Here is a 57671-nt window from a genome sequence, read left to right as displayed (position 1 = left end):
GTAATCTCAGCTGGAATCCCTTTTTGAAGCTGTATATGAGCTGGATGGTAGCCTTTGTCTGCCGTGATACGGATTTTTTGAACACCATTTTCAAGACTTGCTTTTACAATTTCAGTCATATCATTCTCCTATTCTACAATCATCTTGCCGTGCATCATATTCATGCCACAAGCAAAGCCAAATTCTCCAGCCTGCTCAGGTGTGATTTCCACTACATACTCTTCACCCATAGGCAAGTCTGCATGTACACCAAAATCTGGAAAAACAATCTGATCCAAACAAGGTGAAGGATCCTTGCGATCAAAGACAATGCGGGCTGGCACTGATTTCTTGAGGATAATCAACTCAGGCGTATAGCCCCCCATGACCTCCACTCGAATCTCTTGGTAGCCGTTTTTTTGCTGGGCCTTTTGTCCAGATTTTTCAGGCTTTTTGAAAAACCAAAACAAGATAAACGCGATAAGGGCAATACAAACAATGGTTACAATACTATTTAACATGACGTCTCCTTTACATACAATTACATTTTACTTCTGTCACAGCGCTTGATTTCTTCTCAGAAATCACAGCTTCCAAGTCTTCCAAGTCAGCCTGAGTAAAATCACATTCAGCAATCAAATCAGCTAACAAGTTCTTAATCCTACGAGAACAAACCTTGTCCTTGATATCTTGGACAAGTAAATCCCGACTTTGGTCCAAAGTTAAAAGGGCTGAATAGACAAAGAACTTGCCTTCTTTTTTCCTTGTCAGACACTCTTTCTCACCCAAACGAGCCAAAAGAGTCTGAATGGTTGACTTGGACCAGTCGAATCGCTCAGCCAGAACCCTGATCAAATCCGTACTGGTCTGTTCACCTTGCATCCAAATAATCTTCATGACCTGCCATTCTGCATCTGAAATCTGCATAATCACACCTCCAAAATCTACATTTGTCAATTACAATTGTTAGTATACTCCAAAAATCTACATTTGTCAATTATAAAATCAATCTTTTCTTTGAAAAATTGAATTTTAATCATTTGATAAAGGATTTGCAGTCAATTTTTACTATATAAACTATAAAAATATGCTATACTAAAGAAAAAAGAAAACAACCACTAGGGGTGCGTAAAGCTGAGATTAACAACTGTTAGACCCTTTGACTCAATCTAGGTAATGCTAGCTGATGGAAGTGGAAATGATAATGTGGACTAGCAGTCTTCTATTACCTTTCTAAAACAGACCAGCTTGTTCTTAAGAATACAAACTTCAGTTGGTTGGGAGGTTTTAGATGACTTATTTACCCGTTGCTTTGACCATTGCAGGGACTGACCCTAGCGGTGGTGCTGGCATTATGGCTGACTTGAAGTCATTCCAAGCTAGAGATGTCTATGGAATGGCTGTTGTGACAAGTCTTGTCGCTCAAAATACCCGAGGCGTTCAATTGATCGAGCACGTTTCTCCTCAAATGTTGAAAGCCCAATTGGAGAGCGTCTTTTCGGATATCAAGCCTCAGGCTGTAAAAACTGGGATGTTGGCAACTACCGAAATTATGGAAATCATCCAGCCCTATCTTAAAAAGCTGGATTGTCCCTACGTTCTTGACCCTGTTATGGTCGCTACGAGCGGAGACACCCTGATTGATACCAGTGCCAGAACCTACCTAAAAACAAATCTGCTTCCACTTGCAACCATTATCACACCCAATCTTCCTGAGGCAGAAGAGATTGTTAGTTTTTCAATCCATGATTCCGAAGACATGCAACGTGCCGGTCGCCTGATTTTAAAAGAATTTGGTCCTCAGTCTGTTGTCATCAAAGGTGGTCATCTCGAAGGCGGTGCCAAAGATTTCCTCTTTACCAAGGATGACCAATTTGTCTGGGAAAGTCCACGAATTCAAACCTGTCATACACATGGTACTGGATGTACCTTTGCTGCAGTGATTACTGCTGAACTAGCCAAGGGGAAAACCCTCTATCAAGCAGTCGATAAAGCCAAGGCCTTTATCACGAAAGCCATCCAAGACGCCCCTCAACTCGGTCATGGTTCTGGCCCAGTCAACCATACAAGCTTTAAAGATTAAAAAAACTCTCTAGTTCCCACTTTAAGGGAATTAGAGAGTTTTTATAGTCTTCGAAAATCTCTTCAATCTATGTCAGCTTTATCTGCAACCTCAAAGCTGTGCTTTGAGCAACCTGCAACTAGCTTCCTAGTTTGCTCTTTGATTTTCATTGAGTATTAATTAGAAAATAATGTCATCCAACTTTGTTAAAAAAGCTTGTGTTTTTGCCTCAATATCTTCTGCCTGCATCAAATCACGCACTACAGCTACTCCAGCTATGCCAGTTGCGGCAAGTTGGTCAATATTCTCTGATGTCAAGCCGCCAATAGCAACTACTGGAATGGCAACCCTTTGGCAAATTGTCTTCAAGGTTGAAATCAGAGTGATGGGTGCATTTTCCTTGGTCGTAGTCGGGAAAATGGCTCCTGTCCCCAAGTAATTCGCCCCTCCTTCTTCTGCCTCGAGGGCTCTTTTTACAGTTTTAGCTGTGACACCAAGTATTTTGTCAGGGCCCAAGACTTGTCTGGCAACCGAAACTGGTAGTTCATCGTCTCCAATATGCAGACCAGCAGCATCAACTGCAAGACAAACATCCAAACGATCATCGATTATCAAGGGTACCTGATAGGCATCTGTTATTTCCTTGACTTTTTTTGCCAGTTGATAATATTGATTGGTTGTGAGATTTTTTTCTCGTAATTGGACTATGGTAACCCCTGAACGGCAAGCCGTCTCAATCTTTTCAAGAAAGCTTTCCAAGGAATCTTGGTAGCGGTTGGTTACCAGATACAGTCTAAGCGCCTCTCTATTCATAAATATCTCCTTTGATAGCGGCTAGCCAGTTTTCATCTCTTTTGAGGAGCGAAAGCTGATTGAGAACTTGGTATCGAAAATCTTCCAATCCCATTCCTTGAACAACTATTCTCTCCGCAGAGATATTGAGATAAGAGACCGCTAGACACGAAGCTACAAAGCCAGTCTTTCCTTGGCTGAGAAAAACAGCTGTTAAAGCTCCAACCAAATCTCCTGTTCCTGTTATCCAGTCTAATTCTGCACAGCCATTTCCCAATACAGCGACCTGATTCTTCGAAACGATGAGGTCCTTGGGGCCTGTGACTAAGAATGACATACCTGGATAGGTCTGACACCAGTCTTTCAAGACTTGAAGTAAATCCTCAGTTTCTTGATCTTTAGCACTCGCATCGACCCCAACTCCGTGGTGTTTTAAGCCAACAAGACTTCGAATTTCTGACATATTTCCTTTAAGGACCGTAGGTCTATAGTCTAAAAGGTCTTCAACTAAGCTCTTACGAATGGATGAAGCCGTTACGCCAACCGCATCTACTACCATTGGGAGACAAACTTTGTCTGCATAAGAAGCTGCTATACGGATTGCTTTTTCCTTCTCAGCTGACAAATGCCCCAAATTGATGAAGAGTGCCTGGCTTTGCTTAGTAAAATCAAGAACCTCACGGGGATCATCTGCCATAACTGGTTTACATCCCAGAGCCAAAATCCCATTTGCTAGCATCTCACAAGAAATCTCATTGGTAATGCAGTGAATGAGGGAAGTCGTTTCCAGAGGAAAGGGATTTGTAAATGCCTGCATCAGTCTATCCTTTCATCAAAGAAATATCCCTGCACTTTTTTAAAGAATTCCTGCTTGATTAAAAATCGAAAGGCAATAAAGGAAATCGCTGTACCAATCAAGGTTGCTCCGAAAAATCGAGGAGTATAGATAAACCAGCTAAGCTTTGCAACCGATCCTGTAAAGAGTACCATAACAGGATAGGAAACAATAGAACCAATAATACCTGTTCCCAAAATTTCTCCCAAGGCAGAAAAGTAAAATTTTCGACCATACTTATAAAAGAGACCTGCTAGAAGGGCTCCAAAAGTCGCTCCTGTGAGAGCTAAAGGTGGAATCCCTTGAGTCGTCATACGGATAAAGGCTGTCACTGTAGCCATAGCCAAGGCATAAACAGGTCCCATCATGATTCCTGCTAGAATATTGACTACACTGGACATCGGTGCCATTCCCTCAATCCGAAAGATAGGCGTAAGAACTACATCAAGGGCAATCATCATGGATAAAATGGTTAATTTGTGAACTTGTAATTGGTGCTTTCTCATGTTTCTATTCTTCTCCTGTTTCTAAAGACTGTAAATCGCTCTTCCATGTCTGGTGTTGATAGGCCATTTCCCAAAACTTAGCTTCCATATGAACACTGATGTGGAAGGCATCTAGCATTTTTTTCCTGTCTGTCTCGTCACTTTCTCGATAGAGTTGATTGACCAGCGCTCCCTCCTCTCTGATCTGCTGCTCCAACTCATCCGTAATATAAGTTTCAATCCATTGTTGGTAGAGAGGATTTGGTGATGGTTTAAGATTAAGTGATTTACCTATATCATGGTATAACCAAGGACAAGGCAGCAAGCTTGCAAAAGCAATGGCTAGATTTGCTTCTTCAAATTGACGATAAATGTGAGAGATATAATGATAGCAAGTTGGCGCGATTGGATACTCATCCATTTCCTGATCGCTGATTTCCAACTCCTTGAAAAATTGTTGGCGGATAAACAACTCACCTTCCACTAGACTCTGAGCATGTTGTTTCAAGAGTCTTCTCATTTCCTCATTCAAAGTCTTATCAGCCAAGAGGTGATAGGCTTCTGAGAAGGCCTTCAGATAGTAGGCATCCTGAATCAAGTAATAGCGGAAAATTGCAGGGTCTAAATTTCCCTCTTGCAACTGTAAAATAAAGGGATGATGAAAGGAAGCCTGCCAAGCTTCCTTGGATAATTCCATCGCAATATCTGTAAATTCCATAATAACTCCTTTATAAAAATAGACTGGTTTGAAGCAATAAAAAGAAAAGCAGGTAGATGAATAGTGTCCTTTGAGGAATATAAAAAGTCCGATAGCGATTCTCCACCTGTGCATGTTCGTCATATCCATGCGCCGATAGAGCTCTCAGGTAAAGATGGCGCCATCTAAAGACTGTCATCAGAACCTTGCTGTAAATCAAGGGAGACCAAAAATGCAGTTCTTGACCGCGTAATAGGCAAGCTTCCTTGAGAGACTTGATTTCTTGCTGAATGAGGGGGAAGGAATTGAATACCACAATCAAGGCATAGGACCAAGAGCGTGATAACCCCTTTTGAGCCAAGTACAAGAGAAGCTCTTTTAGGGAAATAGAGGAAACAAAAACAAGACCAATACAAACGGTCACAAAGGCCCTCGTTCCAAGCATGACTGCCTGCGAAGCATCACCATGTAACTGAACTGCCCAGTAGTTGGCAAAGGATGGCAAAATGGCGAGCAGAATCATCCAAGCCAATACTTTAAATCGACGGTAATAGAGCATAAAGAGGATACAAAATGCGACTACCGAAAGATTCAGAGCAATCGAAGGAATGAAAGATGTTTCCAAGGATAAAATCAGCAAGAAGAGACTGATAATCGGTGTCTGGGTTGCTACTTTGACCATACTATCTCACCTCCCCTTGAGTATCATTGTTCAGAGATGGGAGAGGTTTGGTAATGGTTACTTCTTTCACATGACTGAGACCCTGACTAGTCATCTCAATCCAATAATCAACCACAGAGATCAAGGGATCCAAACGATGGCTAATGATCAGAAAATTTCTTCCTTGATTTCTCTCCTCCACAATCCACTGACAAAAATAATGGCAAGCTCTATCATCCAAACCAGCAAAAGGTTCATCTAGCAAGATCACAGAAGCCTTACTAGTCAAGGTGGTCAAGAGCTGAAGAATCTTTTGCTGGCCACCACTTAATTGATAAGGACTCTTATCAAGTGCCTGCTCCAGATCAAAATATTGTAAAGCTTGAAGTATCCGCTGATTTCTTTCAGAATCAGGTCCATCTAATTGCAGCTCTTCTCGCAGACTGGCTCTGATAAACTGCTTCTCAGCTTCCTGAACAACACCCGTCAGGTCACGGTACAAACTCTTTTTCTTTTTTAGAACCGAACCCTTCCAAGTAATGCGCCCCTTATACTTTTGAAATTGAAGAATGGAGTGAAAGAGGGTTGATTTCCCGACACCATTGTCACCCAAGATACAGGAAATTCCTTGATAGAATGTAAAATCCGCAATTGAAAAGAGGGGACGCTTATCCAGCTCACAAGTTGCTCTATCCATGTGGAATAGTTCTGGGCTAGAAGCAACTTCCTTTGAAGTAACCTGGGTCATATCAGAGGTAGGGATTTGAAACACTTCCCTTAGTTGCCCATCTCTTAGCTCCACCATATGGTCGATATAGGCTTCATAGTCCGTTAAATCATGGTCGCACAAAATAACTGTCTTCCCATTAGAAGCTAACTCTTTTAGAATCTCCAATATCTCTATCCTACTCTTGCGGTCAATGGAAGCAAAGGGCTCATCCAAGAGATAGACCCTAGGATTCATAGCAAAGAGAACTGCCAGTGCAGCCTTTTGCTTTTCCCCACCTGATAAGTGATGAATGGGACGGTGCAAGATTGCCTTGCAGCGACATTGCTGGACCACCTCTGCTATTTTAGAATCAATTTCCTGAACGGGATGCCCAATATTTTCCAAGGTAAAAACCAGCTCCTCAAACAAGTTCTCCATGGTAAATTGATGATTGGGATTTTGAAAGAGGATACCAACCGTCTGGACACGTTCGATGATAGAAAGCTGACTGACCTCGCTCCCATTTATCAGGACTTGACCGCTATAGGGAAGAAAACTGACTTGGGCAATCATTTGAAAGAGACTCGATTTTCCTGAACCACTGCTCCCAACTAACAAGGTAAAGGCTTGCGCATGAAAAGTAAAATCAATCGGTTCCGAAAAAATTGGGGACTGAATCTCCCTTAATTCCAGCCCCATCTATGCCTTGCCCCCAGCTGCAAACTGATGATAAAGTTTGACAATGGCACGAACCAAGATGGTACAGAAGAAAAAGACAGAAATAAAGCGCACCACAAACAAGGAAAGTACAAATGGAAGTGAAAAGGCGTAATATCCTAACTTAATGTATTCATAGACAAAGCTAACAAGCGTAATCCCAATACTATTGGCAGTTAGAGAGAGCCAACTTTCATAGCGATTCTTGGTTACGATAAAACCAAGTTCACTTCCCAAACCTTGAACCAAGCCAGACAAAAGGGCACCTAGACCGAATTGGCTACCATAAAGGACTTCAGCAAGCGCAGCTAGCACTTCACCAATCGTTGCGCTTCCCACTCTTGGAACAAAGATGGCCGCAATGGGCGCAGCCATACACCAGAGACCAAAGAGGATTTCATTGGCAAAGGCCTGCAAGCCAAGAGGGGCTAAAATCAGAGTGAGGATATCAAACAGATAGCCAGATCCTACAAAAACGCCACCAAAAAAGATAGACAAGAAAGCAAGTAAGATAACATCTTTTAACTGCCATTTTTTCAACATAAAAAACTCCTTTTTCAAAGACAAGTGGGGCATACAAGGTGAGCTACCGAAAGGCTTAACGTCCAGCCTATCCTCTTTTAATAAACAAAAAAACTCCAATTACAATCAAGAATTAGAGTTTAGCTTACAAGATTAGACAGTTCTTTTCGACATACGAAAAAAACTTTTCACATTTCCCTTCGCCAGTATTAACTGTATCAGGTTCAATGGGTATCATCTCAGCCTAAAGCACCCCAAATGTCTTTATTATTTAATTATATAATTATTTTAACAAACGATTTATTCTAGTTCAAGAAATTGAACTGGAAATACAGCCTTGTACTCAAAAAGACAGTAGATCTTTCTTTTGCAAAAAACAAATGTCTTGTTTGATAGATTAGCCATTTGAGCTAAATCTGAACATAGCTTTTTAGAAAAAAGAAAATCCTACTCCCTCAGAATCCAAGGAAAATTGATAGCTATTGTTCACTCATTTCTCGAACAGTTTTTTCTATATTTTTTGCATACGATATTGCTGAAATGATTGAAACGCCGTCAACATTGGTCTTCATAATGTCTTTAATATGTTGCGTCTGTATCCCACCAATTGCAACTAAGGGCATTTGTGGTAATAGTTTTCTCATCAATTTAAGACCTTCATAACCTATAGCACCACCAGCATCATCTTTTGACTGGGTATCAAATACAGGACCAACACCAACATAATCTACATATTCAACTTTTGATTGTTGAAATTCTTTCTCGTTTTTTATAGAAAGACCAATTATTTTATCTGGCATCAATTTTCTAATTTCATCAACTCCAAGGTCATCTTGTCCTACATGTACGCCATCAGCGTCAATTTCCATCGCCAAATCAATATCATCATTAACAACAAACGGAACATTGTATTTTTTACAAAGAGCCTGTAGTTTTATTGCTAGTTCGACTTTTTCTATACCTTTCAGGGCTCCCTCACCTTTTTCACGGAATTGAAATAAGGTTATACCACCTTTTAAGGCTTCCTCAACGACCGTATATAGATCTTTTCCTTGGCAAGTAGTCGTTCCACAAATAAAATATAGTTTTAGTAATTCTTTATGAAACATTTTACTTCACTCTTTTGAATTCCTTTACATCTTCATCTGTAATCTCGTATAAGGCATTTATAAATTCAACTTTAAATGTTCCAGGAAGATGCCCATTGGGGCGTTTTTCTGCCATTTCTCCAGCGATATTGTAAACCAACATTGCTGTTTCTAATGATTTTAATTCTTGACCTTTTTCAAGTCCGATAAAGCTTGCTACTACAGCACCTAATAAGCATCCTGTCCCAATAACTTTTGGCATCATGGCACTACCATTATGAATCGTTACCACTTCTCCATTAACCGCAATAGCATCCACTTCACCTGTTACTACTATTGGAATATGAAACTTAGCGTTTGCTGCTAGAGCGATTTCGTCAATATTATCTACGCCCGCACTATCTACTCCTTTAGATGCCACATTTATCCCTACTAAAGAGGCAATCTCGCCAGCATTTCCCCTAATCGCTGCTAGTTTATAATTGTTGATTAGATCATCTGCTACTTTTTTTCTATATTCTCCTGCTCCACAGGCTACAGGATCTAAAACTGCTGGGACATTATATTTCTCTGCAATTTTCAGAGCAGCTTGGTATAATTTCCAATTTTCATCTGTCAATGTTCCTATGTTTATTAATAAACCACCAGCATACTTTAACAAATCCTCTAAATCTGCTGGAAATTCACTCATGGCTGGTGATGCACCCAGTGCTACTAATCCATTTGCTGTGAAATTTTTTACAACATCATTGGTAATACAGATTACCAATGGTGCTTTTTCTTTTAATAATTTTAAACTTGTCATATTGAAATCCTTCCTTTTCACTTTATACGATCTACTGATTTCGATTTATCTCTATCTTTCGTTAAGAAATTTTTTTCATTTACATTGAATGATTTACCTCATCAAATTTGTCAACATCCTAAACTTTCTCTAGGCGTCATAACCAATATCAAAAAAGGCTAATTCTAAAGCGACCGCTTGATTCCAGCGTTCCTGAAGTTCTGTCAAATCTTCTCGACCTTTTCCGATACGATTGAGTTCGTCAACCAGAAATTGAACCCACTCTGCAAAGAAAGGACCTCTGTGTAGATTAATCCATTCCGAATGAATATAGGATTCAGGTAGAGGCAGATCTTTAGAACCCCAGTCTAAATAGAGACCTTCTGCAATGACCAGCATGACCAAAAGATGGGCATAGTCTGATGAAGACACAGCAGAATACATAAGCTGCTGAAAGGCTTTTGTTACAGGATGCAAGGTCACTTCCAGATAATCATTCTCAGATACTTTTAACTCTTTGAAAGCCTTTTGAAAATAACCGTCTTCATCTGCTTCAAGAAAGCCTAGTTGCTTGGCAAAACGAAGCTTAGATTCAAGCTGGTCTGCGTGGGCTACGCAAGCACCCAGCATGGATAAGAAGGCATCAAAGAAGTGATAATCTTGAATCAGGTATTCTTTTAAGACCTTATTCTCAATTGTCCCCGCAAAAAGTTCCTTAACAAAACGATGATTGATTGCAGCATGCCAATCCTTCTGACTGCTTTTTAATAATTCTCCAACAGTCAAACCTAGCTGAAATGCATAGTCTTGTGTTTCCATATTTACTTTTCCTCTCTTTACTCGTTCGTAATCAACAAAACATCAAGAAAATCCTAGTTTTACTTGACCTTTTTAAAGAAAATCGAGGGCATTTGCAGAGGGCTACCTAAACAAGCCTATCCTCTTTTAATAAACAAAAAAACTCCAATTACAATCAAGAATTAGAGTTTAGCTTACAAGATTAGATTGTTCATTTCGCCATACGAAAAAAACTGTTCACATTTCCCTTCGCCAGTCTTAACTGTATCAGGTTCAATGGGTATCATCTCAGCCTAAAGCACCCCAAATGTCTTTATTATTTAATTACTGCACCAGTATAGCAAAAAATGAAAGCCCTAGCAAGATATTTGATTAGAAAATATATGTATATTGTTTTTAATGGTGATTTATTCTTCCTATAGACGAAGAAAAACCTCCACATTCAGTGGAGGCAAGCTGTTTTATCAATACAATTTTAAGTCGCGTGGGTCAACTGGGAAGGTTGGGTTGTATGGGTTATGACGAAGTTTAAAGTGTTTAACATCTTCAATAGTCTGAGTTCCAGACAATTGCATAACTGTCTTCAATTCCGCATTCAAATGCTCAAAGACTTGACGCACACCAACACTACCGCCGAGAGCCAAGCCATAGATAACCGGGCGACCAATAGCTACCAAGTCTGCTCCTGAAGCCAAGGCTTTAAAGACGTGTTGACCACGACGAATACCTGAATCAAAGACAATTGGCACGCGTTTATCAACTGCTTCAGCTACTTCTTGAAGTGAGTCAAAGGCAGCTGGTCCACCGTCGATTTGACGGCCACCATGGTTGGTTACCCAGATACCAGATGCTCCCGCAGCAAGCGAACGTTCAACGTCCTCACGGCATTGTGGTCCCTTGACATAAACAGGAAGTCCTGAGTATTCAGCGATGAATTCTACATCACGTGGAGACAAGCGTTGTTTAGCTGATTTGTAAACAAAGTCCATTGATTTACCAGCACCTTCTGGCAGATATTCTTCAACAATCGGCATGCCAACTGGGAAGACAAAACCATTGCGCTTGTCCACCTCACGATTGCCCCCTACAGTCGCATCTGCCGTCAAGACAATCGCTTTATAACCTTCAGCCTTCACACGGTCCATGATGTGGCGGTTAATCCCGTCATCTTTACTAAAGTAAAATTGGAACCAGTGAGGTGTCCCTTGAAGGGCTTCTGTAATTTCTGGGAGATCGACAGTAGAGTAGGAACTGGTTGTATAGAGGGAACCAAACTCATGCACACCACGCGCAGTCGCCACTTCACCCTGTTCATTTGCCAATTTATGAGCCGCAACAGGCGCCATGATGATTGGTGAAGACAATTTTTCACCTGCAAATTCAATCTCTGTACTTGGATTTTCTACATTGCAGAGTGTATGAGGAACGATGAGTTTGTGGTTAAAGGCACGAATATTCTCACGCAAAGTGAAAGTATCTTCCGCCCCGCTAGCGATATAGCCAAAGGCTGCTTTAGGAATAACTTGTTGCGCCATTGGCTCCAAATCATAGGTATTGATGAAATCTACATGACCTTCTGCATTGCTTGTTTTGTATGACATAAAATGCCCTCCTTAATAAGTAAGCGTTTACTTTGTATATTACAAAAATATCTTAACTCTTTTTTCAAAATTTTTCAAATATTTTGTTTGGAAATTTCAGAAATTTTATGTCTATGATAAAAAATCCTTATAAGGGCAATAAAAAATAGATATTATCCAAAGGAGATTTTAAGTGCTACAATAACTGTATTATTTCTAGATGGGAGGTTCTATTTTTGGATTGGTCCATTGTTGAACAATATCTACCACTATATCAAAAGGCATTCTTTCTAACCTTGCATATTGCAGTTTGGGGAATTTTGGGATCCTTTCTGCTTGGTTTACTCGTTAGTATCATCCGACATTATCGAATCCCTGTTTTGGCGCAAGTAGCGACAGCCTACATTGAATTGTCACGTAATACGCCACTTTTGATTCAACTCTTCTTTCTCTACTTCGGACTTCCTAGAGTAGGGATTGTCCTATCTTCAGAAGTCTGTGCCACTTTAGGACTGGTCTTTTTAGGAGGCTCCTATATGGCAGAATCTTTCCGAAGTGGCCTGGAAGCCGTCAGTCAAACCCAGCACGAGATTGGATTAGCCATCGGTCTGACACCTGTACAGGTATTTCGCTATGTGGTTCTTCCGCAAGCAACAGCGGTGGCCCTACCGTCTTTTAGTGCCAATGTCATTTTCCTCATCAAGGAAACCTCTGTTTTCTCAGCAGTGGCTTTGGCAGACCTCATGTACGTCGCCAAGGACTTGATTGGGCTCTACTATGAGACAGACATTGCGCTAGCTATGTTGGTAATTGCTTACCTGATTATGCTGCTGCCCATCTCACTGGTCTTTAGCTGGATAGAAAGGAGGCTCCGCCATGCAGGATTCGGGAATCCAAGTACTCTTTCAGGGAAATAATCTCCTGCGTATCTTACAGGGTTTGGGCGTTACGATTGGGATTTCTATCCTGTCTGTCCTCTTATCCATGATGTTCGGAACAGTCATGGGAATCATCATGACCTCCCATTCTAGAATCGTGCGATTTTTGACACGATTGTATCTAGAATTTATCCGTATCATGCCCCAGCTGGTGTTGCTCTTCATCGTTTATTTCGGCTTGGCTCGAAACTTTAATATCAATATCTCAGGTGAGACTTCTGCTATTATCGTTTTTACCCTCTGGGGAACAGCTGAAATGGGGGACTTGGTCCGTGGAGCCATCACTTCTCTCCCTAAACATCAGTTTGAAAGTGGACAGGCGCTCGGCTTGACCAATGTTCAACTTTACTACCACATCATCATCCCACAGGTCTTGAGAAGACTGCTACCACAAGCCATCAATCTTGTCACTCGGATGATTAAAACCACTTCCTTGGTTGTTTTGATTGGGGTTGTGGAAGTGACCAAGGTTGGACAGCAAATCATCGATAGCAATCGCTTGACTATCCCAACTGCTTCCTTTTGGATTTATGGAACCATTCTGGTCTTGTATTTTGCAGTCTGCTTTCCTATTTCCAAACTATCCACACACTTAGAAAAACATTGGAGGAACTAAATGTCTGAAACAATTTTAGAAATCAAGGAACTAAAAAAATCCTTCGGAGACAATCCTATCCTCCAAGGTCTTTCTCTAGATATCAAAAAAGGGGAAGTTGTGGTCATCCTAGGGCCATCTGGTTGTGGAAAAAGTACCCTCCTTCGTTGCCTCAATGGCTTAGAAAGCATTCAAGGTGGAGATATTCTTCTAGATGGCCAGTCCATTATTGGCAATCAAAAAGACTTTCACCTAGTTCGCCAAAAGATTGGCATGGTCTTTCAAAGCTATGAACTCTTTCCACATCTAGATGTCCTACAAAACCTCATCCTAGGTCCTATCAAGGCTCAGGGAAGGGATAAGAAAGAAGTAACAGAGGAAGCTTTGCAATTACTAGAGCGTGTCGGATTGCTTGATAAACAACATAGCTTTGCCCGTCAATTGTCTGGTGGACAGAAGCAACGGGTTGCGATTGTCCGTGCCCTGCTCATGCATCCAGAAATTATCCTCTTTGACGAAGTGACGGCTTCGCTGGATCCAGAAATGGTGCGTGAGGTTCTGGAACTCATCAATGACTTGGCTCAAGAAGGTCGCACTATGATTTTAGTAACTCACGAAATGCAGTTTGCCCAAGCTATTGCAGATCGAATTATCTTCCTCGACCAAGGGAAAATCGCTGAAGAAGGAACGGCTCAAGCCTTCTTTACAAATCCACAGACCAAACGAGCTCAGGAATTTTTAAACGTCTTTGACTTTAGCCAATTTGGCTCATATCTATAAAGGAGATTTTTATGAAACTACTCAAACCACTCTTAACTGTTTTGGCACTTGCCTTTGCCCTTATCTTTGTCACAGCTTGTAGCTCTGGTGGAAATGCTGGCTCATCGTCTGGTAAAATCACTGCCAAGGCTCGCACAATTGATGAAATTAAAAAAAGCGGTGAGCTACGAATCGCCGTATTTGGAGACAAGAAACCGTTTGGTTACGTTGACAATAATGGTTCTTACCAAGGCTACGATATCGAACTTGGTAATCAACTAGCACAAGACCTTGGTGTGAAGGTTAAATACGTTTCCGTCGACGCTGCCAATCGTGCTGAATACTTGATTTCAAACAAGGTAGATATTACTCTTGCCAACTTTACAGTGACAGATGAACGTAAGAAACAAGTTGATTTTGCCCTTCCTTACATGAAAGTTTCTCTCGGTGTCGTATCACCTAAGACTGGTCTCATTACAGATGTCAAACAACTTGAAGGCAAAACCTTGATTGTTACAAAAGGAACGACTGCTGAGACTTATTTTGAAAAAAATCATCCAGAAATCAAACTCCAAAAATATGACCAATACAGTGACTCTTACCAAGCCCTTCTTGACGGACGTGGAGATGCCTTCTCTACTGACAATACGGAAGTCCTAGCTTGGGCGCTTGAAAATAAAGGATTTGAAGTCGGTATTACTTCCCTCGGTGATCCAGATACCATCGCAGCAGCAGTTCAAAAAGGCAACCAAGAATTGCTAGACTTCATCAATAAAGATATTGAAAAATTAGGTAAGGAAAACTTCTTCCACAAGGCCTATGAAAAAACACTTCACCCAACCTACGGTGACGCTGCTAAGGCAGATGACCTTGTTGTTGAAGGTGGAAAAGTTGATTAACACTCAATGAAATCACAAAAAGAAATCAGGTAATCCTAGTGACTACCTGATTTTCTATGTTTTAGGCATTTTGCCAATTCTCTTGGTCTTCTTTAAAGCGTTTTAGGAGATCCAATCCTTCTGGTGTGATATAACCTTCTTCTTGGGCTAGGTGGATGAGCTCACTATAGTTTGAAAGTGTCACCAATTTCACGCCAGCATCCGCAAAGTTCTTATCTGCTTTTGGCAATTGGTAACTGAAAATTGCTACAACTCCAAGCACATCTGCTCCTTCTCGCTTAGCTGCTGCTACGGCTTCAAGAACAGAACCACCAGTTGAAATAAGGTCTTCAACCACTACCATTTTTTGCCCTTGAGCCACGCGGCCTTCGATTTGGTTACCAGCTCCGTGGTCTTTTGGTTTACTACGGATGTAGGCAAATGGCAAGTCCATCTTATCAGCAATAATAGCTCCGTGTGGAATCCCAGCTGTCGCAGTTCCTGCAATCACTTCTACTTCTGGAAATTCTGTTTTAATAGCATCCACAAAACCATTTTCAATGAGAGTACGAGTTTCTGGATAGGCAAGCGTCACACGGTTGTCAGTATAAATCGGCGATTTAATACCAGATGCCCAAGTGAAAGGCTCCTCTGGTTTGAGGTAAACGGCTTGAATTTTCAAGAGGTGGCTAGCGATATCTTTAGCAAGTGTCATGGTCTTCTCCTTTTATTTTTATAATCTATTTCTTTAATTCTAGTCTTGGTTCCATTCATCCTTGATGGCATGATAAGCTGCAACAGGATCTTCAGCTTGGGTAATGGGACGTCCCACTACGATATAGTCACTACCGATTTGATAGGCATCTGCTGGCGTCATCACACGTTTTTGGTCTCCAACAGCAACTCCCTGAGGACGAATTCCTGGTGTTAGACAGATAAAATCTGGATTGGTGGCCTGCTTGATAAGTTGAACTTCCTGAGCCGAGCAAACGACACCATCTAATCCCGCTTCAGCTGTCTTCTTAGCATAATGAATCACAGACTCTTGCAGGCTGGTTTGGATATTTTGAAAATCCTGCATCTGGGATTCCGACGTTGATGTCAGCTGAGTGACTGCGATCAATTTGGCTTGGCTTCCAAGACCTTCACGCGCAGCCTTCATCATCTCTACACCACCAGCCGCATGAACATTGGTCATATCGACACCAAGCTGAGACAAGACCTTCATGGCTGACTTGACTGTATTGGGAATGTCATGAAGCTTGAGATCCAAAAAGACACTATGGCCCAAGCCTTTCAAGTAAGACACAATATCAGGCCCCGTTGCGTAATAAAGCTCCATCCCTACCTTAAGATAAAGGCTTTCTTCTGCTGGAAAAAGGGCTAAGAATTCCTTGACCGCCTCAAAACTAGGAAAATCAAGAGCAATGACTGGACGATGTTCTCGCATAGGTTTCTCCTTTTACCTTTGCTAGTGAGAGAGTCTGGGCAACAGAAACCACGAAAAAAGGAACCTGCCAACAGCAAGGTTCCACGAAAAATGGGTAGTCTCCACCCTTTCACCGTCTAACCTTAGCTGCCTCTCTGGACTGCTTTAAAGGTTTTTTACTATTCTATTATTTCTACTAGCACTTGTCAAGTAAAAACATGCTAACTAAAGAGCTATAGAAGAAAAGTTAAACCTAGCGACGCGATGAACGTTGATTTGTTTGGTTTCGATTGCTCTCTTCCTCTTGTTTTTTCTGTTCTTCTTCTAAACGTTTACGTTCTTCTTCCTGCTTTTTCTCAGCTTCTTCGGCCTCTTTTTTGGCTTTTTCCTCAGCTTCCATAATTAATTTATCCGCTACAGTGTAGCTGTAGATTCCAGCTTCCATATCGACCACACTTGGTTCTGACAATTGTGGCTTAATCTTACTGTAGTATGGAAGTTTCTTGCTCATTTCAGATAGAGGAACCAAGACTTCGTCCGAATCATTCATAGTCAATCGAATTAAATCTGATGTCACCTTGCTTGGGGCTAGTTCCACCTTTTGGATAGCCGCCTTGAGTTCTGGGCTAATTTGAGAAAGTTCTGACGTAAAGGTCTTGATTTGTTCGCTGTCATTAAAGAGAACTGATAAATAAGTTTCTGGTAGACTGACCAAACTCACAGAACTAGTCTCAAGCTGACCGCTGGAAAGAATAGGATAATGATTTTCACCAGAAACATAGTAGGCAACAATATCGTATTCCTTGACCTTGATAGTGAACTTGGTTGGAAATTGATAAACAAGCTGAGCTGATTCAACCCAATAGTTAGACTTGATCCGCTCTTCATATTTTGCCTTGTCTAGCAGAAGGTTAATCGTATAATCCGTATCCTGAATGCCTGAAGCCTGTCGGATATCATCAGCCGTAGTTTGTACCGTTCCCTCAATACTTATATCCTTCATGGTCGCATAAGGACTGAGTAAGTAAGCAGAGATAATCAATAAAAGCAGACTTGGAAATAAAATCGTTAGAGCTCGCAAGATATGGATGCCAGGAATCTTTGCTTTGGCTGTTTTTTCTTTTGTAGCCTTTTTATCCTGATACTCGTCCTCTTTAGACCCCGATTCTTCTATCGCTTCTTCCCCTTTGTCACCCTCTGGGGCTTCTACTTTTTCCTCAGACTCTTCCTTAGCTGATTCTTCATCTTCTGGGTCTGTTTCACTCTCCTGATCCTGCTTGTCCTCTAATTTCTCAGATTCTTCTCCCATTCGAGCTTGTCTTTCCTTTTCCTTCTCCTCAGCTAGGGCCGCCTCTTCTTCAGCCTTCTTTTTTAGATATTCTTGGTTTCGTTTCTGCCATTCTGATAACTCTTTCAATTCTTCGAGGATTTCTTTGCCCTCATTTTTCTTATCTTTTGACATTTACTTTCCTTATGATAAATCTTTTTTCAACAATTGATAAAAATCTGCTAGAGATTTCAATTCCTTAGAAGCCTTCATCTTGGTTTGATAGTCTTCCTTGTGACTTAGTAAGTGAGAAAGCTTCTCTTCCAAACTGTCCAAGGTCAAATCGCTTTCTTGAAGCTCTTCTGCATAGCCTTTTTTTACAAAGTAGGCTGCATTTTCAATCTGGTCACCACGACTAGCTTCACGACCAAGTGGCACAATGACATGTAATTTTGCCATGGCCAAGAGCTCAAAAATCGTATTGGCACCACCACGCGTCACAACAATGTCAGCCAATTCCATCAAAGGTTGATAGAGATTGGTCACATAGTCAACACGAAAAAGATTTTGGCTCAACTCGTTCAGGCTAGAATCTCCAGTTAGATTGATAATATTATAGCGCTCTGTCAACTCTTTCTTATGGTCTGTCACCAATTGGTTAAAGACACGAGCGCCTGCAGAACCACCGACAAACAATACAGTTGGCAATTTAGGATTAAAGTGGGTTTGAATATCCACCAATTCATCTGGTTCTGGATTTTTTTGGTCTGAAACCTTTGTCACTGCTCCCACATGCTCGATCTTAGACAAACTCGAAGCTTGTTCAAAGGTTGAATACATCTTCGTCGCAAATTTATAGGCGATTTTATTGGCCAAGCCCATAGACAGGTCAGATTCGTGAATAAAGACAGGCACTCCTGACACACGTGCTGCGATAACAGGCGGCACTGAGACAAAGCCTCCCTTTGAAAAAAGGGCCTGTGGACGCAGTCGCAACATGATAAAGAGCGATTGGACGATTCCCCAGCCAACTTTGAAGACATCCAGCATATTTTGCCAAGAGAAATAACGACGCAATTTCCCAGTCGCAATGGAGTGGAAAGTGACATCCAAGCCTGACTTGAGGATTTCTTGGTGTTCAATACCACGCTTGTCCCCGATATAGTGGACTTCCCAACCATCTTCGATGAACTTGGGCATTAACAAAAGATTGAGGGTAACGTGTCCAACCGTCCCCCCACCTGTAAAGACAATTTTTTTCATATTATTCCTTTAACTCCGCTACTGTGTCGATAAAGAGGTCGCCACGTACTTCAAAGTTAGCATACATATCCCAGCTGGCATTGGCAGGACTGAGAAGGACTACATCTCCTTGAGTCGCAAGTTCATAGGCCTTGCGGGTCGCATCAGCAATATCAGTCGCATCCACATAAGACACACCAGCCTTATCTGCTGCCCGTTTGACACGCTCAGCAGATTGACCAAGGATGATCATCTTCTTAAGTCCAGTGATGTCTGGCACCAATTCGTCAAACTCATTCCCACGGTCCAAACCACCTGCAATCAAGATGACCTTGCTGTTGTCAAATCCTGACAAGGCTTTTTGAGTCGCCAAGATATTGGTTGACTTGCTATCATTATAGAACTTGACACCCTTGATTTCATCCACAAATTGGAGACGGTGTTTGACACCACCAAAGGCTGAAAGAGTTTCCTTGATGGTTTGGTTGTCCACACCACGAAGCTTGGCTACTGCAATAGTCGCAAGAGCATTTTCTACATTGTGGCTACCTGGAACTCCGATTTCACTAGCTGCCATGACCACTTCCCCACGGAAGTAGAGTTGACCATCTTCCAGATAAGCTCCATCAACCTTTTCCAATGTTGAAAATGGAACAACAGTGGCTTGTGTTTTGCTAGCCAATTTTTTTGCCAATTCTTGGTTAAAGTTCAAGACAAGGAAATCAGCTGCTGTCATCTTGTTCTGGATATTCCACTTGGCTGCCACATATTCCTCAAATGATCCATGGTAGTCGATATGAGTTGGCATGAGGTTAGTAATAACCGCAATCTCAGGATGGAATTCTTGAACGCCCATGAGTTGGAAAGAAGAAAGCTCCATGACAAGCGTGTCCTTATCTGTCGCAGTTTGGGCCACTTGACTAGCAGGATAGCCGATATTTCCTGATAAGAGACCATGTTGACCAGCAGCAGTCAAAACTTCCCCAATCATGGTCGTTGTGGTTGTTTTACCATTTGAACCTGTGATACCAACAATCGGTGCTTCTGAAATCAAGTAAGCCAATTCTACCTCAGTCAAGACTGGGATACCTTTAGCCAAAGCCTTTTCAATCATGGGATTGCTGTAGGGGATACCTGGATTTTTCACCATCAGGGCAAACTCTTCATCCAAGAGTTCCAAAGGATGACCACCTGTGATGACCTTGATCCCTTCTTCCAGCAAACTTTGCGCAGCTGGATTGTCCTCAAAAGGTTTGCCGTCATTTACCGTCACAATGGCACCTAGCTTGTCCAACAAACGAGCTGCAGATTCACCAGACTTGGCCAAACCTAAAACAAGGACTTTCTTATTTTTAAATTGATCTATTACTTTCATGTCTCAAACTCCATTTCTACTCCTACTATTTTACCATTTTTATGGAAATAAAAAAGCCACAAAGTGTGTTTGTGACTCTTTCTTCTAACTGATACTCTTCGAAAATCAAATTCAAACCACGTCAGCTTCGCCTTGCCGTACTCAAGTACAGCCTGCGGCTAGCTTCCTAGTTTGCTTTTTGATTTTCATTGAGTATGAATCTTACCATAGCATCTATGTGATAAATCGGTAACTCGAATGACTTGGTCCACTTGCTCCCAAATCAGAGGATTGTGGGTCGCAATAATGATGGTCCGATTCGGATTTTTTAAAGATTCTAGGATAGAAAGTAATTCCTCAGAGTTTTTGGGGTCTAGTGAAGCGGTTGGTTCATCTGCGAGAATCAAAGGTGGATCCTTTAAAATTATCTTCGCTAATGCAACACGTTGTGCTTCTCCTCCTGATAACTCAAATATAGGTTGCTTTAAATCTAAATAAGAGAGGTTAACACGGTTTAGAGCTTGTTTCATCAAAGAGATTTTCTCTTTTTCTTTCAACTTTTTACCAACTAAACCCAGATTGAGGTTCTCTTTGACGGTTTGGCTTTCGATTAAGCCAAAATCTTGAAATAGGTATCCTAAGTAATCTCTAAAGAAAACAGAAGGCTTGATGTCCTTAAGAGAAGTACCATCATAGATGATTTGTCCTTTGTCAGATGGCTCTAATCGTCCAATCATATTCAAGAGTGTTGTCTTACCACAGCCACTTGTACCGATTAAGGCATAAATTTTCCCACCTTCAAAATGAAGATTCGTATCTGAAAATAGCTGACGGCTTCCAAATTTTTTAGATATATTCTTTAGTTCAATCATCCTATTTTCCTTTCATAATTGTCATAGAAACACGAGATTCTTTATGAGCTTGACGGTAAAGCGTCAAAACTGCACTAGCTAGAAAGACGAATAAAGTGAGCAAGCCAATTACCCAGTCTCGACTGCGTAAAATAAAGAGACTAGCACCAAATACAAAACTGGCAAATTGGCTAACCATATACTGAGCATGTGTTTCAAAAAATCGTAAGCCTGAAATTCGTTTAATCAAGATATCTCGGCGGAATTGCTCGAAATAGAGAAGATTGACAGAATAAAAGAGTAACAAGGAACTAGCTATTCCAACAATAGCTCCTAGGATTAAAGTTGCCGTTTCAGTTTGAACTTCATTATAACGAGTTAGATAAACACTTCTTCCTTCTTTAAGATAAGATACTTGCTCATAAATTCCAGCTTTCTTTAAGAGTTCTAGCCCACTCTCATATCCTTTGATAAAGAGTTGTTTTCCAGCATTGATAGACCAAATAGATTTGGAAATGATACTATCACCTGTAGATGTTGGAGTGAACACAACTAAAATCGGATCGGTTAAGTACTGGATGGATACTGGACTTTCACCATTATTATAAATAAATCTCTTTTCGCCTGTTGGAAGATAGCTAACAATCGCTCTCGTTTCATACTCTAAAGGAGCGTTTTTATCCTCACTTGATTGTCCGTAATAGTTCAAACTCTCTTCAAAAGCTTTCTTAAGTTCTGCTTCCTGTGAACGAAGAGATTCTGGTAATAAGAGTCCAAATTCTCCTTTTTGAAGATGAGCTAGTTTCTGTCTAGTCTCATCATTTACAGTAACATTTTCCTTGTCCAAATAACTTGGGCTTATATAGAGAACATTAGCATCTGGACTATAGGTATCCAGTGTTTCCTCTTTTTCATTTTTTCCTTGAGGATTTGCAAAATGAATGAGATTATCTTTTACAAATAGAGCCTGTTCTTTTTCAACTGCTTCTTTGGAAAATTCATACCACTTATTCAGATTTTCTGTATCTTTTCCTCTATCACCTAAGCCAAAAGAAATTTGATAATAGTCTGCTCTATCCTGCCATGCTTGTTTTGAAATTTCAAGTTCTTTCAATCGTTGGTAAGACGTCAAGCCTGTCTTAACAGCGTAGCCCACTGTAAAAACAGCTACTAACTGACACAATAAGGTTAAAATCATCAAGCGTTTAAGGGGTAATCTCCCCTTAATAACAGGAACTAATGCTTTGTAACTCAAACTCATTAGATAAAGGAGCATTAGTAAAATTGAAATCGCCAATAAAAACAACAGATAGAGACTAATCCCAAAACCATAGGTAGCTAACAAGATAGGATAAAACAAACCTTGGCTAAAAAGAACGACTCCCCCACCTAGGAAGGAAAGGAGGGCTGATAAAAGTAGCCACTTGATATCAGTAGATAAAGAATGCCCCATGATGGATAAGAGAGTCTGACCAGAAAAGAGTTTTATACCTGCTGCTCTCATTTCCTTAATCCGAGTGATAATCACTAAAGCAAAGAAAGATAAGCCAAATATTGCTAAACTAATTAGAATAAGTGGATTTAGTAAAATTCGAAAAGCAAGAGAATAGGGCGGTGTCTTTCGGTCAGCAATTGCTTTATAACCCAAATCTCCTAATTTATCGGCTAGCTTTTCTTTCGTCAAGGAGCCTGATAAAAGGAGATAACTATTTAGCGGATCACTACGTTCACGACTTTCTTGACTAGCTTCTTGGAATTCTTTTGGTAAAGTTCCCTGACCATAAGTTGCATAAGCAAAGTGAGTCGTCCCATCCTTACTCGGCTCTACGATTCTTCTAGCTATTAAACTCTGTTCTGAGTTTGCAAAATTCTCCAATTCCTGTTCAAATACCTCACGTGTCGGTTCCTGAGTATCTTTTTTGACACGAAGTAAAGAGACGGAATCATAGCTTGCATATAAATATTGTGGAGCACGTAAGACAATAATCCAAGCAAGGAAGATGCTGAGAAAAAAAGTTGATAATAATATGAATAGTTTCTTCATAGTAGACTCCTTGTATAAGAGAATAACCCTATAGAAAGAAATTTTACAGTTTATAAATTCTTAGAATTATTTTCCTAGTTTAATCAATCACACCCTGAGCACCAAGACAACAATACTCTTCAAAAATCTCTTCAAACTGCGTCAACGTCGCCTTGCCGTAGATATATGTAACTGACTTCGTCAGTCTTATCTACAACCTCAAAGCAGTGCTTTGAGCAACCTGCGGCTAGTTTCCTAGTTTGCTCTTTGATTTTCATTGAGTATAAATTTAATCCTTTCTTATTTTGAAAGCGATTTCTTATAACTTAAGTATATCACTTTCTATATAATCTATCAACATATTTTACAAAAATATTATTAGTAATATAATTTGACAGTTCCCTTAAAAATAGATGACATTAGCGGATTTTATTCCAGTTTCCGCCTTTATACTTTACAAGCAAAAGAGATGATGTTATAGTAAAAGGCAATTCAAACTATTGTAAAATTTCTACAAAAAAAGAGAGCCAAAACTCTCTTTTTATCTTCTTTTGTTTTTACTGACCGACATGAGGGTAATATCTCGCAAGCTAAAGTATGCTAGGAGGAGCATAGCGACTGCGATGAAGAATTCTGTCGGTAGCTGAAAAATTTGCAGGACAGACAACATGAGCAAAATCAAAAGTGCTACAAAAGCAAAGACGACAAGGACGATATTGACTGTCCCTTTAATGCTTTCTGGTGTCGCAAATACATAGAGTAGTAATAAGAGGAGTCCTATGATTAAATAAACCATCTTTATCTCTTTCTAGCTCTTATTCAGCTGATTTTTTCTTCTTGTTAGCTTTCTCACGCTCTGCCTTGTTAAGGATTTGTTTACGCAAACGGATAGACTCAGGAGTTACTTCCATATACTCATCGTCGTTCAAGAACTCAAGAGACTCTTCAAGTGTCAAGATACGAGGTGTCTTGATAACAGCTGTTTGGTCCTTAGTAGCTGAACGAACGTTGGTCATTTGTTTAGCCTTAGTGATGTTAACTGTCAAGTCGTTTTCACGAGAGTTTTCACCGATGATCATTCCTTCATAAACCTCAGTACCTGGGTTGACAAAGATCGTACCACGCTCTTCGATAGACATGATTGAGTAAGTTGTAGCCTTACCAGCATCGATAGAAACAAGGGCACCACGGTGACGACCACCAATTTCGCCTGGAATCAATGGCAAGTATTGGTCGAAGGTATGGTTCATGATACCGTAACCACGAGTCATTGACAAGAACTCAGTTGAGTAACCGATCAACCCACGCGCTGGAACAAGGAAGACCAAACGAGTTTGACCATTACCAGTTGAAATCATATCCAACATTTCACCCTTACGTTCAGAAAGGCTTTGGATAACAGATCCTTGGTATTCTTCTGGAGTGTCGATTTGAACACGTTCAAATGGCTCACATTTAACACCGTCGATTTCTTTTACGATAACCTCTGGACGAGATACTTGAAGTTCATATCCCTCACGACGCATTGTTTCGATAAGGATTGACAAGTGCAATTCTCCACGTCCTGAAACAGTCCATTTATCTGGTGAATCAGTTGGGTCAACACGAAGGGAAACGTCTGTTTGCAATTCAGCCTGCAAGCGTTCTTCCACCTTACGAGAAGTTACCCATTTACCTTCTTTACCAGCAAATGGTGAGTTGTTGACCAAGAATGTCATTTGAAGAGTTGGCTCATCGATGTGTAGGATTGGAAGAGCTTCAACTGCATCTGTCGGAGTAATGGTTTCACCGACAAAGATATCTTCCATACCTGAAACGGCAATCAAGTCACCTGCTTTGGCTTCTTGGATTTCACGACGTTCCAAGCCAAAGAAACCAAAGAGTTTTGTAACACGGAAGTTTTTAGTTGTGCCGTCAAGTTTAGAAAGGGTAACTTGGTCCCCAACCTTAACTGTACCACGGAAGACACGACCGATACCGATACGTCCAACGAAGTCATTGTAGTCCAAAAGTGACACTTGGAACTGCAAAGGCTCATCTGAGTTATCTACTGGAGCAGGGATATGGTCGATAATCGTGTCAAAGATTGGTGCCATAGTAGCTTCTTGGTCAGCTGGATCATCTGACAATGAAGAAGTTCCGTTGATCGCTGAAGCATACACCACTGGGAAGTCAAGCTGGTCGTCATCTGCACCAAGCTCGATGAAAAGTTCCAAGACTTCGTCCACTACTTCTGCTGGACGAGCTGATGGTTTATCGATTTTGTTAACAACAACGATTGGGACAAGGTCTTGTTCCAAGGCTTTTTTCAATACGAAACGAGTTTGTGGCATGGTTCCTTCGTAGGCATCTACGACCAAGACAACACCGTCAACCATTTTCATGATACGCTCAACTTCTCCACCGAAGTCCGCGTGTCCTGGTGTGTCCATGATGTTGATACGAGTTCCGTTGTAGGCAACGGCTGTATTTTTAGCAAGAATGGTAATTCCACGCTCTTTTTCGATATCGTTTGAGTCCATAGCACGCTCAGCCAATTCAGTACGTGCATCAAGCGTTTCTGATTGTTTCAATAATTCGTCAACGAGGGTTGTCTTCCCGTGGTCAACGTGGGCGATAATCGCAATGTTACGGATATCTTCTCTTAATTTTGTCATGATTTCCTCTATAATATTCAAAATTTATTTTCTAACTGAACGATTATACCATAATTTCAAGTAAATAACATAATTCAAGCAAGTGTAAATGTTTTCACTCTGCTTTTCTTTTCATGTCAAGCCTTTTCAAAGCAAGCGACTTATGATAAGATAGGCACAGTATGCGTTTAGATAATTTATTAGCCCAAGAAAAAGTCAGCCGAAAGGCCATGAAACAAGCCTTACTCAAAGGGGACATTCTCGTCGATGGTTGCCCAGCCCGCTCCCTAGCCCAAAATATCGATACAGGACTACAGGAACTCCTTTTTCAGGAACAAATCATTCAAGGCTATGAGCACACCTATCTTATGCTTCATAAGCCTGCTGGTGTCGTTACAGCCAACAAAGACAAGGAACTTCCAACCGTCATGGACTTGCTTCCGCCTGACATCCAGTCTGACAAGCTCTATGCTGTCGGCCGACTGGACCGAGATACGACGGGTCTCCTCCTCTTGACCGACAACGGTCCCTTGGGCTTTCAGCTCCTCCATCCCCAATATCATGTCGATAAAACTTATCGAGTTGAGGTCAATGGACTTCTAACACCTGACCATATCCAAGCCTTTCAAAAAGGAATTGTCTTTTTAGATGGCACTATCTGTAAACCTGCAAGACTAGAGATTCTATCTGCAAGTCCTTCCCTCAGTCAAGCCTCCATCACCATTTCAGAAGGAAAATTTCATCAGGTCAAGAAAATGTTCCTATCAGTTGGTGTCAAGGTGACATCCCTCAAACGCACCCATTTTGGACCTTGGAGCTTGGATGAGAATCTTCAAGCAGGAGACTATCGTCCCCTAAACTCAGAAGAATTGGCAAGCATTCGTGACTTTCTCAGAAAAAGTGGTTAAAAAATGAGCTCGGAAACATCCAAGCTCGTTTTCTTATTTCTCAACTTTGACTTTCCCTTTCCAAGAATCCAATCCATAAGAAAGGATATAAATCTCAGAAAAACCTTGTTTTTTCAAGTAAAGGGCTGCATTTGTGACACGTTGCGCACGTTGGTTTTCGTAAAGAAGGACAGGTTTATCTTTACGAAAGGCTGCAAGACTAGTTTTCAACTGACTTGAAGGAATATTGCGGGCCCCAAGGATATGTTTTCTGTGGAATTCTGCTGGGTCGCGCAAATCAATCAATTGACCCGTACGAATCAAGGCTTCAAACTCCTCATTGTCTACAATTTTAGCCGCACGGCGAATACGAAGATAGTTAAAACCCATCCACGCCAACATTGCTAGTATAAGTGCCCACAAAATCCAAGTAACCATTAGTTCTTTTCTCCATTTTTCTCAATATAATCCAATTCTACCTTGTGCTCTCTGCGAAGAACCGCTTCTGCTTCTAGATAGTCTAATTTGTCCATCAACCCTGCATCGTAAATCCGTGAGAGTTCCAACTTCATCAGTTCAATATCATATAAGCGTTTTCCCATGTAAACAATAATACCAAATCGTTTGAGGAATTGCTGCACATCATAGAATGTTTTCATAAGACTCATTCTAGCAAAATTTTGTGTTTTTTTCAAGAAGAGACTCACACAAGAAGTAGCACAGAAATTAAAAAAGCTGCATCTTCTGCAACTTTTTAATCTGGTGGGAAATATCCCAACTGCTCAGCGATGTGAATCGCCTCCTGCCTGTTAGTCACTCCCAATTTTGAAAAGATATTGGCCAAGTGATTGGAAACTGTACGTTTACTCACATAGACATTGTCACAGACATCATCAATGGTCAAGCCATTTCTAACCAGTTCTAGTATCTCGATTTCTCGTGGTGTTAGCACCTCTACCATCACTTCATCTGAAAAGACCTTACCACCTAGATAAATCTTTTCCAGTTTTTTCACCAACTCATCTGGGTCCATACTTTTATCTAGAAAGCCATAAGCTCCCATAGCTTTAGCTCGGTGTTCATACATCTTTTTGCTGTATCCCGTTAAAATTACAATCTTACTAGAACAACCATTGTCGATAATTTCTTGTGCCAAGGTCAGCCCATCATCTTGATACAGACTCGTCAGGTTGATATCAATCAAAATAATGTCGTAGTCATTAAAAGCAATCTCCGAAATAGTCGAAAAATTATCCACTAACTGGACCTTTTTAATGTTTTCCGATAACTCTAAAATCATCTTGATACTTTGGCTAAATAATTTATGATCATCAATTAACAAAATTTTCATAACACAACTCCTTATCAATCGGGAGAGTAATTTCTACACGAAATCTCTTATTATTTTCAAAAATCTGCATCTGACCACCTAAAACACTAATTTTATTAGACATATTTTTCAAGCCATAACCTAAGGATTTTTCTGTTTGAAGGCAGTTATTTTCAGAAATGATAAAAATAGCGTCATCATGCACATCAATCTTCAAATAAATCCTTCCACCACTAGCGTACTTAACGGCATTGGTCGTCAGTTCCTCAACTAGACGATAGGCAATTTTATCGTAAGGAGATAAAAGCCTAAAGTGAACAGGAAACTGTGTGACAACTTCATTTTCTGCGTGATAGCGCTTGACAATCCGATTAATCAGCCCTTGATACTGGATGTCTAACTGCTCGTCTGTTTCTACCATTGGCTGATAATAATCCATCCGCTCGCGAATCCGCTGAACCAACTCCTCTGTCACCAGATTGATCTGTTCACCAAAAGCTTGATTGCTACTATATTTATTGAAATTTTTTATTGCCATCACATTTTGCAGGATTTCATTGTGAAGAAATTCGGAGAACTGTTGTTCTGTGTCTTCATTTGCCAGCAGACTTTTCACCATACGATTACGCTTTAAAAAGAGAACTTTTACATAATCCCTAGCATCTAACATTTCAGCAGAACGAAAGAGGCGAATCAATTCTTCCGAACAAATCCCGAACAATAGTAACATGATATTCAATACCAAAAAGCTCATATTTAAGTCTAAATGAAAGATGATGAAAATGCCTACTAACAAAAACAGAACCAGTAAAAACAAGCGTGAAAAAGCTTTTATATAGGACAATTTCAACTCTGATACCCTTTTTTGAAGAGAGCTGACAATCGTTTTGAAGTGTAAAAAAGCTAAGATACCAAGAATTTCTAGATACCAGACTAAGTTCATCACTCCTAAACCCCTCGTATTGATATACAAAAAGAAATAAGAAAGAGGCAATATTAAAGCTAATATCCACAAATTTCGTCTCTGATACTTGAGTTTACTTTTCAACTCTTTATGATATAAAATCAGTAAAATCAAGGGAACAAGGTTTAAAAAGAAAGACGCAAACAAGGACAGAAAGAGAAAAATTGAAGGACCTAACAGATACGAACTAATGGTGATTAGTGTCAACACAAAGGACACACTCAACAGTTCTTCTCCCATTTTCTCTCCCAGAAAGATAATAGACAGAGAACTATATACCAATAAAAAAGAGTTGAGCGGATGAAGAATATCAAAAAAGTGCAACAGGGTGTTCGTAACTCCTTGATTAAATATGGATTGCCAGCTAATGAGAAACATCATCAGGAGCAACCAAAGTTTCAACTCACTATACCGAAAGGTCACAATATTACAAATATAACTAAATGCAATTAAAGCAATAATCAGCAATAAAACCATCTGCAAGGAAAAATCTGTCGAAAAGTCCAGAGGAATCCTATAATAAATATAAATCATTAAAGCTAGATGATTAAAAATCGTCAACCACCACAATAAAAGTGAGTTTTTCGAGAGCGATTTGACAAACTGTTTCATATGTATCTACTTCCTGAACTACTTTAATATTATTATAACACAATACCAGAATTGCAGGATAGGCAACTCTGGTATTTGACTTAATTTTCAATAATTTGCCAACTTACTCTGTAAGTCACTAGCAAGTAAAGAACAAAGAGTAAAACCGCTACTCCCAGATAGGTGATATCAATAGAAATGCTGGTATTAGCGAAATTCTCAAAATAGCCCAAAAGAGCGGTACTCAAGGCAAGTGCTAGAGGACCTGCGATGACCAGCGGAACCAAGAAATAACTTAGAATCTGTTGCAAAAGAATAGAGCGATTTTGCTTTCTCTTGTTCCCAAGAAGGTATAAGATTTGATAATCATTAACACTATCCAAAGCACTTGTAGAAGTTTGAAGGGACAAGATACTGAGGGAAATAATGATAAAAATAACACTAACAAAAATCATGACAAAGACAATGACGCCCATAAATCCAAGATAAATCTCAGATAATCTCACCTTACTTTGATAAGTGAAGTCATTTACTTCTGCACCATCCACCGTAAAGTAATGCTTATCAACCCACTCTTTCAAAAATGTTTCAATTTTTCTTTTATCAATATTTTCTTTATATTTAACCACATAAGTTGTAAAATCTTCGTTCAATTCTTTAATAACTTTATCTGGTACAATAAGAGTCCCCGAATCATTTAATCCTACTGAAGAAAGAAAATAAACAGTATCTAATGGTTGGGACGATGCCAATTTTAAAGAATAACCGCCAATCGATAAATCTTTCGTTTGTAGTAAAAATTCTTGGATTTGTTTAATGGTTCCTTTGTAATTGGCATTTACTAGATAGCCATCATCAGCTAAGTCAATATCTTTTTTGCCTTGTAGTTTTCTTAGATGATTATAAGCTGAAATCCCTAAAATATGGACTTTTGAATCAGGCAACCCTTTATCGTGCTCCCATAACTGACTAGTATCTATTATATCTTTATAAGTCAAATCACTCGTAAAAGTTGAATAAACATATTCTTCTTTTACGACATCAAAATCAAAGCCGCCTGCTTGTAATCTATCTTTTACACTCTCGTTTCCATAATGAAACTCATTACCTCTATATAAATTGACTTGTAAATCATAAGGGGCATAACGATTCAACTCATGGTTCATAGTCGTATAGGCACTACCACTAAAAACTAGTAAGCTGAGAGCCAGTGTCAAGGTCAAGGATAAGACAGCCAACGTGACCGAATTACTATCAGCTTGTTTTGAAAATTGACGAACTTTAAAACTGTTTAGTTTGTTATAGTAGGTTTGAGGCAGTTTTCTAAGGGAAACCAAGATAAAATGGCTCAAGGTATTGTAAAACAAAATCACAAAAATCGCGAAGACAGATACCAGCAAGATACCCCAGCTTTTCAAGAATGATAGATGGTGATAGTCTGAAAAATAGAGAGCACCAAAACCGATAACAGCTGTCGAAAGAATAAAAAGAAGTGCTTGAAGAACTGGCTTGCCTTTTGCCAAGACAGATTTCTTGACCCCATTTTCTTGAATGAGTGCAATGATATTTTGCTTTCTAAAGGTAAGAATGTCCATGACACCAACAATAAGACTGGTTACCAAATAGGAATAAACTAGTAAGATGACAGACTTGCTATCAAAGAAAAGCAGACTACCAAAGTAATTGGCCATAAAAAACTCAGATGCAATCTTAGCTAGAATGACCAGTAAAATCAATCCAAGCAAGAAACCTAGAATCAAGGAAAAGATATTGACCAGCATGGTTTCAAAGAACAGGGTACCGATAATCTGCTTCTTCTTCATTCCCAGCGTTGCATAAAGTCCCAGCTCTTTCTTACGCCGTCCCAGGACAAAGTTTGTGGAATAAACGACGAGAAAGGCAATCGCCGATAGAATCAGATAGGAAAGCAAGCCCATGTACTGACTCATCACCGTCGTCAACATTTCCTTTGCTCCTGATAAACTCTGCATCACTGGATGGCTTGGTAAAGCATTAAAAGCGTAGAGCAAGCTATAAATCAAGGTCAGACTAAAAAAATAGATGGTATAGGTCTGTAAATTTCGAAATACATTTCGTAAAATCAATTTTGGATACATACTCTCCCCCTCCTATCTGGTACGACTGTAAATCTCTTGCAAATACTGTTCATTAGATAAGCTGTTACGTTCCAAATCATCCATAATCTTTCCATCACTGAGTAGCACCATCCGTGAGGAATACTTGGCTGCGGCAGGGTCATGCGTAACCAGTAAAATGGTAATGCCAAAACTTTTATTGATTTCCTGCAAAAGCGCCATCAGTTTTTCAGAATTGGCAGAGTCCAAGGCTCCTGTCGGCTCATCTGCAATAATCAGTTTAGAATCATCAATCAAGGCTCTGGCAGTTGCCACACGTTGTCGCTGACCACCTGATAACTGATTAGGAAACTTATCTTTTAAGTTTTGGATGGCCAACTTATCCAAAATTTCCTCAATCTTATCCTGATGTTTTTTGATATTTTTCCCCTGAATTTGAAGAGGTAGAACAATATTTTCATAAACTGTCAAGGTTTCCACCAAGTTGTAGGCTTGGAAAATATAGGAAATGTTTTTAGCACGATAGTCAGCTAGTTTATTTTCCTTGGCATGGATGATGTCAAAATCTTCAAATCGAATCTCACCTGATGTTGGTTTATCAATCGTTGAAATACAGTTGAGAAGTGTTGTTTTTCCACTACCACTGGCTCCCATAATTGCCAGAAATTCACCTTTTTCAACGGACAGGTTCACATCTGATAAAGCATGAACGATACTATCCCCTTGACCAAATGTTTTCGTTAATCCTGTCACAATAAGCTGTTTCATCATTTCATTCCTCCGTTTCTTTATTACGCTCTCATTATACGGTTTCTTTCAAGGTTTGCCATGAGTATTTTGTGCAATATATTCAAGTTATAAAAAACCGATGCCTTTTTCAGGTATCGGTTGATGTTGATTATTTGCGATCGTTTCTTTTTTTCATAAAGTAAACAATCCCTATGACAACAACTCCTAAGACCAGTACAGGTGCATAGAAATCTAGTGTCCCAATAATTCCTTCCATTTTATCCTCCTGTCAAAAAATAGAGAGTTTTATCCACAGCGCACGTTTGGCGAAATACATTCATAAGAATATGTAAACCACCAACCACAGCGCCCCTGTGCTGTTAATCTAACAGCCGTACGCCACCCAGCAGCAGATTTACCATCCAATTCTTGGCTATTAATTTCCATAATCCAAAGAATCAATCTCAAAGTTGTCTTGTTTTATTTGTATTTATCCCCGTAAATATAACACCAAATCAAAATGTTGTCAATGTTTTGTAATAAAACACTAGAATTTTCCTGTTGTTTTATCTAACAGCGAACATTATTTCTCGTACACTCATAGGAATAGGTGAAACACAATCCACAGAGACCTGCTAGTGTCATTTTAAAATCTGTGTATCACCAGCTCCTGATTGCTACTTTTCAACCTCAAAACTTAGAGAATCAATCTCTGAACGATTTGTATTTTTAGCCATAAAGTTGCCTCCTTCCTTCTTTTAAATGATCATCTTTACAGTAACTAGTATAAACTCTAGTATTGGCTAAGTAATGAGTAAATCGTGCAAGTTTCTTATTTTCGAGGAAAATTTTTATAGTGCCCAATACATACCTTGCTCAGCTACTTTTTTACCTTATTTACTAAATGATTTAGAAGTTTCTTCTTAACTGCTTTACAGAGACTCACACAATACTCCTGATTTTCCTATCTTCTTTGGCGATTCTGAGGCAAGTGTGGTACAATAAAAACATGAGAATTCAACAATTACACTATATTATCAAAATCGTCGAAACTGGCTCCATGAATGAGGCAGCCAAGCAGCTCTTTATCACTCAACCTAGTCTTTCCAACGCTGTGAGAGATTTGGAAAATGAAATGGGCATTGAAATCTTTATCCGCAATCCCAAGGGTATCACTTTGACCCGTGATGGGATGGAATTTCTCTCTTATGCCCGTCAGGTTGTCGAGCAAACTCAGCTTCTGGAGGAACGTTATAAAAATCCTGTCGCCCACCGCGAACTTTTTAGCGTTTCGTCCCAGCACTATGCCTTTGTAGTCAATGCCTTTGTATCGCTACTCAAAAAAAGTGATATGGAGAAATATGAGCTCTTCCTCCGTGAAACTCGTACTTGGGAGATTATCGACGACGTCAAGAACTTCCGTAGTGAGGTCGGTGTCCTCTTTTTGAACAGCTACAACCGTGATGTACTGACCAAAATGCTGGATGACAATCACCTACTGGCTCACCATCTCTTTACCGCCCAGCCCCATATCTTTGTCAGCAAGACCAACCCTCTGGCAAAGAAAGACAAGGTGAGACTGTCTGATTTGGAGAATTTCCCTTACCTCAGCTATGACCAAGGGACACACAACTCCTTCTACTTCTCTGAAGAGATTCTATCTCAAGAGCACCATAAGAAATCCATCGTAGTCAGCGACCGTGCTACCCTCTTTAATCTCTTGATTGGTTTGGATGGATATACCATTGCAACAGGGATTTTGAACAGCAACCTCAACGGAGACAATATCGTTTCTATCCCACTGGATATTGATGACCCAATTGAACTGGTCTATATCCAGCATGAAAAAACCAGCCTATCTAAGATGGGCGAACGCTTTATCGACTATCTCCTAGAAGAAGTCCAGTTTGATAGTTGAGAAATAATAAGAACCAATATGTAGGCTAGCAACAACCTGCACATTGGTTCTTTTTACTTATAATTAAAAGTTTTCCCTGCCAACTTATCAGCTAGCTTGGGAAAGAGGCTATAAAACTTATGGGCGAGGTTGAGTAAGATTGGGAGATTGAGTTCGCGTTTGTTTTTTCCTATAGTCTTGACAATCTTTTTAGCCACTGCATCTGGTTCTAAAAGGAAGCGGTCAACCGATTTGAGATAGGTGCCATCTGGGTCGGCCTGGTCAAAAAATCCTGTACAGATTGGTCCTGGATTGACTGTTGTCACATAGACTCCATAGGGCATAAGTTCGAGGCGTAACGCATTTGAAAAACCAATGGCCGCAAACTTAGTGGCTGAGTAGAGACTAGACTTGCCAGTAGCAATCAAACCTGCCATGCTAACAATATTGATGATATGGCCTTTTCGACTTTCCTTCATTCGAGCCGCAAGGCGACGAGATAGATTCATCAGGGCAAAGGTATTAACCTCGAACATCTGGTGAATATCTTGGTCAGAAATCTGATCAAATTCCTCAAAAATCCCGTAACCAGCGTTGTTAATCAAGACATCAATCTTGCCATAACGGAGATAGAGGTCTGCTACCAGAGATTCTAAGGCCGAATCATCGGTAATATCGATTTCAATCAATTCTGCATGGGGATGGTCTCCGTAGAGTTGGGCTAATTTTTCCTTGTTTCTACCTAACAAAATCAGTTGGTCATTCGGCAAAAGTTTGACCATTTCTTGGGCTAGACCACCGCTAGCTCCAGTAATGAGAATAATAGACATACTGTTCCTTTCTCAATCTTTTAGATTTCCACTTCTTCCAAATCTTTGACCACATGGACATTTTCAAAGACACTAGCAGCATCTTTCTTGAGCTTGCTGATATCTTTTGAGAGGAAACGAGCACTGATATGGTTGAGCAGGAGTCGTTTGGCACCTGCTTCTACTGCGACCTCCGCTGCCTGCATATTGGTTGAGTGACCATGGTTACGAGCAATTTTTTCATCACCCTTGCCATAAGTGGACTCATGAACAAGGACATCGGCATTGACAGCCAGACGCACACTGGCATCCGTTTTTCGAGTGTCTCCTAAAATAGTGATAATTTTACCTGGACGTGGAGCTGAGATATAGTCTGCTGCCTTGATTTCAGTTCCGTCTTCCAAAACAACGTCCTGACCGTTTTTAATTTTTCCAAAAAGTGGGCCAAATGGTACACCTGCCGCCTTGAGTTTTTCAGCATCCAGCGTTCCTTCAAGGTCCTTTTGAATGACACGATAGCCAACACAGAAAATAGTGTGGTCCAGCTCTTCTGCATACACCGTAAATTTATCGGTCTCAAGGATTTTTCCTAAAGAATCTTGGTCAAACTCATGAAAATGAATACGATAAGGCAGACGCGAACCTGACACACGAAGGCTGGTTAAGACAAATGACTTGATGCCTTGAGGTCCATAGATTTCCAAATCTGTCTGCTCTTCATTGGCCTGAAAGGCACGACTAGAAAGGAATCCTGGCAAGCCAAAAATATGGTCTCCGTGCAAGTGAGTGATAAAGATTTTGCTGACCTTACGTGGTCGAATTGTGGTTTCCAGAATGCGATTTTGCGTACCTTCTCCACAGTCAAAGAGCCAGACTTCGTTAATCTCATCCAAGAGTTTCAGGGCGAGACTTGAAACGTTGCGGGCTTTAGAGGGCTGACCTGCCCCCGTTCCTAAAAATTGAATATCCATTCGATACTTTCTAATTAATCAATATATAACATGGCTGTGCGGTTTTCCGATCGGAAATAGCGCTTGCCAGAAAAAGCAGTGGCTTCTTGCAGTAAATCCTCTTGGCTGTAGCCTTTGAGACGCTTACGACCATCAGCCAAGCTTTCCAAATCAGTCAAAGCTGTTAGATTCTCCATGCTAACAATTTCCTCGTCCTCGACAGACTTCATGTAAATCTTACCAGACTCTTCAAAGACCAGTTGATGGGGGAAAATTTGCGCAATCTCAAAGAGTAAGTCATCCGAGATCTTCTCCTTATTTTCAGAGAAAATTCGACCCAGTCCCTCACTTTCATAACAAAAACCAAAGGATTTACCAGATAGATTAAGGCGAATAAAAGGTTTGTTTTCGAGAGTGAAACTAGGTTCAGTATTGTAAAGATTCAGTTCCTGACTGAGTTCCGCAAAATAATCCGTCGCAGCCTCAGGACCCTTTTTCTGGTAGAGTTCTGCAAAGTAAGCATTGACCACGCTAGGCGGAGGAGTGATCAGTGCCAACTGCTCTTGCTCTGTTTTACCAGCTAGAAGTTGATCCAGATAGACCTTGTCCAGACTTGTATAGCCCCCATATTTTAGAGCCAACGTTTTAATATCAGTCATAAAATTCTTCTAACCTCCATTTATTTTTCTCAGAAATGTAGCCTCTAATCACTTCGCCGTCCTCCTGATAATCGCGTTCTTCCAGAATCGCAACACTTTCTAAATCATGAATCTTGTAGGACTTTGAAAAAGGCACGCGCAGGGTAAAAGATTCAAAAATATCCTTGATTTTCTCTAAAAATAGTGCCTGCAAATTCTCACGACTATCCTCAGACTTGGCAGAAATGAGGGCATAAGGCGTTTGGGTCGGCGTAAAATCCTTCACCAAATCCGCTTTATTATACAGGGTCAGGCGAGGAATATCTTCCATGTCCAAGTCTTTCATGATGGACAGAACTGTTTTTTCATGCTCCTCATGGTAAGGATTGCTGGCATCGATAACATGAACCAGAAGGTCTACATGCTTGCTTTCTTCCAAGGTTGACTTGAAACTGGACACCAACTCCGTCGGCAAATCTTGGATAAAGCCCACGGTATCTGTCAAAGTTACTTGGAGATTGCCTCCCAGATGGATACTCTTAGTCGTCGCATCCAGAGTAGCAAAGAGCTCGTCCGCTTCATACTGGGTCTTACTGGTCAAGGTGTTCATGATAGTTGACTTTCCAGCATTGGTGTAACCAATCAAACCAATCTTAAAGGTGCTGGACTCCAAACGTTTTTCTCTGACAGTCGCCCGATTTTTCTCAACCACCTTGAGCTGGCGCTCTATATCCGTGATTTGGTTGCGAACACTACGACGGTTCAACTCCAACTGGCTTTCACCAGGTCCACGGGAACCAATTCCCCCTGCCTGACGGCTGAGCATAATCCCCTGACCAACCAAGCGAGGCAGGAGATATTTGAGCTGGGCTAGGTGGACTTGGAGCTTCCCTTCATGGCTCCGAGCTCGCATGGCAAAGATATCCAAAATCAACTGCATACGGTCAATGACCTTAACACCCAGAACTTCCTCTAGATTGACATTTTGCCTTGGCGTCAGACGGTTGTTGACGATGACAGTGGTGATTTCTTCTGCATCCACCATAAGCGCAATCTCTTCCAACTTACCAGAGCCGACGAAGGTCTTGGAGTCATACTTTTCCCGTTTTTGTCTGTAGCTATCAACGACGACTGCCCCAGCTGTCTTAGCCAGACTGGCCAACTCTTCCATGGAGAGGTCAAAATTGTCCATGCCCTGTAATTCCACACCAATCAGCAGAACTCGCTCCTCTTTTTTCTCCGTATCAATCATCTAAAAACTCCTCTATCTGGCTAAAAATACGGTCTTGCACACCAGATTCTCCGATTTGATAAAAGGTGACCTGCATGCGATTACGGAACCAGGTCAACTGACGCTTGGCAAAACGACGGGTCGCCTGTTTAAGACTATCGCTAGCCTCCTCCAAAGTCTGCTCTCCACGGAAATAAGGAAAGAGTTCCTTATAGCCAATGCCTTTGGCAGCCTGCACATCCGGGTGATGGTCAAAAAGCCACTTGGACTCATCCAAAAGTCCAGCCTCAAACATCAGATCCACTCGGTGGTTGATACGTTCATAAAGCTGACTACGCTCATCATCCAAGCAGATAATCAGCGGTTCATACAAGGTCTCTTGATTTTCCAAATCCTGACCAAAATGGGCTATTTCCAAGGCACGCATAGCACGACGACGATTAAACTGAGAAATCTCAAGGCCTGCTTGCTCCACCAAATGGGCTAATTCCTCATCTGAATATGGCTCCAAACTAGCTCGATAAGCTAAAATCTCCTCATGAGGAGTCTCCCCACCCAGGTGGTAGCCTTCAAGCAAGCTCTGGATATAAAGCCCAGTTCCACCAGCGATAATGGCTAGCTTACCACGGCTGTGAATATCCTCAATAGCCATCTTAGCTTCTGAAACAAAATCAAAAGCCGAGTAAGACTCGGTTACCTCTCTAACATCGATTAAATGATGGGGAACAGCTGCCTGCTCTTCTGGACTAGCCTTAGCCGTCCCAATATCAAGTCCTCGATAGACTTGCTGGCTATCTCCACTAACCACTTCGCCATTAAAACGCTTGGCCACTTCAATGGCAAGGGCTGTTTTTCCAACAGCAGTCGGTCCAACAATCACAATTATTTTTGTTTTCATCTTTTTTCCTTGAAAAATTCCCATTTTTTCGTTACTATTATTATAACACAAAAAGGTCAGTCAGAAAAATGTGACCTCTTGAGGAGGCTGGCTGATTGAGAATATAAAGGAGGAAGACTCATGGCTAAAGGATTCGCTAAAGGTCTTGTAACAGGTGTCGCAGGAACTGTCGCTGCACTTGCAGGTGCAGTATACGCATTTAAAAAGAAAGTGATTGAACCAGAAGAGCAAAAAGCAGCTTTCATCGAAGAAAACCGTAAAAAAGCAGCTCGCCGCCGCGTATCACGTTAAAAAACAAAAGAAGTTGGGATTCATTGTCTTAACTTCTTTTTTCTATTCTTTTATATAGCTAGGTCAAACTTCAACTGTGGCTTAACAGGGTCATAATCCACCAACTCAAAATCTTCTGCTTTGATATCAAAGAAATTAGTCCCATCAGGAACATTTAAAACCAAGCGAGGTTGGCAGTCAGACGGCTCACGACGAAGCAATTCCTGAGCTTTTTCAAATTGATTATCATAGATATGGAGGTTGTTGATAAAGTAGAAGAACTTCCCAACCTTCCAGCCAAAATGTTTGGCAATCATCATCTGCAAAGCCACATACTGCATAGCGTTGATATGGTGGGCCACCAACATATCATTCGAACGCTGAGTCAAGGTTGCATCCAGATAGATTTCTCCATCTACACGGCGGACATCAAACATGGTCTGAAAGGCGCATGGGAGTAGCCCATCTGTCTCCTCAAAAGCTTGATAATCCCAGAGAGAGATAATATTGCGGCGGTTCCAAGGGTTAGCTTCCAACTGTTTGAGAAGCTTATTGATGATGTCGTGTTTCTTAACGACCGCCCCGTAACGCTCACCAATAGTTCCCGTATCTCCCACTTCCCAGTCATTCCAGTAGTGAACATTGTACTTGTCATTAAGCACTTCTAAGCTATTTGACTGGTCTTGGTAGATCCAGAGCACTTCCTTGATGGCGGATTTGATGGCAATGGGACGCAAGGTTGTGATGGGGAATTCCCCCTTGGCCAAGTCATACTCAGCAAAGGCACCCGTTACATACTTGGAGTTGGCAACTGTCCCATCCTTATACTTAGGACGTGCTTGCTCTGAAAAGACACCGTCTTTGAGGATTCGTTCAATATTCTCTTTAAAAATCGTATCTGCTTTTGTCATTTACTCTCACCTCATTTATTTCCTAACTAGTATAGCATAAAAAAGAAAAGAGGAACATTACTAACTCTAGGTTCGCATTTTTCCTCTTTTATTATTTTATTGCAATACAAGTGATGCTGCTCCGATAACCCCAGCGTCATTTCCTAGAGTTGCAAGAGCCAATTTTGTTGATGTGCGTACTTGTGGGAAAGTATTTTCATCGTAGACTTTTTGAACACCTTGTAGAAGGAATTCTCCCGCAGCTGATACACCACCACCGATAACGATTGTTGATGGGTTTAGGATTGAACCAATGTTAGCACAAGCGATTCCCAAGTAACGTGAGAAATTACGGTAAACGATCAAAGCAAGGTCGTCTCCTTCTTTTGCCAAATCAAAGACAGTCTTAGCAGTTACTTCTTCTCCGTTATCGATCAAGCGTTTCAAGGCTGCATCGCCTTCGTATTCATCGGCATAGCGACGAGTCAAGTTGACAATCCCTGTTGCTGAAGCAACTGTCTCAAGGCAACCTTTCTTACCGCAAGTACATGCGATTGGTTGGTCAAAGTCAACAGTGATGTGGCCAAGCTCACCTGCTGCACCAGCAACACCGTGAAGCAATTTTCCTTCTGCGACGATACCGCCACCAACACCAGTACCGAGTGTCATAAAGACAACATCTGGTTGGTTATCACCAGCCCCCATCCAGCGCTCACCAAGAGCTGCCACGTTGGCATCATTATCGATGAAAAATGGAATGCCCAAGGCTTTTTCAATCTTTTCTTTGATTGGTTGAAGGGTTTTCCAGTTGAGGTTGTAGGCACCAATAACAGTTCCTTTTTCACGGTCAACCACACCTGGTGACCCCATTCCAATACCTTGGAAGTCCGCTGCTACCAATCCAAGCAAGTCCAAACGGTGTTGAATAGACTCAATCATATCATCTACGATATGACTTCCCTCATCCAAAATATTAGTCTTGATAGACCATTTTTCTTGGATTTCTCCTGCTGTTGTTAAGATTGCAAATTTGATAGAAGTTCCACCAAGGTCAATCCCAATAATCTTTTGACTCATCATATTCTCCTTTTTCATTATGAATTAATTGAAAATGCTTACAGTACTAGTATAACAAAATTCAGTCATTTATGCAAAGGTTTGCATTCAGCTAATATAGATTTTTAATCTAGATAATCTCCACCATCAAAGCCATAATATTCCTCTAGTGTCAAACCACTTGCTGCAATGTCTTTGGCTTCTTTCCCAATATAGCGCAAATGCCATTCCTCATGCATATAACCAGTTATACTTTCCTTACCACGAGGATATCGAACAACAAAACCATAGTCTGGCGCATGTTCTAATAACCATTGAGCAGCACTTGAATCTTCAACCAATTGACCATCTGTGCCAATCACATCAAAAGCAAGTCCTGTCTGATGTTCACTATATCCAGGACGGGCGGAATAACGATCCGCAGCAGCCTGTCCCTCTTGGTTCACATAACTTTGATACAATTGTGCTTGGGTTGCATAACTTCTAAATCCACTATAATTATCGCTAATAGCGTAGCCTTCTTCCTTCATCTGTGCAATCAGTTTTAAAAAGGCTGCTTTTGCAGTAGCATTTTCACCTGGATAGTAATCTTTAGACATAGGATAGTGTTTATTAGCAACTACAATTTCATCATACTTCCCTTGAAGGCTATAATAGGACCCTTTATTGCTTACTTTTGAATTAGCTTTCCACAAACCAGTGGTATCTACATAATAACGTCCACCATCAACCCATTCATTGACAGCCATTTTACCATCTGATTTCAAATAGTAATTCCCTTGCCACGTGCTGTAAGCATAAGATCCATCTGATTTTAGATAATACCAAGCTTGGTAAGTAGCATCATAAACCCATTCACCTTTGGCCATCTTACCATCTGATTTCAAATAGTAATTTCCTTGCCATGTACTATAAGCATACGAACCATCTGATTTCAAGTAATACCAAGCTTGATAGGATGAATCATAAATCCATTCGCTCTGGGCCATTTTCCCGTCTGCTTTCAGATAATAGCTTCCCTGCCAAGCATTTTTCACTGGATTTCCATTTCCATCAAAGTAGTACCATGCACCATCCTGCTTAACCCAGCCACTTGTTGTTGCTGAACTTGTATCAGTTTGAGCCTCAGTTGCTTGTTTTGCTTTAAAGGCGCCCTTAGGGGCATTTTTCAATTCACAAGCCACACCATCATGATCGCGGTCTAACTTGGCAGAATAACCAGGGCCTCCCTCATGAAGATCTGAATAGCCATTAGCCCAAGCTTCCTTACAGCTAGAAAAATGAATGTTTTCTTCTGCTAAAACTGGTTGTGAAAACAAGGCTAAAACTGACAACGTCGCCAAACTCATTTTAAAAAATAGACGTTTGTTCATCACTTTCTCCTATAGGAATGTTATCGATTTCAATATTATTTTATCAAACTTATTTCAGCAATTCAAGGAAACTTCTGGTCTTTTCTACAAACTCCTTTGGTTTTTCCTTATTCAAGACATGAGGGCCGTCTGGGATAATCTGAAATTGGGATTTTGATATTAGTTTATGAAGACTTCTCATAGAACTAAGATTCGGTTTATCTTTGCTGCCACAAATTAGTAAGGTTGGACAGGGGCAAATCCCTGCTATATCCGTTAAATCAAGTGTCTTCAATTCCTCAGAAACTCCGACCATAAGAGTCTTATCTGCTCCCTGTTTTTCAAATACCCTTTTAGGAAGTAGTTTAAAAATCAGCAACTGAACATAAAATAGGATATTCCCTGCTAATTTAAGCGGGCATCCTGATAGAACCAAAGCTCGAAGATTTGGTAAATCGTAACTGGAAAGTTCTAGTGCCAGGGCAGCACCTAAGGACAATCCAACCAAAACAAAAGGTTCTGTCTCTTGAGCTAGGTGTTGATAAACTCGCTCCTTGGCTTTTTGATAGCTGCTAACTCCAGAAGGAAATAACTCGATAGCCTCAGAAGGATAATCTGTCAGTAGATTCCGAACTTCTTTCCAACTCTCTGCTGACTGCCCTAACCCGTGTAAAAATACCAGTTTCATCTAGTTCTCCTCTAGGCTTAACTCATACAAGCCCCTCACTGCATTACAGCCGTAAATAGCTTCTGCTTGGACTAAGTCTTTTAAGGTCAAAACTTTCTCTTCTACCTCTCCTGTTTCTAGTAAATACTGGCGATAAATTCCTGGTAAGATTCCCAGTCGGATAGGCGGTGTGTAGAGTTTCCCATTAATTTTTAAGACCAGATTTCCAATAGAGGTTTCAAGAAGTTCTCCAGACTTATTGTGGTAAATGATCTCTTGTTCCCCTAAGCTCAAATGCGGTCTGTGAGTTGTCTTAAAGTAGGTAAATGCTTGCTGCAAATTAGCTTCTTGTAGACAAAGTTTGGCCTGGCAGAAATGTGGACTAAGAGGTGTTAAGATTTGTCGACTAAGTTCTATCTCTCCAGATTTGCTAATGCTGATTCGCAAGCGGTAATCTTGATTAACATCACAAGTCTGACACTCTGCTTCAATCTTTTGTCTCAAAATTTCTGGGTCAAAAGGATAAGCAAAATATCGACTAGCTTTTCTCAGTCTTTCCAAATGTTGATCTTCAAACAGCAAGCTCTTCTGACTGATTTTTCCAGTTGTAATTATTTGGAAACGAGCTTGTTTACGATAAAGAACTGCCGCCTTTTGATGAACCTCGCGGTATTCAGATTCCCAAGTGCTATCCCATGTAATTCCTCCGCCAACTCCATAGATGGCTTTCCCTTGATGCAGTTGAATGGTCCGAATGGCGACATTGAAAATCCGTCGCCCATTTGGAAGCAAGAGACCAATCGTTCCACAGTAGACTCCGCGCGGTTGTGGCTCCAAGTCCTTAATGATTTCCATAGTCGCAATTTTTGGAGCGCCCGTTATGGAACCACAAGGAAAGAGTGAGCGGAAGATTTCAACAAGGTCAACATCCTCTCGCAACTGACTCTTGATAGTCGAAGTCATCTGCCAAACAGTTGAATACTGCTCCACTTGACACAGACGCTCCACATGCTCACTGCCCACTTCAGAAATACGGTTCATATCGTTGCGCAAGAGGTCCACAATCATCATGTTTTCAGAGCGATTTTTGGGGTCCTGTTCCAACCAACTGGCCTGCTCCAAGTCTTCTTGGTCAGTCATGCCACGCTGAGTCGTTCCCTTCATTGGTCGCGTTGTCAACTCACGGCCATTTTGTTCAAAAAAGAGCTCTGGACTCATGGAAATCACTGCCATCTCGTCATGTTCCACATAGGCATTATAGCCAGCTTCCTGCTCTACCACCATACGATTGTAGATGACAAAAGGATTGGCACTTAAGTCCTGCTTGAGTTGGACGGTGTAGTTAACCTGATAGGTGTCTCCCTGCCGTAAATGATGATGTATCTGTGCAATCGCCTTTTCATATTCTGCTTCAGACGTCACTTCCTGCCAATTTGAAGGCAAATCAACCTCATCATAAGTCAGGGGAATAGGGGAGGTCTCCACCTTATCGTGAACAGTAAAGTAAAGCAAATACTCGTCCAGTAAAGGTGCCTTGTGAACTGCTAATTTCTCCTCAAAAGCAGGTGCAGCCTCGTAGCTGACATAGCCCACCACATAATAGCCTTGCTCTTGGAAACTTTCCACTTGTGCCAGCAAGGCTGTTACTTCTGCTACATTTCTCGCTTTTAACTCTTTGATCGGCTGGGTAAAGGTGTATCTCTTCCCCAAAGCCCTAAAATCAATCACTGTTTTTCTATGCATACCTTAAGTATAGCATAAAATAAGAAAACCCTCATCCGCAAAGCAGATGAGAGATTTCGATTATTTAAAGATTGAAGTTTTAAAGCTATTTGTTTGTTGAAGAAGTTTCTTGAAGATTTTCTCTTTAAGTGATACGGTATTATCAAATTTAACTGAGCCATTTTTAAGAGTAGCTTTATCTTTATCAACAGCTGCAGCAAATGCATTCTTCAAGTCATCGTAACTACTGTATGTCGTACCGTCGATTGTAACAGGGTTAAATCCTGCTTTCGCTTTATCAACAACTTCTTTGAAGTATGCTTTCTTCCAATCTTCTAGAGTATTAAATTTACCATCAGAAACTTTCTTAATGATAAAGTCATCACCTAGAGTAGCATGACCAGCTTGTTTAGACTCATTTTTCAGCATGTTAGAAGCGTAGTTTAAAAAGCCTTTTTCATATCCAAAGTAACCCCACATACGGAAGGTGTTATGTTTGAATGACATAGAGCCTGGAGCTCCTTCACTTGTATTACCACCATAGATACCAGCAGTGATAGGCACCGTTACATAGGCAGAGCCAAATCCAGTTGGGTCATAAGTACCATTACCAGGACCGTGTTTGGTCATGAAGTTCTTATCTACTAGGTCGTTAACAGAAGTTAAGTTATATTCTTTTTCTTCTGCATTCAAATCACGAACCTCATCGTATTGGTTCTTCGTATTAGCGTTACGTAATTTCTTAGCAACTTTCTTGAACCAAGCGTTGTTTAGTTCTTTGCTGCCTTTATCAAGAACGGCTTCTCCTTCAAGATAATCAAGAAGCATTAGAGTATCGTTGAAACCTTTCATGTAATGATCGATTTCAGCGCGAGATGTAAGGTCATTTGGATTTGTGTTATACCATTGATTTCCGTCATTTGGACGTTCGTAGGCCATGTTCAATCCTAGTGCTTTAAAGTCACCATTTGGACTTGTTTCAGCAGGTGATTGCAACATACCTTGTGCGAATGCTTCTAGGTCAGTACCTTCACGGTGTCTTGAACCACCTAAGTAAACCATACGGTCGTTTACGTGAGTCGTTTCGTGAGTAAATGCAGAGATACCGAAGTCACTAATCATATTGGTAACCATGAAGAAGACTGAATCATCTTTATAAGGATTACCATAGATACGAGCTACAGCTCCCATACGCCAGTCAGTAGCATGGTAACGACCTGTTGGTCCGTACAATTCACGGATAGGCGCTACATCCTTACCACTAGCAGTATGTCCGTATTTATCTGTGCTGATTCCTTTATAATTTTGGTTATCTAACACAGGAGTTGGAACCATGTTATTGCTCTTAAGCAGTTGATTACGAACTTTATCTAATGATAGACGAGACCAGAAGTCTAGGTAATTTTGTTGACCTTTAGCGACTTTATTGATTTCAGCTTTGAATGCTTCGCGTTCTTCCGCAGTATTCTTACCGTATTTTTCAAATGAACTGTAAGCCATAGTGTTATATGTTGAGATTAAGAACATATGTGCATCTTTTAAATTCAGAAGTGGCAGAATCATTTTACCGTGAACATCATTATTCAATCCTTCGTATGCTCTGTGTTTCTTATCAGCAAATTCAGGAGTTGTTGTCTTCGGTTCAACGACATATACATTATCTTTAGTTGCTTTTATGAACCAATCGTTTAAGTCTGTATCACTTGTGAATAGACGCATATTATAGTCTAAGAAACTGTTTAACTCGCCTATACCGATAACTCCACCGATCGTTTCGCGATAAGCTTCTAAAGTTCTATCACCTTTAATGTTACTTTCTTTAGAACCAACTTTAATCAAGAAGTCTAACACACTAACATTCTTACCGTAGAAGTCAGGTTTGAATAGCATTAATTCTTTAATATTAAAGTCATCGAATTTAACACCGTAGTAACGATTGAGGTAAGATAATCCAAGAAGAACTGCAGCCTTATTGTCATCAATTTTCTTAATCAAGGCACGTTTGGCTGCTTCATCAGTGTTAAGCTGGTGATCTTCATTTTGAACTAACTTAGTAACGAATTTGTTAAGGTTATCTTTAACATACTTGAAGCTTTCTTCTAGGTACAAGTCCTTAATTGCATTGACTTTGTTGCCACCAGTTCTACCCAAGTGTTGGTAAATCGGATCAGATTGTAATTCTACTGAACTCAATTTACTTTCGATAGCACTGATTAAGTCAGCACGATCTTTAACAACCATGTTTGGTGTGTACACAACTTCACCAAGCTCAGCAACACTATACTCTTTTACTTGCTTAACTTGAGAGTCCTTAGGAGAAATCGTAAAGATATCTTTTGTCTTATCCGCGTAGTGAACCATAATATGGTCGGCATCTGTAAGGTCTGTGACAAAGTCATTGCCTTTCATTGCAGTTACAGACAATACTTCTTTAGTCATTAGTGGACTATCAGCAGCTAATTTATTTCCTTGATTTACAATCCATTCTTTGTTGTAGAACGGTTGAAGTTTTTCAACATTACGATAAGCAAGTTCACGAGAAGCATCATAGTCATCAATATTTTTGTATTGATCAGCTTTACTTACAATATTGTTCAGTTTGTCTTCAATAGGAAGTGTGCTTTCGAATTTATCAGCAGTGATTCCCATTTTAGCAATTAATTCATCAGCTTTTTCTTTAGTTATGCTAGGAATTTTTTTAGAATTTTTATAAGTTGTTTTACCTTCACTTACACCCTCAACACTGTGGTTGCGCTTCGTTCTAGAGTATGTAAAGTAATCATCAGCATCAATATCAGAGTGACCAAAGACCATTTCACCAGTCTTAACTTTCATCATAGTGATGTTGTCTTCTATAGCCCCTAGTGCCCAGTTAGTCCCTAATAGTCCACCAGACATAACGGCTTCTTTCAGTTCGATAGATCCTTTTGCTACAGAGTTTCGAAGAGTACCTTCTTTACCTAAAGTATTGTTGTTACCACCGTTTTGAGATGAATATACAATTCCGGCAGCCTTAGCTTTGTTACCTGTGATTTCAGCATCAACATAAGCTTTTTCTACAATACCTTTCCAGTTTTCACCGACGATACCTGTTAAGTAACCACCTCGATTTCCAGCAGCGTGTACTTTACCGATAAATGCAACGTTACTTAATTTTCCACTACCATCAATTTTATTGATAACACCAGATACATCATTATTACCAACAACGTTACCTGTTACTTTAATATTCTCTACAGTCGCATTATTTTTGATTACATTCGCTAGTGGTGCAATCCTATCAGTCCCTGACATGTCGATATTTACATTTTCAAGTAGTAAATCTTTAACAGTACCACCGACAATATCACCGAATAAAGGTCTGTTCATATTGCTAATGGTAAATTTATTACCGTCAGTGCTTGTTAATGTTCCTTTGAAAGCATTAGTAACATAAGATTTTCCTGCTGGTTTAACGTTAGCAGCATTGATATTGCTACCAAGCTTAAATGTGCCAGTCGGGTCTTTTTGCATAGCTTTTACAAGGTCGTCAAAGCTATAATATACATCACCTTCGTGTGTTTTTTGTTTTTCAAAGTAATGAACATACTCTTCGCTAAGTGTGTTATCAGCATTACGTTGAACTAAGTCTGGTGCTTTGGCAGTAACTTTATATAAAGTTTTTCCGTCTTTTTCTACTTCTTCAATCTTGTCAACAGCAAGTCGTGTAACCTTGTTGTCGTGAGTGGTCACTCGTAAATAAAGCGGAGCAACATCAGCTGGTTTTGCTGTCAGCAAACTAGTGTCTGTTTCGTTACCATCAGCGTCCACACTCATCAAGCTTGTTTCTTTGATGTTTTTGATTTCAACTTTTTTGAGGTCTAACTGAATTTCTTTATCTTCTAATGTTTCAGTTTCTTCGCCTTCTCCACGATCATAAACCATTGTAGTAGATAGGGTGTAACCTTGATAATATTTCAATTTGTCTAAAGTAGCGTTTAAATTATTTTCAGCTACCGTTACTTCTTTAACAAGTTGTCCATCTTTATCTTTTAATGCTAATTTGATGGATTTGATTTCTACTCCAGCTGGTTTATTCAATGTATAAGTAGCTGTAGCACTCTTCTTCAAGACATCTTTTTCTGTTTTAGCCCATTCTAAGATTGGTTTTTCTAAACCTTTTGTACCTTTTTTGATAATCTCATCTTGAGGTGCTTGGAGAACTGTTTCTTCTACTATTGGAGCTTCGTTTGTTTTTTCTCCACGAATTGTTTTATAAGTTTCAGTAATTTGTTTCTTACCCTCTACACCTTTTTGAGCTATTTGTCTTGTTCCGCGTTTTAAAGTGTCATCTTCTTGTTCTTTTGTTTCAAAAGGAATGACTTCTTCTCTTGTTTCAACTGTTGTTCCTTCAAGTGGTTTCGTTCCTTTTTTAACGACTTTAGAAACGGCAGGCGTTTTCACTTCTGTAGTTGTAGAAAGAACTTTATCTGTCTCTACACCTTCCACTGTTTCGTAAGTTGTTTTCGTAACTTGAACTCCTTTAGACCCTTGACGTTCAACAACTTCTTCATCTACATATTTTGTGTCATCCGGAACTACTTCTGTTGTGAAATCTAATTCACTCTCGGTAGACTTCTCAACTGTACCTGTTGTTACTTTATATTCTGGGTTTACTTCTTGTACTGGTGCTTGACCTTCTTGACCAGGTTCTTGAGTTCCCTTTGTTGAAACTGGTTCTTTATATTCAGGAAGTTCTGGCTGGGTTAAGGCTTGACCTTGCTGCTCCCCTTCTTTCACTTCTTGAACACCTTTTGCTTCATGATATTCTGGATTTTCTGGTTGGGTTAAGGCTTGACCTTCCTTACCTTCCTCTTGTGTACCTTTTTCTGTAATTACTAATTCAGGCAACTCATTAACAGGAGATAACATCATATGTTCAGGATCTTGTGACCCTTTTGTCGAAATAACTCCTGTATATTCTTCCTCCGGTTGCGTTAAAGCTTGGCCAGTTTTACCTTCCTCTTGCGTCCCTTTAGCTACTTGGTGACTTTGTTCAGCTTGTGGTACTGGAGTTGGGGCAGGTTGCACCTCTTTCTTAGTTCCGACTGCAATGACTTGCGACACAGGATTATGAACCACTTGGTCTTCAATGACTTCTCTAACTTCTTGACCATTGACCATCGATACTTTAGTTACAAGACGACGCTGACCATTTACTCCGGCTGTGACAATACGAGTCTGTCCTTCTGCTAAATTAGCATCTGGGCTTGTGACCGTTTCAAAAGGAATCTCAACCAAGCTCTCTTCCTGTCTAACCTGAGGCTTCTCAGAAACTGGTTTTGCTTCAACCGCAGGAGCAACTGGATTCTCTACTACAGGTTTTTCGATGACAGTTTCTGGAGTGACAGCAGGTCTTTCTTGAACTACTTCTATTTTCTCATTTTCTTTTGAACTTTGCTTTTCTACTGGCAACTGAGGTTGTTCAGCTAAAGCTGGTCTTGATGGATGGAGTTCTGCTTCCTTGAAGTAGCCAATGTATTCATAGCCATCAATGTGGATAATCCCTTCAGCTAAGCCTTCATGTGTAGAAGCTGAAATAGTTTGGTTATAAGAAAGCAATTCTTTATTTTCAAACGCAAATGTCCCATAAGGTACAAAAGTGCTTGCTCCTAAAGAACCAATCAAGAGAACACCTAGGACTTCTCTACGACCTTTTTTGGACACCAAAAAGACTGCTAGAGAAGCAGTTGCCAAGCCAAGACCTGCTAGAGCTAGCTCCTTACTTCCTGTGTATGGAAGTTGTTGACTGTTAGTTGCCTTCTTACGATAAACTACATAGAGAATATCATCATCTTGAAATTCTGTAGGAACCTCATGGTGAATCAGGGCTTTTTCAGACTCGGTCAATTCCTGCTCCGCCAAATAACGGTAATGAACACTATGAGCACTGCCAACTTCATTGGCTTGAACCTTATCTACTGAAAGGGTACTAGCACCAAAAAGGAAGGCCCCGATGGCTACAGGACCTACCCCAACAGTTAGCTTACGAATCGAATATTTTGTGATTTTTTCTAGTTGTTGTTTTGTTTTTCTCATTCTCACGACTTTCTGATAGAATCTTGTGGATAATGCGCACGCGCACCTCCGATTAATTTTGGACGACTAGCCAGCGCCGTTACGTGGGCATGACCAATCTCTCTCAAAAGAGGGCGAATCGGAACCTGAACATGCTTGACATGCATACCAATTGCAGTGTCTCCGATATCCAATCCAGCATGAGCCCTGATAAATTCAACCTCAACTGGATCTTTCATAAACTTAAAGGCTGCCAACTGACCTGAACCTCCTGCATGAAGGGTAGGAAGGACACTGACCATTTCCAGACCCAACTGCTCTGCAACCTGACGTTCAACAACGAGAGCCCGATTGACATGTTCACAGCCTTGAACAGCTAGATGAATTCCTTTTTCTTCTAGGATATCTAGGATGGTTTTCACAATGATTTCGCCAATTTCTTGGCTGGATTCCTTGCCAATCTGACCACCTATCACTTCACTAGAAGAAAGGCCCAAAACAAAGATGGATCCCTGCTTCAAATTGGCCTTTTCCAATACATCTTCTACAATTTGGCTTGTTTCTCTTTGAATGTCTTTTTCCTTCATACTCGATACCTCTTTTATCATTATCTATCATATCGTTTTTTCTACTTTTTAGCAAGATAGACAACCTGAAAATCTTACTCCAACCTGCATAAAACTCCCAGAATTGACTGGGAGTTAGTTAGTTTCTATTCTATTTATGTATATTTCAACTGTCGTACCCTTTAAAGGGGCAGAATCGATCTTCATCTGGTAATCTTCTCCAAAATGAAGTTTGAGACGTTGGTCAACATTTTGCAGACCAACTCCCCCACGTTTGAGCTGACTTTGACTACTATCTCCAGCAACTTGGAAGCCAACGCCATCATCCTCAATGCGGATGACTAGTCCTGAATCCTGTTTCTGGACAGAAACTCTAATATGGCCCTGACCTTCCTTCTCCTTGATGCCGTGGTAAAGAGCATTTTCTACCAGAGGTTGTAGCACCAGTTTAGGCAAGACCAGGTTATCAAAGGCAGGATTTTCATCAATTTCATATTCCAGCTTATCTCCGTAGCGTTGTTTTTGGATAAAGAGATACTGACGGACATGGTTGATTTCGTCAGACAAGCAAATCAAATCTTTACCCTGATTGAGCGCTAGGCGGAAATAGGTTGCCAAGGACTTGGTCACTTGCACCACTCGCTGACTATCCTGAAATTCAGCCATCCAGATGATAGTGTCCAAAGTGTTGTAGAGGAAATGCGGATTAATCTGGCTCGACAAGGCTTGAAGTTCATACTGACGGGTCGTTTCTTCCTGCCTGCGTACATCTGACATCAACTGATCAATCTGATCTAACATGGCATTGAACTGGCGAGTCACTTCTCTCAACTCATATGCACCAGTTTCCTTGGCACGCAGATTTTGTGTACCAGAAGCAATTTCCAACATGGTTTCTCTCAAATCCTTCAAAGGAGCAATCCAACGCTTGAGACTGAACCAAACCAAGCAGAGACAGGCAAGAAGAGAGGTGAAACTGGCTCCAAGCAAGGTCCACATGAGTTGACTCCGAACCTGGTCTAACTTCTCCAGCGAAGACACGCCTATAACCGTCCAATCTGTTCCTGCAATCTGTTCCTGACTGACATAGGATTTATGTCCAGGAGTATAGCCCTGACCTGTCTCAATATAGGGTTTCATAGCCTCCATTTCGCTAGATGAACTATAAACTGTGTGTTGAGGATGGTAAACAAATTCATGGTTTTCATTGATGATAAAGGCAAACCCCTGCTGACCCAACTGAAGTTGGTTAAGATAGGCTTCCAAAGTTTCATAGGAAATATCCAAACGAAGCACGCCAAGATTGGCCCCCTTTGCATCAACCAGTTCTTGAGTGACAGAAATGACCCACTGACTATCTGATTTACGAGCTGGTGTTAAAACTGGTTTAGCCCCCTGATGAATGGCCTTTTGGTACCAATCCTCAGCCATCATATCAGAAGAAGTTTTCATCTGCACACTGTCATCTGTAGAAATGACCTGACCGGATTTGGTGACCAGTACCACCGTTTTCAAGTCCTGATCTGCCTTTAAGATGGTTAAAAACAAATCTCGGATTCTCTTGGTTTCGTCTTGACTAGGATTCTCAGCATAGGCTAGGACATCCGTCTGCTGGGTCAAACTGGTCGAGGTGGTTTCTAATTTTTTGATATAAGACTGGATAAAGTGACTAGTTTGGCTGATAGTCGTCTGGCTATTGCCCTCAATAGTAGCCTCAATGGCTGATGAACTAGATTGATAGTAGAAAATCCCAACCAGGGCTAGGAGAATGAGAAAGACCAGAAAGATGGAAATAACCATTCTAACTAAGAGAGAAGAACGCTTCATCGGCCTTCTCCCTTCTTAAACTGACGAGGTGTCACACCTGCAATCTGTTTAAAGCGTTGGGTAAAATAGTTCATATCTTCAAAACCAACCTTCTCTGCGATCTCATAAATCTTCAGATCTGTAGTCAAAAGCAAGAGCTTGGCTTGTTTGACACGTTCTCTCACCAGATAATCCTGAAAAGGCAGGCCCAACTCTTTCTTAATCAAGGAGCTTAGATAAGTCGAACTAAAGCCCAAGTCACTGGCCAAGCTCTTTAAACTAAATTGACTATCAGCCAGATGAGACTGGATTTTCTGGGCCATGTTTCCTTCAAACTTATCAGTTAATAAATCTTGTAACTGCTCTTCTTTCTCTTCCTTATCCAACTTTTGCTTGATTTTCCCCAACATTTCCTCAATATCCTGACGAGAAAAGGGCTTGAGCAAGTAGTCATCCACACCTAGTTTGACAGCAGACAAGGCATAATCAAAATCATCGTAGCCTGTCAAAAAAACTAGATGCACCTGAGGAAAGGTTTCTCGGACCAAACTGGCCAACTGGATGCCATTTAGCTGAGGCATATTGATATCAGTTAGAATGATATCTGGCACATGCTTTTGTATCAATTCCCAAGCCTGTCTTCCATTTTCAGCTTGACCGATGATTTCCATATCGTAGGCTGCTACATTGACCAGCTTGGTCAAGCCTTGTCTTACCAGATATTCATCTTCTACGATTAAGATTCTATAGGTCATGCTTCTCTCCTTTGCCACTTACTAGTATCAGTATAGCAAAATTCTCCTCTAACTGCTTAGGAAAGACCTCTTAATCGACATAATCTAGTAAATAAGCGTAACCTTTTTCTTCCATTTGATCTTTGGGAATAAAGCGGATAGAGAGACTATTAATACAGTAGCGCAAGCCACCCTTGTCCTGTGGTCCATCCGTAAAGACATGGCCAAGGTGAGAATCTCCAACTCGGCTTCGCACTTCCATTCGCGTCATATTGTAAGACTTATCTTCCTTGTAGGTGGCAACATCTGGACTGATGGGTTGGGTAAAACTAGGCCAGCCACAACCAGACTCAAACTTATCCTTTGATGAAAAGAGAGGTTCACCAGTTGCTACATCCACATAGATACCAGATTCAAATTTATCCCAGTAACGGTTTGAGAAAGCTCGTTCTGTTTGATTTTTCTGGGTAACTGCATACTCCTCAGGTGACAAGGTCTTTTTCAATTCCTCATCACTTGGTTTGGGATATTTGCTGGCATCAATGACGGGATAGGCTGCCTGATTGACATTGATATGGCAGTAGCCATTTGGATTTTTCTTGAGATAGTCTTGGTGGTAATCCTCAGCCACCACAAAATTCTTCAAGGTTTCCTTTTCAACTGCTAAAGGTTGATCGTATTTCTTAGCCACCTCATCAAAGACTTGGTTAATCACCTCTAAATCCTTGTCATCTGTGTAATAAACACCAGTACGGTACTGGGTTCCCACATCATTTCCTTGTTTATTTTTGCTGGTTGGATTGATAATGCGGAAATAATGAAGTAGGATTTCCTTGAGGGAAATTTGATTGGCATCATAAGTAACATGGACGGTTTCCGCATGTCCTGTTTGGTTAATCAACTCGTACTTGGTTGTTTCCCCTCTACCATTTGCATAGCCTGAAACGGCATCTGTCACCCCGGGAACGCGTGAGAAATATTCCTCCACTCCCCAGAAACATCCCCCAGCTAGATAAATTTCGTGCAAGTCTGCGTCTTTACTCACTTCTGTTTTTTTCACTGTTTTTCCTCCTTGGCTAACTGATGCTTTCTCAATTTGCGAGCTATCTGTCTGCCCTGCATTTCGCATCAATAGAAAATAGAAACCGGTTATGGCTAGGAAAAATATTCCTGCCAAGACAAACAATTTTACTTTATCATTCATGACCTTTCTCTACCCCATTTCTTTCAATGTTTTTAAAATCATATCCTTATCCATAAAACCTGGTTGCGTTTTGACCAGCTTGCCTTCCTTGTCTATAAAGGCTTGAGTTGGGTAAGAACGGACACCATAACTTTCCAACAGTTTTCCTGATGAGTCAATTAGAACTGGGAAATTTTTATAATCCAAGCCCTTGTACCAGTTCTTAAAGTCTGCTTCTGCTTGTTCCCCCTTATGTCCAGGAGACACCACTGTCAAGACCACATAGTCGTCTCCAGCATCTTTAGCAATTTCATCCGTGTCAGGAAGACTAGCTAGACAGATGGAACACCAAGAAGCCCAGAATTTGAGATAGACTTTCTTGCCCTTATAATCAGATAAACGGTAAGTCTTGCCATCTACTCCTGTCAGTTCGAAATCAGCAACTATCTGACCCTTGGTGGCAGTTTGTGAACTGACTTGTTCTGTTTTGGTTTGCTCCTTCATAGTAGCTTCGTCTGACATATTTTTAGACGAACAGGCTGCCAAGCAACAGATTGAGCCTACTCCAAGGAGACATGTTTGCCATTTTTTCATTTCTTCTTCCTCTCTATTCAAATAATGTAGTCAAAATGGAAGCATTTCCCAAAAGCACCAAGATTCCCATCACGATAATGAGGAAACCACCCACTTTTTTGAGGGTTCCGAGATAAGGATGGAGTTTTCGGAAATGTTTCAAAACATAGCTGGAGGCTAGAGCTAGAACCAAAAATGGCAGTGCTAAACCCAGCGTATAGATCAACATGAGACCAGCTCCCTGCCAAGCACCTGAATCACCTGAAGCCGCCAAGGCCAAAACAGAGCCAAGAACCGGCCCCACACAAGGCGTCCAAGCAAAACTAAAGGTCAAGCCCAGTAAAAATGCCTGACTATAGCCCTTACCCTTTTGCCCTTGTTTCTTTAATTGTAGCCTTCTTTCCTTGTAGAGTCCCTGAAAATGTAAGACTTCCATCTGATGCAAGCCCAAGAAAATGATAACCGCACCTATCACATACTGAAACCAAGAGGCATACAGCAAATCGCCTAAAAAACCAGCTCCATAGCCCAGTATGATAAAGATAAAGGAAATCCCCGCTATAAAGGTCAGAGTTCGCAATAAACTAACAACTGAAATTGAATATTTTCCACTAGAAGCCTGAGCACCATCTTTGTCATCCAACAAGACCCCTGCATAAACCGGTAACAAGGGTAAAATACAAGGAGAAAAGAAGGAAAGAATTCCAGCAAGAAAAACACTGATAAAAAAGATTATATTATCCATTGCCTTCCTCCATTCTTTGATTTGATAGGACTATTATAGCCCCAAAACTCCAGAAAAAACAGGGACAATGATAGGGAAAAATAGGAATTTAATCAGGCAGCATTGCCAACTTAAGAAACAGCATACTAAAAAGGACTAGATTAGTCACAAATGAGTGATTTTATCTAGTCCTTTTAATTAGTTTTAGAATTCTGAATTTGAAACAATTGAAAACTAATGAGATTTTCTAATTATGCTTCTTCTTCATCATCTTTCTTCTTTTTAGCAAATAGTAAGCCAAATGCTCCAAGAAGAGAGAGAGCTCCTAATGCACCTGTAGCACGATCTGCTTTCGTACCAGTATTTGGCAATACTGCTTGATTTTGAGAATGAACTACCTGATCATCAACTGTTTCTACCTTATCAGCCAATTGACTCGGTACTTCAACTGTTTGACTTGGTTGTTCAGTCGGTTGAGCAGCTGGCACTTCAGCAGGGGTAGCAGTATCTGGTCTACGATTTGTATCGTCAGATGGTGTAGCTGGTCTTTGTTGACCGTCACCTGTTGGTCTAACTGGACTCACTTTTCTGAAGACGTGAGTTACGACATCACCTTCAGTTTCTGTTCTTACAAATACATAACCTTCAATTTCACCATGTTCAAATGCTTCATTGGCTCCACCTAATACCGTTGGAGCTTTCGCATCTGCTGATTTCAATTCGTTACCATTTTCATCAACCCATTTAGTGATGATTAATGCAGGTTTGTCCACTACTGGAGTAGAAATAATATGTCCATTTTCATCTACTCCTGTTGAACCAATAGTTCCAGTGTACTCTGGTATTTCTACACTTGGAGCATTATTTGGAATTTCATGTTTAACTTCACCAAGTTTGTGAACATCATCGATAGCTTTTTCTCCGTCTTTCTGAGCTTTCGCTACCGCATCTGCATTGTTTGCTTCATCAACTTTAGCCTTAGCTGCTTCTGTAGCTTTATCTACTTCTTTCAGTTTCTCAGCTTTTTCTGTTTCTGTTAAGCTTGGATCTTTTCTGATTTCGTCTTTTTCAGCTTCTGCTGCTTCATCTAATGCATCTTTAGCGTTTTGTTTAACTTTATCTAAATCTCCATTGTTGTGAACACGATCAACTGCTTTTTCACCAGCTGTCTTAGCTTTTTCTACTGCATCTGCATCTTTCGCTGCTTCAACTTTGTCTTTAGCCGCTTGTTTAGCTTTTTCTAGTTCTGCTAATTTCGCGTCTTTTTCTGGTTGAGTTAAGCTTCCATCGTTGTTGATTTCTTCTTTTTCTCTTTCAGCTGCTTGATCGATTGCTTGCTTAGCTGCTTCTTTGACTTTATCTAGAGATCC

General features: G+C 40.6%; 56 protein-coding genes, 2 pseudogenes and 3 riboswitches (1 of these 61 running past the window's edge). Of the genes and pseudogenes, 8 read left to right on the top strand and 50 right to left on the bottom strand.

The window, feature by feature from the left end:
* The 3 genes in view from N8M20_RS04920 to N8M20_RS04910 are tightly spaced (at most 10 nt apart) and all read right to left on the bottom strand, a layout consistent with a single transcriptional unit that may run on beyond the window.
* A protein-coding gene (locus N8M20_RS04920; RefSeq protein ID WP_261079291.1) for a heavy metal translocating P-type ATPase crosses the window boundary here: on the bottom strand, nucleotides 1–119 show its start. Its footprint begins 2125 nt before the window's first position; the window shows 119 of its 2244 coding nt (coding positions 1–119); its start codon is at nucleotides 117–119; its stop codon lies beyond the left edge, outside the window.
* Nucleotides 120–128: 9 nt separating this feature from the next.
* On the bottom strand, nucleotides 129–500 hold the full coding sequence (locus N8M20_RS04915) for a cupredoxin domain-containing protein (protein ID WP_176139053.1): 372 nt from the start codon (nucleotides 498–500) through the stop codon (nucleotides 129–131).
* A gap of 10 nt (nucleotides 501–510) precedes the next feature.
* Nucleotides 511–906 (bottom strand): CopY/TcrY family copper transport repressor, encoded by a 396-nt coding sequence (locus tag N8M20_RS04910; RefSeq protein WP_261079290.1) that lies wholly within the window; start codon nucleotides 904–906, stop codon nucleotides 511–513.
* 183 nt (nucleotides 907–1089) lie between these two features.
* A riboswitch (TPP riboswitch) is annotated at nucleotides 1090–1187 on the top strand.
* 83 nt (nucleotides 1188–1270) lie between these two features.
* Here N8M20_RS04910 and thiD point away from each other — a divergent pair.
* The gene (gene thiD, locus N8M20_RS04905; RefSeq protein WP_261045928.1) at nucleotides 1271–2062 is read left to right on the top strand and encodes a bifunctional hydroxymethylpyrimidine kinase/phosphomethylpyrimidine kinase; all 792 of its coding nucleotides are present in this window, start codon (nucleotides 1271–1273) and stop codon (nucleotides 2060–2062) included.
* Between the two features lie 159 nt (nucleotides 2063–2221).
* On the opposite strand, the gene thiE (N8M20_RS04900) is transcribed toward thiD, so the two are convergent.
* From thiE (N8M20_RS04900) to lctO, 11 genes are all read right to left on the bottom strand, one after another.
* Complete coding sequence (gene thiE / locus N8M20_RS04900; protein ID WP_261079289.1) at nucleotides 2222–2854, bottom strand: thiamine phosphate synthase; 633 nt, start codon at nucleotides 2852–2854, stop codon at nucleotides 2222–2224.
* Nucleotides 2847–3650, bottom strand: a complete 804-nt coding sequence (thiM, locus tag N8M20_RS04895; protein WP_261045935.1) for a hydroxyethylthiazole kinase — start codon at nucleotides 3648–3650, stop codon at nucleotides 2847–2849. Before thiM (N8M20_RS04895) ends, thiE (N8M20_RS04900) begins: the two co-directional genes overlap by 8 nt.
* Nucleotides 3650–4174 carry an energy coupling factor transporter S component ThiW gene (thiW, locus tag N8M20_RS04890; protein ID WP_261079288.1) on the bottom strand — a complete coding sequence of 175 codons (525 nt, stop codon included), beginning with the start codon at nucleotides 4172–4174 and terminating at the stop codon, nucleotides 3650–3652. Before thiW ends, thiM (N8M20_RS04895) begins: the two co-directional genes overlap by 1 nt.
* A gap of 4 nt (nucleotides 4175–4178) precedes the next feature.
* On the bottom strand, nucleotides 4179–4871 hold the full coding sequence (gene tenA / locus N8M20_RS04885; protein WP_261079287.1) for a thiaminase II: 693 nt from the start codon (nucleotides 4869–4871) through the stop codon (nucleotides 4179–4181).
* 10 nt (nucleotides 4872–4881) lie between these two features.
* Nucleotides 4882–5532: an energy-coupling factor transporter transmembrane component T gene (locus N8M20_RS04880; RefSeq protein WP_261079286.1), complete on the bottom strand. Its 651-nt coding sequence runs from the start codon at nucleotides 5530–5532 to the stop codon at nucleotides 4882–4884.
* Between the two features lies 1 nt (nucleotide 5533).
* Nucleotides 5534–6919: an ATP-binding cassette domain-containing protein gene (locus tag N8M20_RS04875; RefSeq protein ID WP_261079285.1), complete on the bottom strand. Its 1386-nt coding sequence runs from the start codon at nucleotides 6917–6919 to the stop codon at nucleotides 5534–5536.
* Nucleotides 6920–7480 (bottom strand): ECF transporter S component, encoded by a 561-nt coding sequence (locus N8M20_RS04870; RefSeq protein WP_000915274.1) that lies wholly within the window; start codon nucleotides 7478–7480, stop codon nucleotides 6920–6922.
* Nucleotides 7481–7637: 157 nt separating this feature from the next.
* Nucleotides 7638–7726: riboswitch (TPP riboswitch) on the bottom strand.
* Between the two features lie 212 nt (nucleotides 7727–7938).
* Nucleotides 7939–8568: a thiamine phosphate synthase gene (gene thiE, locus N8M20_RS04865; protein ID WP_261079284.1), complete on the bottom strand. Its 630-nt coding sequence runs from the start codon at nucleotides 8566–8568 to the stop codon at nucleotides 7939–7941.
* 1 nt (nucleotide 8569) lies between these two features.
* A complete protein-coding gene (gene thiM / locus N8M20_RS04860) occupies nucleotides 8570–9352 on the bottom strand; it encodes a hydroxyethylthiazole kinase (RefSeq protein ID WP_261079283.1) in 783 nt (260 codons plus the stop codon).
* A 129-nt stretch (nucleotides 9353–9481) separates the two neighbouring features.
* Entirely contained in the window at nucleotides 9482–10150 is a 669-nt protein-coding gene (locus tag N8M20_RS04855; protein WP_261079281.1) for a TenA family protein, read from the bottom strand.
* 206 nt (nucleotides 10151–10356) lie between these two features.
* Nucleotides 10357–10445, bottom strand: a riboswitch (TPP riboswitch).
* Between the two features lie 148 nt (nucleotides 10446–10593).
* Nucleotides 10594–11730, bottom strand: a complete 1137-nt coding sequence (lctO, locus tag N8M20_RS04850; protein WP_000120723.1) for an L-lactate oxidase — start codon at nucleotides 11728–11730, stop codon at nucleotides 10594–10596.
* Nucleotides 11731–11945: 215 nt separating this feature from the next.
* Between lctO and N8M20_RS04845 the strand changes: the two genes are divergently transcribed.
* From N8M20_RS04845 to N8M20_RS04830, 4 genes are read left to right on the top strand one after another with little or no spacing between them, the layout of a single operon-like run.
* Nucleotides 11946–12626 (top strand): amino acid ABC transporter permease, encoded by a 681-nt coding sequence (locus N8M20_RS04845; protein WP_261079279.1) that lies wholly within the window; start codon nucleotides 11946–11948, stop codon nucleotides 12624–12626.
* Nucleotides 12586–13263, top strand: a complete 678-nt coding sequence (locus N8M20_RS04840; protein ID WP_060806256.1) for an amino acid ABC transporter permease — start codon at nucleotides 12586–12588, stop codon at nucleotides 13261–13263. Before N8M20_RS04845 ends, N8M20_RS04840 begins: the two co-directional genes overlap by 41 nt.
* On the top strand, nucleotides 13264–14022 hold the full coding sequence (locus N8M20_RS04835; RefSeq protein WP_125448134.1) for an amino acid ABC transporter ATP-binding protein: 759 nt from the start codon (nucleotides 13264–13266) through the stop codon (nucleotides 14020–14022).
* A gap of 11 nt (nucleotides 14023–14033) precedes the next feature.
* Complete coding sequence (locus N8M20_RS04830; RefSeq protein ID WP_261079278.1) at nucleotides 14034–14900, top strand: cysteine ABC transporter substrate-binding protein; 867 nt, start codon at nucleotides 14034–14036, stop codon at nucleotides 14898–14900.
* 61 nt (nucleotides 14901–14961) lie between these two features.
* On the opposite strand, the gene pyrE is transcribed toward N8M20_RS04830, so the two are convergent.
* The 9 genes from pyrE to typA form a co-directional block, all read right to left on the bottom strand.
* A complete protein-coding gene (gene pyrE, locus N8M20_RS04825) occupies nucleotides 14962–15594 on the bottom strand; it encodes an orotate phosphoribosyltransferase (RefSeq protein WP_261079277.1) in 633 nt (210 codons plus the stop codon).
* A 39-nt stretch (nucleotides 15595–15633) separates the two neighbouring features.
* Nucleotides 15634–16329 carry an orotidine-5'-phosphate decarboxylase gene (gene pyrF / locus N8M20_RS04820; RefSeq protein ID WP_261079276.1) on the bottom strand — a complete coding sequence of 232 codons (696 nt, stop codon included), beginning with the start codon at nucleotides 16327–16329 and terminating at the stop codon, nucleotides 15634–15636.
* A gap of 232 nt (nucleotides 16330–16561) precedes the next feature.
* On the bottom strand, nucleotides 16562–17770 hold the full coding sequence (locus N8M20_RS04815; RefSeq protein WP_261079275.1) for a cell division protein FtsQ/DivIB: 1209 nt from the start codon (nucleotides 17768–17770) through the stop codon (nucleotides 16562–16564).
* A 9-nt stretch (nucleotides 17771–17779) separates the two neighbouring features.
* Nucleotides 17780–18838: a UDP-N-acetylglucosamine--N-acetylmuramyl-(pentapeptide) pyrophosphoryl-undecaprenol N-acetylglucosamine transferase gene (locus N8M20_RS04810; protein WP_261079274.1), complete on the bottom strand. Its 1059-nt coding sequence runs from the start codon at nucleotides 18836–18838 to the stop codon at nucleotides 17780–17782.
* Between the two features lies 1 nt (nucleotide 18839).
* Complete coding sequence (murD, locus tag N8M20_RS04805) at nucleotides 18840–20192, bottom strand: UDP-N-acetylmuramoyl-L-alanine--D-glutamate ligase (protein ID WP_261079273.1); 1353 nt, start codon at nucleotides 20190–20192, stop codon at nucleotides 18840–18842.
* Nucleotides 20193–20377: 185 nt separating this feature from the next.
* Nucleotides 20378–21043, bottom strand: a complete 666-nt coding sequence (locus tag N8M20_RS04800) for an ABC transporter ATP-binding protein (protein WP_261079272.1) — start codon at nucleotides 21041–21043, stop codon at nucleotides 20378–20380.
* A gap of 1 nt (nucleotide 21044) precedes the next feature.
* On the bottom strand, nucleotides 21045–23066 hold the full coding sequence (locus N8M20_RS04795) for a bacteriocin-associated integral membrane family protein (RefSeq protein WP_261079271.1): 2022 nt from the start codon (nucleotides 23064–23066) through the stop codon (nucleotides 21045–21047).
* Nucleotides 23067–23586: 520 nt separating this feature from the next.
* A complete protein-coding gene (locus N8M20_RS04790) occupies nucleotides 23587–23841 on the bottom strand; it encodes a DUF3165 family protein (protein ID WP_261079270.1) in 255 nt (84 codons plus the stop codon).
* A gap of 19 nt (nucleotides 23842–23860) precedes the next feature.
* Nucleotides 23861–25702, bottom strand: coding sequence for a translational GTPase TypA (gene typA / locus N8M20_RS04785; protein WP_000164111.1), 1842 nt, complete (start codon nucleotides 25700–25702; stop codon nucleotides 23861–23863).
* 161 nt (nucleotides 25703–25863) lie between these two features.
* Between typA and N8M20_RS04780 the strand changes: the two genes are divergently transcribed.
* Nucleotides 25864–26589 (top strand): 16S rRNA pseudouridine(516) synthase, encoded by a 726-nt coding sequence (locus tag N8M20_RS04780; RefSeq protein ID WP_001235027.1) that lies wholly within the window; start codon nucleotides 25864–25866, stop codon nucleotides 26587–26589.
* A gap of 33 nt (nucleotides 26590–26622) precedes the next feature.
* Here N8M20_RS04780 and N8M20_RS04775 read toward each other — a convergent pair whose 3' ends face one another.
* The 8 genes from N8M20_RS04775 to slmA all read right to left on the bottom strand — a co-directional run bounded on the left by N8M20_RS04775 (nucleotide 26623) and on the right by slmA (nucleotide 32725).
* A complete protein-coding gene (locus N8M20_RS04775) occupies nucleotides 26623–27006 on the bottom strand; it encodes a rhodanese-like domain-containing protein (RefSeq protein ID WP_261079269.1) in 384 nt (127 codons plus the stop codon).
* Nucleotides 27006–27275: a YqgQ family protein gene (locus tag N8M20_RS04770; RefSeq protein WP_000051787.1), complete on the bottom strand. Its 270-nt coding sequence runs from the start codon at nucleotides 27273–27275 to the stop codon at nucleotides 27006–27008. The genes N8M20_RS04775 and N8M20_RS04770 overlap by 1 nt, the downstream gene beginning before the upstream one ends.
* Nucleotides 27276–27322: 47 nt before the next feature.
* Nucleotides 27323–27919 carry a response regulator transcription factor gene (locus tag N8M20_RS04765; protein WP_261079268.1) on the bottom strand — a complete coding sequence of 199 codons (597 nt, stop codon included), beginning with the start codon at nucleotides 27917–27919 and terminating at the stop codon, nucleotides 27323–27325.
* A complete protein-coding gene (locus N8M20_RS04760) occupies nucleotides 27900–28628 on the bottom strand; it encodes a sensor histidine kinase (protein ID WP_261079267.1) in 729 nt (242 codons plus the stop codon). Before N8M20_RS04760 ends, N8M20_RS04765 begins: the two co-directional genes overlap by 20 nt.
* A gap of 926 nt (nucleotides 28629–29554) precedes the next feature.
* A complete protein-coding gene (locus tag N8M20_RS04755) occupies nucleotides 29555–31570 on the bottom strand; it encodes an FtsX-like permease family protein (RefSeq protein ID WP_261079266.1) in 2016 nt (671 codons plus the stop codon).
* A 12-nt stretch (nucleotides 31571–31582) separates the two neighbouring features.
* A complete protein-coding gene (locus N8M20_RS04750) occupies nucleotides 31583–32317 on the bottom strand; it encodes an ABC transporter ATP-binding protein (RefSeq protein WP_261079314.1) in 735 nt (244 codons plus the stop codon).
* A 130-nt stretch (nucleotides 32318–32447) separates the two neighbouring features.
* Nucleotides 32448–32555: a QVPTGV class sortase B protein-sorting domain-containing protein gene (locus tag N8M20_RS04745; RefSeq protein WP_020901952.1), complete on the bottom strand. Its 108-nt coding sequence runs from the start codon at nucleotides 32553–32555 to the stop codon at nucleotides 32448–32450.
* A 29-nt stretch (nucleotides 32556–32584) separates the two neighbouring features.
* Nucleotides 32585–32725: a salivaricin M family lantibiotic gene (gene slmA, locus N8M20_RS04740; protein WP_314726176.1), complete on the bottom strand. Its 141-nt coding sequence runs from the start codon at nucleotides 32723–32725 to the stop codon at nucleotides 32585–32587.
* Nucleotides 32726–33287: 562 nt separating this feature from the next.
* Between slmA and N8M20_RS04730 the strand changes: the two genes are divergently transcribed.
* Nucleotides 33288–34196, top strand: coding sequence for a LysR family transcriptional regulator (locus N8M20_RS04730; protein ID WP_044813012.1), 909 nt, complete (start codon nucleotides 33288–33290; stop codon nucleotides 34194–34196).
* 53 nt (nucleotides 34197–34249) lie between these two features.
* Here N8M20_RS04730 and N8M20_RS04725 read toward each other — a convergent pair whose 3' ends face one another.
* The 5 genes from N8M20_RS04725 to miaA are packed head-to-tail and all read right to left on the bottom strand — an operon-like array spanning nucleotide 34250 to nucleotide 38701.
* Nucleotides 34250–35005, bottom strand: coding sequence for an SDR family NAD(P)-dependent oxidoreductase (locus tag N8M20_RS04725; protein WP_261079265.1), 756 nt, complete (start codon nucleotides 35003–35005; stop codon nucleotides 34250–34252).
* 20 nt (nucleotides 35006–35025) lie between these two features.
* Nucleotides 35026–35955 carry a ribonuclease Z gene (gene rnz / locus N8M20_RS04720; RefSeq protein WP_261063122.1) on the bottom strand — a complete coding sequence of 310 codons (930 nt, stop codon included), beginning with the start codon at nucleotides 35953–35955 and terminating at the stop codon, nucleotides 35026–35028.
* Nucleotides 35956–35969: 14 nt separating this feature from the next.
* Nucleotides 35970–36593, bottom strand: coding sequence for a cystathionine beta-lyase (locus N8M20_RS04715; protein WP_261079264.1), 624 nt, complete (start codon nucleotides 36591–36593; stop codon nucleotides 35970–35972).
* A complete protein-coding gene (hflX, locus tag N8M20_RS04710; protein WP_261079263.1) occupies nucleotides 36586–37824 on the bottom strand; it encodes a GTPase HflX in 1239 nt (412 codons plus the stop codon). Before hflX ends, N8M20_RS04715 begins: the two co-directional genes overlap by 8 nt.
* Nucleotides 37817–38701 (bottom strand): tRNA (adenosine(37)-N6)-dimethylallyltransferase MiaA, encoded by an 885-nt coding sequence (gene miaA / locus N8M20_RS04705; protein ID WP_261079262.1) that lies wholly within the window; start codon nucleotides 38699–38701, stop codon nucleotides 37817–37819. Before miaA ends, hflX begins: the two co-directional genes overlap by 8 nt.
* A gap of 120 nt (nucleotides 38702–38821) precedes the next feature.
* Here miaA and N8M20_RS04700 point away from each other — a divergent pair, with 120 nt between their 5' ends.
* The gene (locus tag N8M20_RS04700; protein WP_001051777.1) at nucleotides 38822–38992 is read left to right on the top strand and encodes a DUF3042 family protein; all 171 of its coding nucleotides are present in this window, start codon (nucleotides 38822–38824) and stop codon (nucleotides 38990–38992) included.
* Between the two features lie 50 nt (nucleotides 38993–39042).
* Here N8M20_RS04700 and N8M20_RS04695 read toward each other — a convergent pair whose 3' ends face one another.
* From N8M20_RS04695 to N8M20_RS04635, 14 genes and pseudogenes are all read right to left on the bottom strand, one after another.
* Nucleotides 39043–39882, bottom strand: coding sequence for a thymidylate synthase (locus tag N8M20_RS04695; protein ID WP_261079261.1), 840 nt, complete (start codon nucleotides 39880–39882; stop codon nucleotides 39043–39045).
* Between the two features lie 96 nt (nucleotides 39883–39978).
* Nucleotides 39979–40938: an ROK family glucokinase gene (locus tag N8M20_RS04690; protein WP_000078564.1), complete on the bottom strand. Its 960-nt coding sequence runs from the start codon at nucleotides 40936–40938 to the stop codon at nucleotides 39979–39981.
* 104 nt (nucleotides 40939–41042) lie between these two features.
* Nucleotides 41043–41591 (bottom strand): annotated as a pseudogene (gene ldcB, locus N8M20_RS10560) (LD-carboxypeptidase LdcB/DacB); the annotation flags it as partial.
* Nucleotides 41592–41603: 12 nt separating this feature from the next.
* Nucleotides 41604–42290 (bottom strand): annotated as a pseudogene (locus N8M20_RS10555) (excalibur calcium-binding domain-containing protein); the annotation flags it as partial.
* 49 nt (nucleotides 42291–42339) lie between these two features.
* The gene (locus N8M20_RS04680; RefSeq protein ID WP_261079259.1) at nucleotides 42340–42957 is read right to left on the bottom strand and encodes an alpha/beta fold hydrolase; all 618 of its coding nucleotides are present in this window, start codon (nucleotides 42955–42957) and stop codon (nucleotides 42340–42342) included.
* The gene (gene pabB, locus N8M20_RS04675; RefSeq protein WP_261079257.1) at nucleotides 42958–44679 is read right to left on the bottom strand and encodes an aminodeoxychorismate synthase component I; all 1722 of its coding nucleotides are present in this window, start codon (nucleotides 44677–44679) and stop codon (nucleotides 42958–42960) included.
* Between the two features lie 60 nt (nucleotides 44680–44739).
* A complete protein-coding gene (locus N8M20_RS04670; RefSeq protein ID WP_261079255.1) occupies nucleotides 44740–50736 on the bottom strand; it encodes a ZmpA/ZmpB/ZmpC family metallo-endopeptidase in 5997 nt (1998 codons plus the stop codon).
* A 2-nt stretch (nucleotides 50737–50738) separates the two neighbouring features.
* Nucleotides 50739–51302 carry a TIGR01440 family protein gene (locus N8M20_RS04665; protein ID WP_261079254.1) on the bottom strand — a complete coding sequence of 188 codons (564 nt, stop codon included), beginning with the start codon at nucleotides 51300–51302 and terminating at the stop codon, nucleotides 50739–50741.
* Nucleotides 51303–51416: 114 nt separating this feature from the next.
* Nucleotides 51417–53108 carry a cache domain-containing sensor histidine kinase gene (locus tag N8M20_RS04660; protein WP_261079253.1) on the bottom strand — a complete coding sequence of 564 codons (1692 nt, stop codon included), beginning with the start codon at nucleotides 53106–53108 and terminating at the stop codon, nucleotides 51417–51419.
* A complete protein-coding gene (locus N8M20_RS04655; RefSeq protein ID WP_261079252.1) occupies nucleotides 53105–53842 on the bottom strand; it encodes a response regulator transcription factor in 738 nt (245 codons plus the stop codon). Before N8M20_RS04655 ends, N8M20_RS04660 begins: the two co-directional genes overlap by 4 nt.
* A 70-nt stretch (nucleotides 53843–53912) precedes the next feature.
* Nucleotides 53913–55025, bottom strand: a complete 1113-nt coding sequence (gene msrB / locus N8M20_RS04650) for a peptide-methionine (R)-S-oxide reductase MsrB (RefSeq protein WP_023943209.1) — start codon at nucleotides 55023–55025, stop codon at nucleotides 53913–53915.
* 9 nt (nucleotides 55026–55034) lie between these two features.
* A complete protein-coding gene (locus N8M20_RS04645) occupies nucleotides 55035–55598 on the bottom strand; it encodes a redoxin family protein (RefSeq protein WP_261079251.1) in 564 nt (187 codons plus the stop codon).
* A 13-nt stretch (nucleotides 55599–55611) separates the two neighbouring features.
* Entirely contained in the window at nucleotides 55612–56322 is a 711-nt protein-coding gene (ccdA2, locus tag N8M20_RS04640; RefSeq protein WP_261079250.1) for a thiol-disulfide oxidoreductase-associated membrane protein CcdA2, read from the bottom strand.
* 230 nt (nucleotides 56323–56552) lie between these two features.
* On the bottom strand, nucleotides 56553–57671 hold a 1119-nt coding region (locus N8M20_RS04635; protein WP_261079249.1), incomplete at its 5' end, for a DUF1542 domain-containing protein.

Source organism: Streptococcus mitis (genome assembly GCF_946190275.1).
In the GTDB taxonomy this organism is placed as follows: domain Bacteria; phylum Bacillota; class Bacilli; order Lactobacillales; family Streptococcaceae; genus Streptococcus; species Streptococcus mitis_DC.
This window is presented reverse-complemented; position numbering and strand designations above follow the sequence as displayed.

Coding starts and splice junctions, on each gene's coding strand:
- N8M20_RS04915 (WP_176139053.1), bottom strand. CDS start 500: ATGTTAAATAGTATTGTAACCATTGTTTGTATTGCCCTTATCGCGTTT.
- N8M20_RS04910 (WP_261079290.1), bottom strand. CDS start 906: ATGCAGATTTCAGATGCAGAATGGCAGGTCATGAAGATTATTTGGATG.
- thiD (WP_261045928.1), top strand. CDS start 1,271: ATGACTTATTTACCCGTTGCTTTGACCATTGCAGGGACTGACCCTAGC.
- thiE (WP_261079289.1), bottom strand. CDS start 2,854: ATGAATAGAGAGGCGCTTAGACTGTATCTGGTAACCAACCGCTACCAA.
- thiM (WP_261045935.1), bottom strand. CDS start 3,650: ATGCAGGCATTTACAAATCCCTTTCCTCTGGAAACGACTTCCCTCATT.
- thiW (WP_261079288.1), bottom strand. CDS start 4,174: ATGAGAAAGCACCAATTACAAGTTCACAAATTAACCATTTTATCCATG.
- tenA (WP_261079287.1), bottom strand. CDS start 4,871: ATGGAATTTACAGATATTGCGATGGAATTATCCAAGGAAGCTTGGCAG.
- N8M20_RS04880 (WP_261079286.1), bottom strand. CDS start 5,532: ATGGTCAAAGTAGCAACCCAGACACCGATTATCAGTCTCTTCTTGCTG.
- N8M20_RS04875 (WP_261079285.1), bottom strand. CDS start 6,919: ATGGGGCTGGAATTAAGGGAGATTCAGTCCCCAATTTTTTCGGAACCG.
- N8M20_RS04870 (WP_000915274.1), bottom strand. CDS start 7,480: ATGTTGAAAAAATGGCAGTTAAAAGATGTTATCTTACTTGCTTTCTTG.
- thiE (WP_261079284.1), bottom strand. CDS start 8,568: ATGTTTCATAAAGAATTACTAAAACTATATTTTATTTGTGGAACGACT.
- thiM (WP_261079283.1), bottom strand. CDS start 9,352: ATGACAAGTTTAAAATTATTAAAAGAAAAAGCACCATTGGTAATCTGT.
- N8M20_RS04855 (WP_261079281.1), bottom strand. CDS start 10,150: ATGGAAACACAAGACTATGCATTTCAGCTAGGTTTGACTGTTGGAGAA.
- lctO (WP_000120723.1), bottom strand. CDS start 11,730: ATGTCATACAAAACAAGCAATGCAGAAGGTCATGTAGATTTCATCAAT.
- N8M20_RS04840 (WP_060806256.1), top strand. CDS start 12,586: ATGCAGGATTCGGGAATCCAAGTACTCTTTCAGGGAAATAATCTCCTG.
- N8M20_RS04835 (WP_125448134.1), top strand. CDS start 13,264: ATGTCTGAAACAATTTTAGAAATCAAGGAACTAAAAAAATCCTTCGGA.
- N8M20_RS04830 (WP_261079278.1), top strand. CDS start 14,034: ATGAAACTACTCAAACCACTCTTAACTGTTTTGGCACTTGCCTTTGCC.
- pyrE (WP_261079277.1), bottom strand. CDS start 15,594: ATGACACTTGCTAAAGATATCGCTAGCCACCTCTTGAAAATTCAAGCC.
- pyrF (WP_261079276.1), bottom strand. CDS start 16,329: ATGCGAGAACATCGTCCAGTCATTGCTCTTGATTTTCCTAGTTTTGAG.
- N8M20_RS04815 (WP_261079275.1), bottom strand. CDS start 17,770: ATGTCAAAAGATAAGAAAAATGAGGGCAAAGAAATCCTCGAAGAATTG.
- N8M20_RS04810 (WP_261079274.1), bottom strand. CDS start 18,838: ATGAAAAAAATTGTCTTTACAGGTGGGGGGACGGTTGGACACGTTACC.
- murD (WP_261079273.1), bottom strand. CDS start 20,192: ATGAAAGTAATAGATCAATTTAAAAATAAGAAAGTCCTTGTTTTAGGT.
- N8M20_RS04800 (WP_261079272.1), bottom strand. CDS start 21,043: ATGATTGAACTAAAGAATATATCTAAAAAATTTGGAAGCCGTCAGCTA.
- N8M20_RS04795 (WP_261079271.1), bottom strand. CDS start 23,066: ATGAAGAAACTATTCATATTATTATCAACTTTTTTTCTCAGCATCTTC.
- N8M20_RS04790 (WP_261079270.1), bottom strand. CDS start 23,841: ATGGTTTATTTAATCATAGGACTCCTCTTATTACTACTCTATGTATTT.
- typA (WP_000164111.1), bottom strand. CDS start 25,702: ATGACAAAATTAAGAGAAGATATCCGTAACATTGCGATTATCGCCCAC.
- N8M20_RS04780 (WP_001235027.1), top strand. CDS start 25,864: ATGCGTTTAGATAATTTATTAGCCCAAGAAAAAGTCAGCCGAAAGGCC.
- N8M20_RS04775 (WP_261079269.1), bottom strand. CDS start 27,006: ATGGTTACTTGGATTTTGTGGGCACTTATACTAGCAATGTTGGCGTGG.
- N8M20_RS04765 (WP_261079268.1), bottom strand. CDS start 27,919: ATGAAAATTTTGTTAATTGATGATCATAAATTATTTAGCCAAAGTATC.
- N8M20_RS04760 (WP_261079267.1), bottom strand. CDS start 28,628: ATGTTACTATTGTTCGGGATTTGTTCGGAAGAATTGATTCGCCTCTTT.
- N8M20_RS04755 (WP_261079266.1), bottom strand. CDS start 31,570: ATGTATCCAAAATTGATTTTACGAAATGTATTTCGAAATTTACAGACC.
- N8M20_RS04750 (WP_261079314.1), bottom strand. CDS start 32,317: ATGAAACAGCTTATTGTGACAGGATTAACGAAAACATTTGGTCAAGGG.
- N8M20_RS04745 (WP_020901952.1), bottom strand. CDS start 32,555: ATGGAAGGAATTATTGGGACACTAGATTTCTATGCACCTGTACTGGTC.
- slmA (WP_314726176.1), bottom strand. CDS start 32,725: ATGGAAATTAATAGCCAAGAATTGGATGGTAAATCTGCTGCTGGGTGG.
- N8M20_RS04730 (WP_044813012.1), top strand. CDS start 33,288: ATGAGAATTCAACAATTACACTATATTATCAAAATCGTCGAAACTGGC.
- N8M20_RS04725 (WP_261079265.1), bottom strand. CDS start 35,005: ATGTCTATTATTCTCATTACTGGAGCTAGCGGTGGTCTAGCCCAAGAA.
- rnz (WP_261063122.1), bottom strand. CDS start 35,955: ATGGATATTCAATTTTTAGGAACGGGGGCAGGTCAGCCCTCTAAAGCC.
- N8M20_RS04715 (WP_261079264.1), bottom strand. CDS start 36,593: ATGACTGATATTAAAACGTTGGCTCTAAAATATGGGGGCTATACAAGT.
- hflX (WP_261079263.1), bottom strand. CDS start 37,824: ATGATTGATACGGAGAAAAAAGAGGAGCGAGTTCTGCTGATTGGTGTG.
- miaA (WP_261079262.1), bottom strand. CDS start 38,701: ATGAAAACAAAAATAATTGTGATTGTTGGACCGACTGCTGTTGGAAAA.
- N8M20_RS04700 (WP_001051777.1), top strand. CDS start 38,822: ATGGCTAAAGGATTCGCTAAAGGTCTTGTAACAGGTGTCGCAGGAACT.
- N8M20_RS04695 (WP_261079261.1), bottom strand. CDS start 39,882: ATGACAAAAGCAGATACGATTTTTAAAGAGAATATTGAACGAATCCTC.
- N8M20_RS04690 (WP_000078564.1), bottom strand. CDS start 40,938: ATGAGTCAAAAGATTATTGGGATTGACCTTGGTGGAACTTCTATCAAA.
- N8M20_RS04680 (WP_261079259.1), bottom strand. CDS start 42,957: ATGAAACTGGTATTTTTACACGGGTTAGGGCAGTCAGCAGAGAGTTGG.
- pabB (WP_261079257.1), bottom strand. CDS start 44,679: ATGCATAGAAAAACAGTGATTGATTTTAGGGCTTTGGGGAAGAGATAC.
- N8M20_RS04670 (WP_261079255.1), bottom strand. CDS start 50,736: ATGAGAAAAACAAAACAACAACTAGAAAAAATCACAAAATATTCGATT.
- N8M20_RS04665 (WP_261079254.1), bottom strand. CDS start 51,302: ATGAAGGAAAAAGACATTCAAAGAGAAACAAGCCAAATTGTAGAAGAT.
- N8M20_RS04660 (WP_261079253.1), bottom strand. CDS start 53,108: ATGAAGCGTTCTTCTCTCTTAGTTAGAATGGTTATTTCCATCTTTCTG.
- N8M20_RS04655 (WP_261079252.1), bottom strand. CDS start 53,842: ATGACCTATAGAATCTTAATCGTAGAAGATGAATATCTGGTAAGACAA.
- msrB (WP_023943209.1), bottom strand. CDS start 55,025: ATGAATGATAAAGTAAAATTGTTTGTCTTGGCAGGAATATTTTTCCTA.
- N8M20_RS04645 (WP_261079251.1), bottom strand. CDS start 55,598: ATGAAAAAATGGCAAACATGTCTCCTTGGAGTAGGCTCAATCTGTTGC.
- ccdA2 (WP_261079250.1), bottom strand. CDS start 56,322: ATGGATAATATAATCTTTTTTATCAGTGTTTTTCTTGCTGGAATTCTT.